Source organism: Bradyrhizobium sp. Mp27 (assembly GCF_029953005.1).
Lineage (GTDB): Bacteria > Pseudomonadota > Alphaproteobacteria > Rhizobiales > Xanthobacteraceae > Bradyrhizobium > Bradyrhizobium barranii.
In genome coordinates, this window is sequence record NZ_JASAUS010000055.1 from 1 (window position 1) to 54,345 (window position 54,345).

A 54,345-nucleotide genomic window follows, 5' to 3' on the forward strand; every position below is an offset into this window, starting at 1 on the left:
TCCGCGCGAGCGGCCGATTGCTTGATTGTGCTCCCCCCTTTTCCGCCGGAGGCACACCGGTGAGCTTTAATCGAGGTCGAGTCGAGCGACAGTACGACGCCGTCTTCGCCAGGCTTGGCCAGCGCTTCGAAGATTGCGCACCATCGTCCTCGCTTGGCCCAGCGATTGAAGCGATTGTAGATCGTCGTGTAAGGGCCGTATTCACGTGGACAATCACGCCATCGTGCACCCGATTGCAGCATGTGAATGATGCCGCTGACGATGCGTCGGTCGTCGTCCCGATCCGGCCCCGTCAGTCCCCTCGGCAGATGCGGTTCGATACGCGCCCATTGCCTGTCGTTCAGCCAAAACAAACCAGCGCGCATTCTCTCGCCCCCGAATCAACACGTAGGCAAGAGAATCACGTGGCGCTATTTAGGTACAGACCCTAGAATTGCGCCATTTAATGCCGAGAGGGTGGGAATGCCGCGGTTGACCCTGCTGGGTTCGTTTTCCATGGACCGGGGCGGGCCGGTCACCTTGCGCAACAAGAAGGCGCAGGCCCTCGTGGCATTTCTGGCCATGAACCCTGGGGTCGTCCATGTTCGTGAGCGGCTTGCGGCGTTACTCTGGCCCGACAGTCACGAGGACGCGGCGCGACAAAGCTTGCGCCAATGCATCAGCATGCTGCGACATGATTGCGCCGAGCTGCCGCTGTCCGCCGATCACGACCTGCTTGGCTTCGATATCGGCGCCGTCACGACCGACGTCGTCGAATTCAAGGATGCGGTATCCGATCCGTCCATCGCCAATTTGAAACGTGCAGCGGAGTTGTATCGCGGCCCCTTTCTCGAGGGACTGAACGCGCGGTCCGATCTTTTCGACGAGTGGTTATTGGGCGAGCGGACCCGGTTGCGCGCCGTCGCCACCTCTGCCTTCCATACGCTGCTGCAGGAATTACAGCTTATCGGCGCACGGGAGGAGGCGATCGCGTTGGCGCTCCGTTTGTTGGCGATCGATCCGTTGCAGGAAGAGGTGGATTGCGCCTTGATGCGGCTCTACTCCGAGCAGGGGCAGACCGCGTTGGCGTTGCGGCAATACAAGCGCTGCGAGGCGATCCTGCGCAAAGAGCTCAACGTCGAGCCGGATCAGGAGACGAGGGCGCTCTACCAGCAACTCCTGCGACATCGGTCGCAGCATCGGGGGCCGCCCGGGGATGTGGCCGCCGCTGAGCCGGCGGCTTCGCCGAGGCAGCTCAAGCAGAACGTTCGAACCTGCACCGCGCGCGACGGGGTGCGCATCGCCTATGCGTCGGTCGGCGCCGGGCCGCCGTTGGTGAAAGCCGCCAATTGGCTCAATCATCTGGAATTCGACTTTGCGAGCCCGGTCTGGCAGCACTGGATCGAGGCGTTGAGCCGCGACAACACGTTCCTGCGCTACGACGAACGCGGTACGGGCTTGTCGGACTGGGATGTCTTCGACATCTCCTTCGACGCTTTCGTGCGTGATCTCGAGACGGTCGTCGATGCGGCGGGGCTCGAGCGTTTTCCCCTGCTTGGCATTTCTCAGGGCTGCGCGATCTCGATAGCCTACGCGGTCAAGCACCCGGAGCGTGTCAGTCATCTCGTTCTTTATGGCGGATACGCAAAGGGTTGGCGCCATCAGGACCCGTCAAACGTGGCCCGCCGGGAGGCATTGCCAACTCTGGTCCTCGAGGGGTGGGGCAAGAAAGTCCGGTGTTTCGCCAGATATTCACGTCCCTCTTCATTCCTGAAGCAAATGCCGAGCAGGCGCAGTGGTTCAACGATCTGCAGCGGATTACGACGTCGCCGCAGAACGCCTTCAAGCTTACGAATATCTTCGGCGAAATCGATGTGCGGCATCTGCTGCAGGATGTACGAACTCCGACCCTGGTGTTGCACGCTCGTGCCGACGCGAGCGTAAAGTTCACGGAAGGGCAGGAACTCGCTGCTCGGATTAAAGGCGCAACATTCGTTCCGCTCGAGAGTCCCAATCATATCTTGCTGGGGACCGAGCCGGCCTGGTCCGTATTTCTGGACAGTGTAAGAAGGTTTCTCGCGCCCGATCGCTGTCGGTGATCGTGCTTGCCGAGTTTTGCCCGACGGACAAAACACCGAACTCAGGGTAGAACGCTGTCAATCGCCTTCAACGAAAATAATTCGCTTTATAAGAATTCGGAAACAGCGTATATGTTACCTCACTTCGGCCCAAGGAAGAGGGGCGTATCGCGATCGTCACGAACGCGGGCCGGGCGGCGGTGGACGTGGGCCAAACTGGTGCGAAGGTGATCGCAGGGCGGGCAGCCGTGAGCGAAGCACGTCGCACGCACGACCGGCGTGATCCACGTACGGCCAAATCGTGTCGTCCTGGCGCCCGGGGTCTGTGCGCCAAGTCTTGTGGTGGTGCGTGTTGCTCAGCCGGGCGCGCGCATCAGCCATCTGCAAGGCGACGGGGGCAATAGTGCATCGCTCCCCGGGGAGAACACGACATACGCCGTTCCAACCACTGCGCAGGGAAGGCCGGGATGTCCTGGCATACACCTGTATGCCGCTGTGCAGACTTCTCACTACAACTCCGCACAGTGGACCTCGGGTGCCAGCGGGCTCCCGGTCTTCCCTGCGCCCTCTTTCATTTGAGGGTGAGGGGATCAGGCAAAGCTCGGGCGAAATGCGCCGCGAGGATGCGAGCCCATGTCAGTCAACGACGCTCTCGTGCCCCGGACGCTGCGCAGCACGAAGTGATGCGCTGCAGAGCCGGAGCTCATGCGTCAGCGCGTTGTGTCATCTGCTGGGTCCCGGCTCTGCGCCGCACCGCTACGCGCTGCGTCGCGTCCGGGACACGTGAGAGGCGGGCGCAGCTCCTGCACACTCCGTCATTGCGAGCGCAGCGAAACAATCCGGAATCTTTCCGCGGCGGCAGTCTGGATTGCTTCGCTGCGCTCGCAATGACGAGGATGAAGCAGCTGTGCGCCATAACTTCACTCTCACGCGCACGCATCGCATTTTAGGCAACCGTCATAGTCTCTAACGCGCACTAACCAACACCTGACTTAAAACTGTCATAATCGCCGAATGGAACCCGCGGCTGCGTCCTTTTTACACGGCATTAAGCGCGGCTGCATTGGATGCCCTGGGAAAGTGCGTTGGGGACTGCGATGACTGCCGCGAAGAAGATGCCGGGAAAACCGGCCGCCGAAATGTTTGACGACATCCCGGTGCTTCAACGCAAATGGCGTGCCGCGTTGAAGCCGGGCGAACGGCTGCCGCGCTATGAGGACGTGATGCTCGGGAGCCTCGGACGGCTCGCCGACCACATCGCGCTGCTGAAGAACGATGGCGCGCTCGAATTGTCGCGCAGCGGGCGTTACGTGCAGAAATGGCTCGGCGAGGAGCGCTGGGATATCCCGGTCGCCGAGCTCTCGCCCGATTGCGCCACGGCGCTGTCGGAAGCTGTGGCGAGCGCGCTCGAGAACGGTCGTCCGCACCAGGCCAGCGCGCATTGCGTGCGCGACGGCATGGTCCGGACCTACGATGTGCTGGCGCTGCCGACCGCCTCGCGTTGGGGCGCCACGCTGGTTGGCGCCTACATCAACGAGCGCGGTGCGCAATACAATCTCTTGGACGCGATCTTCTCGTCGACCGATGACGCCGTGGTTTCGCTGGCGACGTTGCGCGATGCCGCAGGCAAGCCGTTCGATCTCCAGATCGTGCATCACAACAAGAGCGCGGGTGCGCTCCTGAAGGTCGCGAGCGCGGGCCTGTTGTGGCGGCGGATCGGCGAGGGGAACACGCTATTGGCCTCGCCCGAAATCATGGACTTCCTGCTCAAGGTCGTCTCCGGCGGCCGCGGCGAGCAGCTCGAGATCGAAGACGACGGACGTTACCTTCGGCTCAGTGCCACCGCCTTCGCCGATCTGGTCTCGTTGACGATCTCCGACGTCACCGCGTTGAAGCGGCGCGACGCCTCGTTTCGCCTGCTGTTCGACAACAACCCGATGCCGATGTGGGTGTTCGAGGCACAGACCAAGGAATTCCTCAGCGTCAACGATGCCGCGGTCCAGCACTACGGCTACAGCCGCGCCACCTTCCTGCGGATGAAGCTGCACGAGATCTGGCCCGAGGACGAGTGGGACAGCCACGCCGAGGCGCTCGAACGCATCGGCGACACCTATCACTCCTCGCGCAACTGGCGCCATTTGTGCGCCGACGGCAGCGAGATCGAGGTGCTCACTTTCGGCCGCCGCGTCGCCTTCGACGATCGCGACGGCTATCTGGTCGCGGTGGTCGACATCACGGAGCGGCGCAAGGCCGAGGCGCGGATCGCCCACATGGCGCACCATGACGGGCTCACCGATCTGCCGAACCGCGAACATTTCCAGCAGTGCTTGAAGCAGGCGCTCGACCAGGCCGGCGGAAAACGGGTCGGCGTGCTCTACATCGATCTCGACCTGTTCAAGAACATCAATGATTCCTTCGGGCATCCGGTGGGGGATCGCCTGCTGAAGCAAGTTGCCGAACGCCTCACCACCGCGGTCCGCGGCGGCAATCTCGCGGCCCGCCTTGGCGGCGACGAGTTCGCCGTGATCCTGGCAGCAGACGTCTCGCCGAACGAAGCCAGCGCCTGCGCGACCTTGCTGATCGACATGCTGAAGGCGCCCTACGATCTCGACGGCCAGGAGATGGTGATCGGCGCCAGCATCGGTATCGCGCTGTCGCCCGGCGACGGCACGACGTCGGAGGAGCTGATGCGCAATGCCGACATGGCGCTGTACCGGGCGAAGTCCGACGGCGGCGGCGTGCACCATTTCTTCGAGCGCGAGATGGACCTCCAGGCGCAGAAGCGCCGCGACATGGAGCTCGATCTGCGCCGAGCCTTCGCCAATGGCGAGTTCGAGCTGCACTACCAGCCGCTGGTGTCGATCGCGTCCGACCGCATCTCCGGCTTCGAATCGCTGTTGCGCTGGCGTCATCCCGACAAGGGCATGATCTCGCCGGCGGAATTCATTCCGGTCGCCGAGGACATCGGCCTCATCACCCAGCTCGGCGAGTGGGTGCTGCGCGAGGCCTGCGCGGAGGCGGTGAAATGGCCTGTCGACGTCAAGGTCGCGGTCAATCTGTCGCCGGCGCAATTCCGCAGCCGCAACCTGGTCCAGGTCGTGATTTCCGCGCTTGCGCAGTCCGGCCTGTCGCCGAAGCGGCTCGAGCTCGAGATCACCGAGTCGATCTTCCTGGCGGAGACCGATGCCAATCTTGCGATCCTGCATCAATTGCGGGAGCTCGGCGTCAGCATCTCCATGGATGATTTCGGCACCGGCTATTCGAGCCTCAGCTATCTGCGTAGCTTCCCGTTCGACAAGATCAAGATCGACCGTTCGTTTGTGAAGGATCTGGCGCAGCGGCCCGATTGCGTCGCGATCGTGCGCGCGATCTCCGGCCTCGGCCGCAGCCTCAACATCACCACGACGGCTGAAGGCGTCGAGACCGAGGATCAGCTCGACTGGCTGCGCGCCGAAGGCTGCAACGAGGTGCAGGGGTTTCTGTTCAGCGCGGCGCGGCCCGCCGCCGAGATCGCAAAGCTGCTGGCCGATTTCGGCCAGCGCGCCTCACGGGCGGCGTAGCCCTTCGGGATAGCAGCCGTAGACCAGTTCCTTGAAGGCGGGCGTGATGCGACTGCGCTCGTTCTGGGTCTGCTGCATCAAGAGGTAGACCATGTCGAGCTTGGGATCGACGCCGAAATAGGTGCCGCTTCCTGAGTCCCACTTCAATTCGCCGATCGATCCGGCCGGCGGCGGCTTCGCATTGCCGGGATCGGTGCGTACACCGACGCCGTAGCCATAACCAAAGCCGTCGCCCGGGAAATAGAAATAGTCGCGTCCCACGCCGGAGCCGGGCCCGACGTGATCGGTGGTCATCGCCTTGAACACGGCGGGGCTGAGGTAACGCTTGCCCTCGAACTCGCCGCCATTGAGCAGCATCTGGGAGAAGCGTTGATAGTCGGTGATGGTCGACAGTAGCCCGCCACCGCCGGATTCCCATTCGGGATGGTCGAGGCGGTCGCGCTCGCCGGCGAGCAGGACCGGGTCGCTCGGCAGCGGCCGCGCCATCCGGGCGCGCTCCTCCGGCGTTTTCAGCACGAATTTGGTGCTGCTCATTCCGAGCGGATCGAGAATGCGCTGCTTGAGGAATTCATACAGCGTCTGGCCCGAGATGATCTCGATGACGGCGCCGAGCACGTCGGTGGAATGGCCGTAGCGCCACAGCGTTCCGGGCTGGCGCGTGAGCGGCAGCTTGGCGATGCGGTCGGCGAATTGTCTGTTGTTGAAGGGTCCCTCGAAAATATTGGCGGCCTGGTAAACCTGCATCACCCATGGAGCGCCGATATAGTCGTAGCTGATGCCCGAGGTTTGCCGCAGCAGATCCTCGATGCTGACAGGGCGGATCGGCGGCTCGAGTTCGACCTTCGAGGTGCCCTCCGGCTCCACGCCCACCTTGGTGTCGGCGAAGAGCGGGACGTATTTCGACACGGGGTCGGTGAGCGCGAGCCTGCCCTCGTCGATCAGCATCATCGCGCCGAGACACGTGATCGGCTTGGTCATCGAGTGAATGGCGAAGATCGTATCCGGCGTCATCGCGAGGCCGGTCCTGGTGTCGCGCACGCCGAAGGTCTTGAGGTAGACCGGCTTGCCGTGCTGCTGCACCAGGACCACCGCGCCCGGCAGGCGGCCAAGCGTCACCTCGTTGTCAAAATAGGCGGTGATGCGGTCGAGCCCGTCAGCCGACGGAGTAGGGATGCTGGTGGCGGCGCTGCCTCGCGCCATCGAGCCGGCCAGCAGCGCGGCTCCGACCAGAAATTCACGACGCTTCATCCGGGCTTCCTCCCTCGCCGGGATCAAAGCCGCAAGACGTCGGAGGCGTCAACAAGACATCGATTAAAAACGCGTCACGATTTCCGAAAGGAACGGCCGCGGACGGTCTTCGCTGGACTTGGTCGGCGTGCCGATATGGACGAGGCCGGCGAGCTTTTCGTCCGGCTTGAGGCCGAGGCCGTCCAGCACGTCGCGATCGAAGGCGAACCAGCCGGTCAGCCAGCAGGCGCCGTAGCCGAGCGCGGTCGCGGCCGTGACAATGTTCATGACGCTGGCGCCGGCCGACAATTCCTGCTCGAACGCCGGCACCTTCGGATGCGGCTTGGTGAAGCTGACGATGCCGATCACCAGCGGCGCGTCGGTGAGGCGTTTGCGCTCGGTCTCGATGTTCGCCGCCGGTGCGTCCGGATTCTTGCGGGCAAAGACCGTCGCGATGACCTCGCCGGCCCGCTCGCGGGCGTCACCCTCGAAAATGATGAAGCGCCAGGGCGCGAGCTTGCCGTGGTCGGGCACGCGCGCCCCGATGGTGAGAATGGTTTCGAGCTCGGCGGGGGAGGGGCCGGGCCCGGTCATCTCGCGCGGCTTGACCGAGCGACGGGTTTTCAGGAGTTCGATGGCGTCGGGCACTGCGATGTCCTCTTCGGCTGGTCGTCGGGCGTGCCATGCCCAGATAAGCATGCACGCCCGCAACCGGAAGCGAGTTTAGATCGATTTCAGGACTCAGGCCGCCTCGCGCGCCCGCCGGACGTCCGGTGGGGTGGCCTCGTCGACGAGGGCGGTGAGCGCCTCCACCGTCGTCATCACCTTCTGGCCGTCGCTGCCGAGCCGGCGGACGGAGACCGACTGCGTCTCAGCTTCCTTCTTGCCGCACACGAGCAGCGCCGGAATCTTGGCCAGCGAGTGCTCGCGGACCTTGTAGTTGATCTTTTCGTTGCGCAGGTCGATCTCGGCCCGAAGCCCCGCGCGCCGGACCTGTTCCAGCACCTGCTTGGCATACTCGTCGGCTTCCGAGGTGATGGTTGTGACCACCACCTGCACCGGGGACAGCCAGAGCGGGAAATTGCCGGCATAGTGCTCGATCAGGATGCCGATGAAGCGCTCCATCGAGCCGCAGATCGCGCGATGCACCATCACCGGCGCCTTCTTGCCGCTGTCATGGTCGATGTAGAACGCACCGAACCGCTCCGGCAGGTTGAAGTCGACCTGCGTGGTGCCGCACTGCCAGTCGCGGCCGATGGCGTCGCGCAGTACATATTCGAACTTCGGCCCGTAGAAGGCGCCTTCGCCCGGATTGATCTCGGTCTTGATGTGATTGTTCTGCGACTGGATCTCGCGCAGCACCGTCGCCATCACGCGCTCGGCGTGATCCCACATCGCATCGGTGCCGACGCGCTTCTCGGGCCGGGTCGAGAGCTTCACCGTGAGATCGCCGGTGAAACCGAAATCGGCATAGGTCGACAGAATGAGATCGTTGATCTTGAGGCACTCGTCGGCGAGCTGATCTTCCATGCAGAAGACGTGCGCGTCGTCCTGGGTGAAGCCGCGCACGCGCATCAGGCCATGCATGGCGCCGGAGGGCTCATAGCGATGCACCACGCCGAATTCGGCGAGGCGCAGCGGCAGGTCGCGATAGCTCTTCAGGCCGTGCTTGAAGATCTGCACGTGGCCGGGGCAGTTCATCGGCTTCAGCGCAAACCAGCGCTTGTCCTCGGCCTCGTCACCGGCGGACTGCGCCGCGAACATGTTCTCGCGATACCAGCCCCAATGGCCCGAGGTCTCCCACAAGGACTTGTCGAGGATCTGCGGCGCATTGACCTCGCTGTAGTCGCCGGCCAGGCGCCGGCGCATATAGGCGATCAGCTGCTGGAAGATGGTCCAGCCCTTGGCGTGCCAGAACACGACGCCCGGACCTTCTTCCTGGAAGTGGAAGAGGTCGAGCTCGCGCCCGAGCTTGCGATGGTCGCGCTTTTCGGCTTCCTCGATCTGCTTGAGATAAGCGTCGAGGTCCTCCTGCTTCGCGAACGCCGTGCCGTAGATGCGGGTCAGCATCGGGTTGTTGCTGTCGCCGCGCCAATAGGCGCCGGCCACCTTCATCAGCTTGAAGGCGTTGCCGACCTTGCCGGTCGAGGTCATGTGCGGGCCGCGGCAGAGATCGAACCAGTCGCCCTGGTAGTAGATCTTGATCGGCTCATTGCCGGGAATGGCGTCGACCAGCTCGACCTTGAAGGCCTCGCCCTTGTCGCGGAACACCTGCTTGGTCTTCTCGCGATCCCAGACTTCCTTGGTGAAGGGTTTGTCGCGCGCGATGATCTCGCGCATCTTCTTCTCGATCGCGGCAAAGTCTTCCGGCGTGAATGGCTCGTTGCGGAAGAAGTCGTAGTAGAAGCCGTTCTCGATCACGGGACCGATGGTGACTTGCGTGCCGGGCCACAGCGTCTGCACGGCTTCGGCGAGCACGTGGGCGCAGTCGTGGCGGATCAGCTCGAGCGCGCGCGGATCGTCGCGGTTGATCAGCTCGATCTTGGCATCGGCTTCGATTGCGTCGTCGAGGTCGGCGACCACGCCGTCGAGCGCCATCGCGACGGTGCGCTTGGCCAGCGACGGCGAAATGCCCTTGGCAATCTCGAGGCCGGTGATGCTCTTGGCGTATTCGCGCCGGGCGCCGTCGGGGAAGGTGAGGGTGATCTTTTCCGGCGGGGTCACGGGTCTCAGATTGCTAAGGCTGTATTGAAAGCCGGATTCGGATTTGGGCTGGTCGGTCATGCTTTTCTCCTGAGGCTCACTCCTGCGAACGAGCGCAGGTAAGCGGGAACGAGCGATATATCAGGCGATTCGGCCTGTGCAATCCGGCATTTCCAAGAAAGTGGCGCGCAAAAGCTTGGGCGATGCTCCAACTATTTCGCACCGCGCCCTTTAACTGGTCGCGGGCCTGCTCTACATGCACTTGCATGGAAAATCCGCCCGTCGCCGGCCGTTTCACGCCAACCGCCCTGATGCTCGGCAATCTCGTCACCGGTTGCTCGGTGCTGGCGCCGGCGGGCATGCTGCCGGAATTGTCGACCGGGCTCGGCCTCACCATCCATGCCGCGGGGCTCCTGATCACCTTCGGCGCGATTACGCTTTGCATCGGCTCGCCGCTGACGGCGTGGCTGACCAGCCGCATCGAACGGCGGACGCTGCTTGCGACCACGCTTGCGGTGCTCGCCGTTGGCAATCTCGCCTCGGCATTTGCCCCTGACTACACAAGTCTCCTCATCATTCGCCTGCTGATGCTCGCGGTCGGCGCGCTCTACACGCCGCAGGCTGCGGGCACGGCGGCGCTGATCGTGCCGGTGGAGCGGCGGGGCAGCACCATCGCTTACATCTTTCTCGGCTGGTCGTTAGCTGCGGCCGTCGGTCTTCCGCTGATCACTTTCATCGCCAGCCGCTATGGCTGGCGCGCGGCCTATGGCGGGATCGGCGCGCTCGGCTGCATCAGCTTCCTGTTGTTGCTGCTGCGCCTGCCGGCGGGCCTGAAGGGCGCGCCGGTGGACTTGAAGACGTGGAGCGCGGTCGGCCGCAGCAGGACGATCCTGCTGCTGCTTGCGATCACGATGCTGCAAATGTCCGGGCAGTTCGTGGTGTTCACCTTCATGGGTCCGCTGCTCAAGAAGCTGACCGAGGCGAGCCCGGATGCGATCGGCATGGTGTTCGGCATCTACGGTGTTTGCGGCTTCCTCGGCGTCGTCATCGCGACCCGCATCGTCGACACCTGGGGGCCTTATCGGACGTCGCTGCTGTTCACCTGCCTGCTGCTTGCAGGCATCACCGGCTGGGCGCTTAGTGCGGGGAGCCTGGTGTTGATGGCGCTCGCGGTCGCGATCTGGGGCCTCGGCTTTGCCTCGACCAATTCGATGCAGCAGGTGCGGCTGGTCGCGGCTGCGCCGCCGCTCGCATCGGCGACCGTCGCGCTCAACACCTCCGTCCTCTATGTCGGCCAAGCTGTCGGCTCCGCCATCGGCGGGCTACTGTTCGCCCGCGAGCTGCTGCATCCGCTTGGTTTCGTCGCGGTCGGCTTCGTCGTCCTGGCGCTGATCCTCGTGGTTCTGACCCGGCCCCGGCCGGCTGCTGCCACCACGGCCTGAAGGGTGCGTTTTCCTATGCGCAAGGTGCTTGGCAAACCACGCGCGGGAGCGCTAGAAGGCGAGGCATGGGGACCAAAGAGAGTTGACTGACATGAGGATGATTCTGGCGGTTGCCGCGGTGCTCTATTCAGCCTCCGCGTTTGCACAAACCGACAAGCCACCCATGGTGGGGGACAAGCCGCTGGTGCAGGTCACGCCGAAGGGGACCAAAGAGGCCGCGGCCAAGCCGGCCGCGGCGCCGAAGGGCAAACCGCAGTCGATCGCGGCGCGGCTCCAGGCCTGCCTCGACCTCGATGACGGCACCAAGGACCGCCTCAACTGCTACGACGCCGTGATCGCGCCGCAGCCGAAGCCGAAACCGGCGAAGGCCAAGGGTTACGCCGATTGCCGCTTCTTCAAGGAAGAGGACGAGCGGCTGGCCTGCTTCAACGGCTTCGCCGAGAGCATTCCGAAGCTGCCCAAGACCTGAAGATCAAGACCCGAACATCAAGACCTGAAGATCAGAGCCGAGGTCTGGAAGCCGGACGGCTAGTCGCTGATCCGGCTGAGCACGGCCCTGAAGGCAACGCCCGGCACTTGCAGCGCGGTGCCTTCGAGTTCGGCTGTGTCGCCGTCCTCACGGCCGGCCAGCGTCAGCGTGATTCTGTCGTGCCCGAACAGCGGCTTGAAGGACGGATCGTCGTTGTAGCGCTGGGTCGAAATCTTGACCTTGATGCTGTCGCCTTCCCCGACGTAGGTCCCGATGAAAGCGAAGGCGGAATTGCCGCCGCGCATCTTGCCATCCGTCACATAGACGACGCCGCAGCCGGTTCCATGAACCGTGTGGAAGTTGACCTTGTACAGTCCCTGACGCACCGTCTGTCCCCGCAGAATTCAAGCTAAAACTTGGCCGGCAAATTATGAGCGTTGCCGGCGGAAGCAATCCGGTCGCTCCCGGGGATGTCGGCGATCAACATCACATTTTGATCAAAGCCTGCGACAATTGCGGGCAGCGCGGCCGAATGCCGACGCGCGCAATATCGGCTAGCGGCTCGATGCGGCCGGATTGGTGGACGCAACGCGCGTCAGCGCCAACGACGGCGTCGCCGACATCTTCACCAGCACGTCCTTGAGCGGGTCCCGGGTCCAGGCGCGCGTCACATAATCACGATGCGTGATGCCGTCGCCGGTTTCGACGAACACTACGCTGCCGGGACGGAGCGGCCCGTCCATGTCCTCGGAGACGCTGATGCCCTTTTGCCGCAGCGTGCTCATCAGCTCGCGGTCGCGCCGCGCGGTGTAGCGGGTGTAGGAGCTGACGAAGAAGCCGGAGCGGTGGCTCTCGATCCAGGAGGCGAACTTGTCCATTTCGCCGTAGACGGCATCGAGCAGGACGACGCCGCGGACGCGGTCGCTGATGCCGCCGACCTCGAGGCTCCAGGCCGTCGGCAGGAAGCCGCCGCTGTAGCCGACGATCACGATCGGCATGTTGGCGAAGGCGCGGGCGTTGTTGGGATCGCCGGTGAGCCGGGCCAGATGGGTCGCCGACTCCTCCATGAAGCGCTTGAGGCCGCCCGCCTGCCAGAACTTGCCGGCGCTGGAATCGGCGGCATCGACCGCCATCTGCGGCGCCAACAGGATGGCGTTGGCGCCGGAATCGGTGACCTGCTGCGGTACGAGTTGGCGGTCGCGCACGTCGCGCTCCAGCGTTGCGCCATTGCCATGGAAGAACACCACGATCACGCCCGGCTTGCGCACGTCGAAATGCTCGGGCACGTGCATCAGCACGCGGCTGTCGCTGTAAGTCTCGTCCTGCCAGTAGACGCGCCCGGAATAGCTGCGGTGGCCGCGGCGATCGCCCTTGGAGATGTTGAGGAACGGCGCGTCGGAGGCGGGGTTGTTGCCGAAATAGGGGAAGGCCGACGATTTCATGCTGACGAGCGTCGTCAGGTCTTCACGTGCCGGACGCTGGTAGGGGATCTGCGGTGCGAGTGAGGCGACCTTGTACGGCGCCTGCTCCGGCTGAGGCTGCTGCTGGACAGCGCGTTTGGGCGAGAAGTCCGACATCTGCCGTTGCAGAAGACTCTCGCTCGCCGACGGGAAGCGCTCCTTGAATTGCGGAGCGGGGAAGCGATCCTCGAACGTGTCGCTGCTTGCGACCTGAGGATTGGTCTTCGCGACGATTTGGACGTTGGCCTGCGAGTTCGCCGCGAGCGCCGCCGGGTTGGGGGCCCTGCCGCATTGAACCAGCGTGAGCGACAGCGGCACCAAGGCTGAGACCAGCGCGATCCGGAGCGCACGATTGCGCGCGCCGGACAGCGTCCGATCAGCACGAACGTCAGCTCTCAATTTCGGAGCGGCCCCGACCATCCACCCATGACCCCAAGTCATGTCCACAAGCCCAGCGGCAATATTCAAGCTAATTGAGCCGACTGGCGTTTAGGCGACGTTAAGTGTCCGGAGAAACTTCCCCAAATCCGGAATGCACAAAGGGACCATGCAATCGTGTCCTGATTGTGGGGCTGCGAAACGGGATTCTCCGGTGTTTGCGGGGCTTTATTGCCCAGGATCGCGTACAAAAGGTGCCGCGGTACCGATTCCACGCGCCACATTTAACCCTTGTTAACCCTGCTTGAATTGACTGGACCGGGCTGCACGATGCTCCCAACGACACGTGACGCCTGAGGTTGAGGACCCTGATGACGGCATCAGATGTGGGACCCGCACCTTGGACCGGCCGGCTGACGGGCGGGCCGGGGGTCTCCGTTCTGGTCGCAACCGCCATCGTCGTTGCCGACATGATCGGGGTCGGCGTCTTCACCAGCCTCGGCTTCCAGGTCAAGGACATCCCGTCCGGCTTCTCGATCCTGTTGCTCTGGACCGTCGGCGGCATCGTCGCGCTGTGCGGGGTGTTCTCCTACAGCGAGCTCGGCGCCATGTTTCCGCGCTCGAGCGGTGAGTACAATTTCCTCGGCCGCGCCTATCATCCCGCCTTCGGCTTTCTCGCCGGCTGGGTCTCGGCGACAGTTGGCTTCGCAGCGCCTGTCGCGCTTGCGGCGATGGCGTTCGGCGAATACGCGAAATCGGTCGTTCCCGATCTGCCGCCGATCCCGCTCGCCATCGGCGTGGTGTGGCTGGTCTCGATCGTGCAATTGACCGGCGTCAGGCACTCATCGACCTTCCAGCTGATCTCGACCATCCTCAAGGTCGTGCTGATCGTCGCCTTCCTGCTCGCCGGCTTCGTCATCGGCACGCCGCAGCCGATTGCCTTCACGCCGCAGCCGGGTGATCTCGCGCATATCGTCAGCGCGCCCTTCGCGATCGGGCTCGTCTTCGTGATGTACTCGTTCTCCGGGTGGAATGCTGCGACCTACATCATCGGCGAGATGAACATGCCGCAACGCGATCTGCCGCGCGCGCTGCTCGCGGGCACGATGATCGTGCTCGTCCTGTACGTCGCGCTGAATGCGGTGTTTCTTTACTCAACGCCGGTCAGTGCGCTGGCCGGCCAGCTCGACGTTGCCAGCGTCGCGGGCAGCGCGATCTTCGGCAGCCTCGGTGGCCGGATCGTCGGTGCGATGATCTGCGTCGGCCTGATCTCCTCGATCAGCGCGATGATGTGGATCGGCCCGCGCGTGATGATGACGATGGGCGAGGACATTCCGGCCCTGCGCGTGTTCTCGAAGCGATCGGTGAGCGGCGCGCCGGCCTATGCCATCCTGTTTCAGCTTGCCGTCGCCAATCTGCTGCTGTTCACGCGCAGCTTCGAGGCAGTGCTCGACTTCATCCAGTTCGCGCTGCTGTTCTGCTCGTTCTTCACGGTCGCCGGCGTCATCAAGCTGCGCATCACCGATCCCGACCTGCCGCGGCCCTATCGCGCCTGGGGATACCCGTTCACGCCGCTCGTTTTCCTGCTCGTGACCGCGTTCATGATGTACTACCTGTTGACCGAGCGGCCGGTGCAGTCGCTGGCGGGGATGCTCCTCATGCTCTCGGGCCTGTTGATCTATGCTGTTTTCCGCAGGCGGCCGGTCGCCGCTGGCACGTCATCACACCGCGAATAGACATGTTTCGACCCATGAGAATTGCGGCCGTCGCTCTTGCCCTGCTGGCTGCGGCCGTCTCGTCTGCACGTGCCACCGACGTCACTTTCGATGATACCGCGCGCTTTCTCGCGGGCATGCAGCCTTCGCCGGACTCGCCGCTGGTGCCGCTCACCAAGGACCCGGGCTGGCAGCGCCACGCAAAATTCTTCGACGGCGCCTTCGCCCAGCTCGAGCAGCGGCAGCTCTCGAAGATCCGCAATTGGGCCGACGTCAATCTGGCCGCGCCCCGGCCGACCATGTTCTACTTGTTCAGCGGCCCCGACTTCCTCTACGCCAATGCGTTCTACTCCAAGGCCAGCACCTACGTGCTCGGCGCGCTGGAGCCGGTCGGCGCGGTGCCTGACCTGACGCGGCTGCCGCGCGGATCGGTTGGTGCCGCGCTCTACAATGTCGAGCGTTCGCTCGGCTCGATCCTGAGCTTCTCCTTCTTCATCACCAAGCACATGAAGGTCGACCTGCACGCCAACCAGGTCAACGGCACGTTGCCGATCCTCTATGTCTTCCTCGCGCGCTCCGGCAAGACCATCCGCAATGTCGAGATGATCGCCCTCGACGACAAGGGCGGGGTGCATACGGGAGGCGACAATCCGGGACGGAACGCGACGCGCGGTGTCCGCATCACCTTTGCCGGAAGCGACGGCGAGGCGCGCACGCTGTACTATTTCTCGACCGATCTTTCCAATGCCGGTGCGCGCAACACGGGATTTCTGAAATTCTGCGAGACGCTCGGGCCCGGCAACAGCCTGCTCAAGAGCGCGTCCTATCTCCTGTACAAGGGCGACTTCTCCGTCGCTCGCAACTGGCTGCTGGCCAACAGCGCGACCATCATCCAGGACGATTCCGGCATTCCGCTTGCGAACTACAATGCGCAACAGTGGCGGTTCTTCCCGTTCGGCCGCTATCTCGGACCGATCGACGAATTCCCCGGCCGCTATCAGGGGCGTTACGCCGAACTGTTCACGCGCGCCCAGCCGATCGATTTCGGCGTCGGCTACCGCTGGCGGACGCATGAATCGAACTTGCTGTTGTCGGTAAGGGTGCCGGGAAGCGAGACGGCGCCGGCTGCGGAGACCACCTCGTCCGCCGAGCCGTCGCCAAAGCCGCCGCGTCCGAAACGGCTGCGTCCGCCCGAGTCGATCCCGCCGTCGCCCGGCCGCTTTTTCTGGTTTCGTTAGGTTGCCTGTTGAGGCGGGTGTCACGGGCTCCGGGCGATGACAACCAGCCGTACGAACGCGAACGCCATCTGATGGTATGTCGCCAAACCCGATGCGGATCGGCTGGTGCTCGATCTCTAAGGTCCCGCCTACCAGTGCACGCTCTGGCTCGGCACGATGAAGGCCGTGGTGCTCGGCGGCGTGGCAAGGCTCGTTACCAGATACCAGCCGGAGCCGACCACGAGCGCCAGCAGCGCGATGATGGCAATCATGTCGAGGGTTCTGGGGTCGTGATGCCCTCTGGAACCAGGATGTGGACCAAGCCTGAAGTGAAAATGAGGGCTGATTTTCCAGCGCATTCTTGTTTCCTCCCGCGGGAGCATCACAACAACGCGAGGGGGAAGTTCCGGTTCCATTCAAGGCAGCGATGCGCGAAGCGCCGCGGCGTTCCTGGTGATATTCAGGACGCGTTGACGCCGCGCCAGCGGCCGTAGCGCCAGGGCAGATACCAGCGCGCGCTTTGCGGTGCGGTGAGGGGCACGTTGTCGATTCCCGATGTGCCGAAAGGATTGCAGCGAAGCAGTCTCGCGAGCGTCATCCAGCCGCCGGCCCAGAGCCCGAATCGTTCGATCGCCTCGTCGCCATAGACCGAGCAGGTCGGCAGGTGCCGGCAATTGTAGCCGACCAGCGGCGAGAGCGTGTGACGGTAGAGCCAGATCAGTGCGCGGCCGAATCGACGCGGGAGCCGGAGCGCGCCCTCGATGGGAGTGGAACAGTGCTCGCAGGTTGAATGCTTCATGGGCGCTGTGCTGCGATCGTGAGCGAGGTATTGCGCGGTTCCGGCGCAGGGAACCGCAAGTTGTTGTTTCTGCGCCATATTTCCCGTGCTTTTTGGGAGCAGTGCAGCAAGTACCTGTGGACGATCTGTATTCCCCCGGATACCATTTTTATGACGCCCGTGTGTAGAAACATACGCCCGTATGATGGACTCAGAGGGCGCTACCGGGGACTGTTGGGGGACCTTTGGGGCTTGGGGAAGGAACCAGATTGAGACTTCTGAACTCCCTTGACCGTCGCGGCTGGTTGTTGCTTGGGGCAGCCGCACTTGGCGCCGCGCTCTTCGGAGCTGTGGCCACGACCGGCACAACGGCTCATGCCGGTGCCGCCCTCGAGGAGCGCAAGCTGCCGATGAAGTTCAACTGGGTCGCCTGCGACCCGAACTGCCGCGGCTGGGTCAGCGCGGTCGGCATCATCACCGCCGACACGCCGAGGGATTTCGAGGAGTTTTCGCGCGGACGCCAGCTTGGCGGCGCGACCGTGGTGCTCGACTCCAGCGGCGGTTCCGTTAACGACGCGATCACGCTCGGCCGGCGCTTCCGCAATCTCGGAGTTTCGACCACCGTCGGCATCAGCGTCCAGAACCGCAGCGGGCAGTCGGCCCGTCCGGCGGTTGCGCCCGAAGCCTATTGCGAATCCATGTGCGTGTTCCTGCTGCTGGCCGGCAAGAAGCGCTACGTGCCGGAAGCCGCTCATGTCCGGGTCCACCAGATCTGGATGGGCGATCGTGCCGACGATGCCAAGGCGGCGAGCTACAGCGCGCAGGACCTGATGATCGTGGAGCGCGACATCGGCCGGCTCGCCAAATACACGTTCGATATGGGCGGCGCCGGCGACCTGCTCTCGCTCGCGCTGAGCGTGCCGCCGTGGGAAGATCTGCACGAGCTGGATGCTGACGAGCTGAAGCTCACCAATCTCGTGACCACCAACCTGGTGGCCGACGTGCTGCCGCATGTGGACGTCGCGGCGCCCGCGGTGGCGGAACTAGCGCCGAAGACCCAGGCGAGGTTCGGCGCGGAAGCGGAGCCGCAGCCCGTCAAGTCGACCAAGACGGCGGAAGCGGTGGTGCCGACCGGTGCGGCGCAAAGCGCAGGCTCGCAGAAGTAGGATTTCCCTGATCGTCATGCCGGCGCGCGCGCCGGAATGACCTCGACCAAATCAGCCCTGCGCCGCGGCCGGCTGCTTGGCCTTCGCCTCGATCTGGCCGATGGCATCGACCACGGCATCGAAGGTCAGGAGGGTCGAGGCGTGGCGCGCCTTGTAGTCGCGGACCGGCTCGAGGAACTTGATCTCTTCCCATTTGCCTTCAGGAGGCGCGCCGTTCTCCTTGAGCATCTTGCGAACGGTTTCGCGTAACTCGCGGAGTTCGCTCGCGGTCGAGCCGACGACGCGACTTGCCATGATGGATGAAGAGGCTTGTCCGAGGGCACAGGCCTTCACGTCATGGGCGAAATCGGTGACCTTGTCGCCCTCCATCTTGAGGTCGATCTTCACGGTCGAGCCGCACAATCTGGAGTGGGCGGTGGCGGTGGCGTCGGGGTCCGGCAGCCGTCCGAGGCGTGGAATATTCCCGGCCAGTTCGATGATCCGCTTGTTATAGATGTCGTTCAGCATGTGATGGAGTCCAACACTTCCGCACCGGATCGGCCTTGGCGGGCGCCGTCCACGGTCCTATATAGGAGCGGAACTGGCGGAAAAACAGTCCAGCGGTGCGGCGGCAGCGATCCAGATCTGCGCTGCCTGCGTGATGACCCAAGGGCCTTTTTCGTCAAAACTGTTCTCTTCAGGCGTCCGGCGGCTTGCCGCCCCGTCTGCCGGTGACACTCCGGCCGTGAGGCCGTCGAACGGAGTAGACATGGACGCTGCTATCAAATCCATCCGCCCGGGCAAGCCCTCCGACCGCCAGCCCGAGAGCCGGCCGGCTGAGCTCGACCCTGCCGAATTCCTCGCGGCCGCCGTCCGCGCCGACCAGCCGCGCCCCGCGCGCGCAGAGGCGGAAGCAGCGGTGAAGACGCTGCTCGCCTATATCGGCGAGAACACTGCGCGCGAAGGTTTGCTCGACACGCCGCGCCGTGTGGTCGAGGCCTTCGACGAGCTCTATCAGGGCTACCACCAGTGCCCGGCCGAGGTGCTCGACCGCACCTTCGGCGAGACGGCCGGCTATGACGACTTCGTGCTGGTGCGCGACATCGAGTTCACCTCGCAGTGCGAGCATCACATGATGCCGTTCTACGGCAAGGCGCACATCGCCTATACGCCGGTGGAACGCGTCGTCGGCCTGTCGAAGCTTGCGCGCCTGACCGACATCTTCGCCCGCAGGCTCCAGACCCAGGAGCACATGACGGCGCAGATCGCGGCGGCCATCGACGAGATCCTCAAGCCCCGTGGCGTTGCCGTGCTGATCGAAGCCGAGCATACCTGCATGTCGGTGCGCGGCGTTGCCAAGCATGGTGCCTCGACCTTCACCAGCCGCTTCACCGGCATGTTCCGCGACAATCCGGCGGAGCAAGCCCGCTTCCTGTCCCTGGTGCGAGGCACGACGCGCTGACCTCGCGAAGGTCTATGTCCGCGTCGTGCTCCAAGCGAGGACGCCCGTGTCCGCTCACTCCCATGAGATCGAGGAAGGCCTCGCCTTCCTGCCCAGGTTCGACGCCGCTGGCCTCGTGACCTGCGTGGCGACCGACGTTGCCACCGGTGACGTGCTCATGGTCGCGCACATGAACGACGAGGCGCTACGCAAGACGATTGCGACCGGCGAGGCCTGGTACTTCAGCCGATCGCGCAATGCCTTGTGGCGAAAAGGTGAGACGTCGGGTCAGACCCAGCGCGTGGTCGAGATCCGCACCGATTGCGACCAGGACGCGGTCTGGATCCGTGTCGAGCAGATCGGCGCGGCCTGCCACACCGGCCGCCGGTCCTGCTTTTACCGCAAGGTCGAGGCCGAGGGCGGCGGCGCCAAGTTGGTCTTCGTCGATGCGGACAGGTTGTTCGATCCGGACGCCGTCTACAAGAAATAGCCCGTCGTCATACGCGGGGCGGGCCGGAATGACGGCGAGGGGCCAGATTAACCCCGCATTAACCATACCTGTCCCACGGTGGGACGACAGGCGCCGAATTGCCGGCGTCGCTCAACGCCGCACGGGGCGGGCACTCCATCATGTCGGTCGACAATTCCAGTGCCTCTCAGACGGCGGGTCTCGATCCGTCGCGGGCACGCGTCGCCGGCGCGATCAAGCAGGTCTCCAACCGGACGGGCGTCAGCTTCCAGTACATGCTGACCACCGCCAAGATGGAATCGGATTTCGATCCGACGGCGAGCGCCACCACGTCGTCCGCGCAAGGGCTCTACCAGTTCATCGACCAGACCTGGCTCGGTACGGTGAAGGAGGCGGGCACCCAGCTCGGCTATGGCAATTATTCCGACGCCATCACCAGGACGTCGCCGGGCACCTACACTGTCGATGATCCCGTGATGAAGCGGTCGATCATGAAGCTGCGCGACGATCCGGAAGCCGCCTCCAGCATGGCGGCGGCGCTGACGCAGTCGAACGGTTTCAAGCTCACCGGCCTGCTCGGCCGCAGGCCGTCTGACAGCGAACTCTACATGGCGCATTTCATGGGCGTCGGCGGCGCCGCGAAACTGATCGCCAATGCCGAGGACAATCCGCAAGCGGTCGGCGCGCGGCTGTTTCCGAACGCGGCCTCCGCCAACCGCTCGATCTTCTACGCCAGGGACGGCCGCGCACGCAGCGTCTCCGAGGTCTATTCGGTGCTCGACGCGCGCTACGCCAGCGCGGCGAATTCGAAGACGACTCGCAGCGCCATGGCGATGTATGGCGACACGCCATCCACGACGCAGGTCGCAAGTGCCAACGGCGTGCAGCCCACCGCGCCTGTCATCGACAACGCCGCTTATCTGCAGACCTTTCCGGAGGCGCGCGGCGTGACGCCGGTGAGTACGACGTCGTCATCAACGGTTGCAGACAACACACCGATCACACCCGCATTCCGCTCGATCTATCAGCCCGGCGATATCACGCAGCCGGTGTCGACCACGGTGCAGAAATTGTGGGGCAGCAACACCTCGCTAGCCTCGATCGCATCGGCGACGCCTGACGTGCGTCCGCCGCAACCGCTCGATCTCTTCAGCGATCGCAGCGGTACGTTCTCGAGCTGATGTCGTCGCGCGAATAATCCGCTCTCGTGTCCCGGACGCGTTGCGGCGCGCAAGCACTGGGTCTGGGGCACGTGCGGCAGGCGGCTTTGTTCCCTTAACAAAACGTCAATAAAACCAGCCAGTTATGGTGAACGCTTTGTTAAGCGTCGTGGTTTATTTTGTGTTGCAGGTGACAAGCCGTCACCGTTTTCGTTTGTTGTGTAAGCCGGAAGCAGCATGATTGTTCGGCAGTTCATCAATTGGATCAGGACCGCGCCCGCCGGCGAGCGGGCCGAGGCGACGCGGGCGTTGGCCCGGGCCTGGCTGATCTCAGACCTTTCCCATGACGACCGTATCGCAGCCGAAGGCGCGCTCCTGATGCTGCTCGACGATCCCTCGCCGCTGGTGCGGCAGGCGATGGCTGAGGCCTTTGCGCGCAGCACGGATGCGCCGGCGTCGATCGTGCGGGCGCTGTCGGCGGACCAGCCGACCGTCGCGCTGCCGGTGCTCGAACATTCGCCGCTGCTGATCGATGCCGATCTCGTCGACATCGTCGCAACCGGCAATGACGAGGTGCAATGCGCGGTCGCCCGCCGCATCGCGTTGCCGGTGTCCGTCTGCGCCGCCATTGCCGAAGTCGGCTGTGCAGCGGCAGCCCTCGAGCTGATCGAGAACCCCCACGCCGAGCTCGCGCCGTTCTCCTGGAATCGCATCGTCGAGCGCCACGGCCATCTCGCCGCGATCCGCGAGGCGATGCTGGTGCTGGAGGATCTGCCGGCCGCGACGCGCGCCGCGCTGGTGGCCAACCTCTCCGAGACCCTTGCGCAATTCGTCGTGGCGCGGAACTGGCTGAGCGCCGATCGTGCCGAGCGCATCGCAACCGAGGCGCGCGATCGCTCCACCATGAACATCGCGGCGCGCTCGCGCGGCGAGGACATGCAGGGCCTCGTGCGCCACCTGCGCATCACGGGCCAGCTCACCGCCGGGCTCATCCTGCGCGCGCTGCTGTCGAGAAATCTCGATCTGTTCGACGCGGCACTCGCCGAACTCGCCGACCTGCCGCTGGCACGGGTCTGCGCGCTGCTGCACGACCGTGGCGGCAACAGCCTGCACGCGCTGCTTCGCCGCGCCGGACTTCCGGAGGCGACCTTTGCGGCGTTCCAGGTCGCGCTCGATGCCTGCCACGAGCAAGGTTTTGTCGATACCGACGACGGCGCGGCGCGGCTGCGCCGGCGCATGGTCGAGCGCGTGCTCACCCATTGCGAGACCGACCGCGGCGCCGCCGAGCCGCTGATGGTCCTGCTCCGCCGCTTCGCCACGGAATCCGCGCGCGAAGAGGCAAGGCTGTTCTGCGACGAGCTCGTCGCGGATGACGCGCTTGATCCGATCTATGATGATTTGATTGCGGCATAACGAGATGCCGTAGGGTGGGCAAAGGCGCGCAGCGCCGTGCCCACCATTGATCCGCACAGCTTATATTGGTTGGTGGGCACGCTTCCCTTTGCCCACACTACGACACTTGCGCTCGCAATAACGAGAGGAGAGAGCGGGAGCCGCTATTCCGCCGGCGCGATGCTCGGTGCCAAAATCACCCTCGAGATGCTCGGGGCGGTCGCGGTTGGCGTGGGCGAGATAGTCGTCGGCGACCTTGCGCAGGCGGCGGCTGAGCTCGGCCGAGACGCTGATGCTGTCGAGCTTGGTGTTCTCATGCACGATGGCGAGGATGGCGTTGATGTGGTGCGTGAACAGCTCGGCCGGCACCTTGTCGAGATCGGGCGCGTGCTCGATGACGCGGCACAGGCTCTCCGCAACTCCCGCCGCCGCCGGATAGCCGAACGTCGCAGCGTCGCCCTTGATGTCGTGCGCGGCGCGGAACAGCTCGTCACGCCGCTCCTTGGTGAAGCCCTCATGGCGGATAGCGACGTAAGCGGCCGACAGACGATTGACCTCGGTCGCCATCCAGTCCTTGAACTCGCTGGAGAGGCCTGCCAGCGCCTGCTCGGCGCGGGCGACCGGATCGTCCAGGTCCTTTTCCTCGACGCGGCGCAGAACCTTGCGCAGCGGATTGGGCTGCGTGATCACTTGGTGCGTGGCGAAGGCCGTGACCTCGATATCCTTTGCGCCGTTCTTCGCCATGATGTCTGCCCCGATCGTGTGAGACGCTGCGCTAGATGGAGGAACGAGCCTTGTCGAGCAGCGAGGGTTGCTGGAGCACCTCGTGCTTTTCGCCGACGCGGCGCTCGGGGCCCATATAGGCGGAGTTGGTGTTGCGGCGCCGGTCCGGACCGAAATAGGTCTTGGTCTTGATGAAGGGCCGGGGATTGGCGACGACGTTGAGGATGCGCTGGTAGAGGCCCTTGGCGGAGATCGGCTTGGCCAGGAATTCGGTGACGCCGGCATCGCGCGCGACCGTGACGCGGCGTTTCTCGGAATGGCCGGTCAGCATGATGATCGGCGCGTAAGGATTGCCCTTGGATTCCGGCTGCCGGATCATCTGCGCGAGCTCGAGCCCGTCGAAGATCGGCATCGCCCAGTCGGTGATGACGATGTCGGGCACGTAATGGCTGTACATTTCCAGCGCGGTGGCGCCGTCCTCGGCCTCGTAAACCTCGCGCGCGCCGAAGGAGTGCAGCAGCGTCCGCAAGATGCGGCGCATGTGCGGATTGTCGTCGCAGACGAGGAAGCGCAGCTTGTTGAAATCGATGCGGAACATGACGCCTGGGCCGGAGCGGTCAACTTTCGTTAACCATATCGCGGCGGGGGTTAAGGAAGGGTTGCTGCCGGCATTTCGCGGAGTACGTGACGAGGGAAGGGAGTAATATCGGAATTCTGCCATTTTTTATTGTAAAACGATAAAAATATTCAATTTGAATGGGAGCTAGTCCGATGAGCGTCGTCGCGTTTCCTTTTCCTGCGCCGGTCGAGCCGCGGTTGCGGCGCATCGGACGGATCGTGGCCGTCGGTGCGCTCCTGTGCGTCGCCGGCGCTGTGCTTGCGGTGCCGCTGCTCTGGTCGAGCGACGAGATGCTCCGGCACTGGATCGCGACCCAGTCCGCGCTGGGGGCGCGGCCCTTCACGCTCAACCTCGGTACGCGTCTCGCCGGTGCCTTGATCAGCCTGATCGGACTTGCGCCTGTCCTCTACGCCTTGTTGCAGCTCTCGATGCTGTTCTCCCGTTTTGCGCGCGGCGAGGTCTTCGTGACCGACAACGCCTGGCGCATCCGCTGGATGGGCCTCGCGCTGACCGCCAACGCGTTGATGTCGCCGCTGGTGCAGATGCTCACCACGATCAACCTGACGCGGGCCAACCAGCCGGGCCAGCTCGTGGTCATGTTCGGCATCGAGCAGTCGCATGTGCTGTCGGTGCTGAGCGGCCTCGCGCTCGTCGCCTTCGCAACCGTGATGGCCGATGCCGTTCGCATGTGGCACGAGAACAGCGAGATCATCTGACCATGCCGATCATCGTCAACCTCGACGTCATGCTCGCCAGGCGCAAGATCAGGTCGCGTGAGCTTGCCGCGCGCATCGAGCTCACGGAGGCGAACGTCTCCCTGCTGAAGTCGGGCAAGGTGCGCGGCATCCGCTTCGACACGCTCGAGCGGATCTGCGCCGTGCTCGACTGCCAGCCCGGCGATATCCTGGAATATGTCCCCGACAGCGCGGACGACGCGCTGGAGCCGCGCGGGGCCGGCCGGAAATCGGCCTAGCCAATCCTTCAAGTCCAGACTGGAGATGCCTGCGATGAACTGCCTGGCGCGCGCTCTTGCGAGCGCGGCCGCGCTCATGCTTGCCGGTTGCAGCTCGGTGCCGCTGACATCGATCCCGCCGCTTGCCCGCATCGATGCCAGGACGACGGATCTGTCGATGCTGCGCGTCGCCGTGCAATTGCCTGACGCGCTGCGGCCACGTTCGGGCGGCGTCAAGCTCGACGTTGTCACCAAAGTGGCCGGCGAGGCCGAGACCAGGAAGAGCTTCGCCATGATGGAGATGAGCGACCCGCGAGATCGCGCCAGCCTGCCTGCGCCGCCGCAGGGCTCCTCAACCTACGCCTATCGCTTGTCGCCGGGCGATGCTGCGCGCTTCGAGGCGCTGCGTGCGTCGATGGTCGAGCAGGGGAAGGAAGGCAAACGCGGGTCGATGGGGCTCGGCGTGGCAGCCAGGGAATTCTGTCGCGCCAACGCGGCGTCGCAGGCATCGCTGCCTGTCACGATCTATCTGATGACGTCGGAGACGAAGAGCTTCGTTCCCGTCGTCAGGGATTTCGATCTGCTCGGTGATCCCGCCATGGCGGGCGGCCTGGAATCGATTCAGCCTTGCGGCCAGTGATCCGCGCCGGCGCTCAGTAACCGAACTGCTCGCGCAGGATGCGCTCTTCCAGGCTATGGCCAGGGTCGAACAGCATGCGCATCGAGATGGTCTTGTCGGACAGCACCTCGACGCGGCGGACGTCGCGCACCTCGTCATGGTCGGCCACCGCCGCCACCGGCCGCTTGTCGCCCTCCAGCACCTCGATCACGACGTAAGCCGTATTGGGCAGGAGCGCGCCGCGCCAGCGGCGCGGGCGGAAGGCGCTGATCGGCGTCAGCGCCAGCAGCGCGGCGTTGATCGGCAGGATCGGTCCCTGCGCGGACAGATTGTAGGCGGTGGAGCCGGCGGGCGTCGCGACCATGATGCCGTCGGCAATCAGCTCAGCCATGCGCTCGCGCTCGTCGATCAGGATCCGCAGGCGCGCGGCCTGGTAGGTCTGCCGGAACAGGGCGACCTCGTTGATGGCGTGATGCAGGTGGACGCGGTCGTTGACGTCGGTGGCGCGCATCAGGAGCGGGTTGATCTCGGATTCCTGCGCCGCCTCGAGACGGGCGCGAAGGTCGACCGTCGAGTACTCGTTCATCAGGAAGCCGACGGTGCCGCGGTGCATGCCATAGATCGGCTTGCCCGAGTGCATGTTCTGGTGCAGCGTCTGGAGCATCAGTCCGTCGCCGCCGAGCGCGACCACGACATCGGCGTCCTTCGGGTCGCAATTGCCATAGTCCCGTGTGAGCTGGCCGAAGGCGGTTTGCGCCTCGCTGCTTGGGCTCGCGACAAAGGCGATCCGGTTGTATCGCGCTGGCTTGGTCATGGCTTCCGGGCAGGGCCGCTGGCTGGAGAAAGTTCCGCCGGGCTCGTCTATACGACCTGGGCCTGCATTGTCGAGAAGGACCGCTGTTCAAGGCAAACAGCGTCCATCCCGATTCAGGGCAAATCCGGGTCGATTTGTGCCCGCCCGGCTTCTTCAGGCGCCACCGGGCCGGCTATCCCCCAAACCGTCGCAATTTCTCGCTAGCTTTGCGATGCTCGCCGGCTCTCGCAGCCGGGCAAGGAGAACGATCATGGTCATGCGTTTGCCGGCGCTCCGCCGCGCGGCCCTGGTACTGGCGGTGTCGACTTTCGCGCTCGCCGAATTTGCCCGCGCGGACGATCCGCCGCAGCCGCGCGCCGAGACGACGGCCCCCGCGGGACAGAAGGGTGGGCGCGGCGGCAACGCGCCAGGCGCGTCACAGGGTTCATCGTCCGCCGCCGAGCCGCATCGTCTTCCGTCGGATTCGACCACGAAGCAGACGCTCGATCTGCCGGGCCGTGCTCTCGACTTCACCGCGACTGCCGGCTCGATCCGCGTGTTCGACGGCAAGGGTGAGCCGCTCGCCGACATCGCCTATACGTCCTATGAGCTCGATGGTGCCGACCGCGCGACGCGCCCCGTGACGTTCCTGTTCAACGGCGGTCCCGGCGCGTCCTCGGCATGGCTCCAGTTCGGCGCTGCGGGGCCGTGGCGGCTGCCGCTTGATGGCGAAGCCCTGTCGCCGTCCGCCTCACCCGATGTGAAGCCGAATGCGGAGACCTGGCTCGACTTCACCGATCTCGTCTTCATCGATCCCGTCAGCACCGGCTACAGTCGCTTCGTTGCCAGCGGCGAGGACGCGCGCAAGTCCTTCTACTCCGTCGACGGCGACGCCAATTCGATCGCGCTCGTGATCCGCCGCTGGCTGGAGAAGCACGACCGGCTGACCTCGCCGAAATATGTCGGCGGCGAAAGCTATGGCGGCATTCGCGGGCCGAAGGTCGTGCGCCAGTTGCAGCTCCAGCATGGCGTCGGCGTCAGGGGATTGATCCTGGTGTCGCCGCTCCTGGACTTCCGCGAGTTCACCGGCACGAGCCTCCTGCAATATGTCGCGACGCTGCCGAGCTATGTCGCGGTGGCGCGCGAAGCCAAGGGGCCGGTCAAGCGCGCCGATCTCGCCGACGTCGAGGCTTACGCGCGGGGCGAGTTCCTGGCCGACCTCGTCAAGGGCGAGGCGGACAAGGAGGCCACCAATCGCCTTGCCGACAAGGTCGCCGAGCTCACCGGGATCGATCAGGCCGTGAGCCGCCGGCTCGCCGGCCGTTTCGACGTCGGTGAATTCCGCCGCGAGTTCGACCGCAAGAACGGCAAGGTGACGGGGCGCTACGACGCCTCGGTGCGGGGCTATGATCCCTATCCGGATTCGAGCAGCTCCCGGTTCGGCGATCCCTCGGGCGATGCGCTCCAGGCGCCGCTGACGAGCGCGGCGGTCGATGTTCTCACGCGCAAGCTCAACTGGCGGCCGGATGGCTCCTATGAAGTCCTCAACGGCGCCGTCGAGGGCAATTGGGATTTCGGCCGCGGCATCAACCCGCCGCAGTCGGTGTCGGAGCTGCGCCAGATCCTGGCCACCGACGGAAAGCTGAACGTGCTGGTCGCGCACGGCCTGTTCGATCTCGCCACGCCCTATTTCGGATCGAAGCGGGTGCTCGACCAGCTCCCGGCGTTCGCCACGCAGCGGGTCAAGTTCGTCGTCTATCCCGGCGGCCACATGTTCTATTCGCGCGACGGCTCGCGGCAGGCGTTTCGGAGCGAGGTCGAGGCTCTTATCCGAGAGTAGGCCGCCGCTTGCGCGGTGGATATCTCCGCGCGATCTCGCGCGCCACGACACGCTCCGGCTTGATATTGGCGCCGGCGATCCAGATGTCGCTGACCTTGCCGCGCGCGTCACGGGCGCGGCGCACCGGCTCGCCGTGGCTGGAATAGCCGGCAGCCCAGGCGAGCTTGCCGGTGTCGCGGCCGGTGACCTCGATCTCGGCGGCATCCATGAACGGATTGATGAACTGCGGATTGGCGACCAGCACGCGGTTGCCCGCAGGGACGAGATCGGTTGCGCCCCAGATCGTCCACCAGCGGCCAGTCCAGTCGCGCACGCGGCGGTCGGGTGCGCCGCGAGTCCTGAACACGCGCAGGATCTGCATCGCGCCGTCCATCCAGAAGGGCGCCGCGCCGTCGATCGAGTTGCTGAGGATGCTGATCGCGAGCTCGCAAGCGGGGATGGAGCAGGTCCGGGAGATGTAACCCTGAAAATGGCCGCCATGGCCGAACCAGTCCCAGCCGTCGGTTTTGCCGGCGTTGATGCCAAGGCCGTAATAGGCCTCGAAACTCTGCGGGATGCGCCAATGATGCCGGGTCATTTCGCGGCGGCTTGCGACTGAGAGCACGCTCTTCCTGGCGTTGGGCGCAAGCTGCGCGAAGAAGCGGGCCGTATCGCCGGCGGTGGCGGCGAAACCCGTGGCAGACGCCATCGCGTGCGTCGGATTGTCGCCGGGGATCACGCAACGCTCGCCCAAGGGCACTTTTCGCGTGTGGCCGCGCGCGAACGATGCGCCCTTCGGAAGCGGCGCATCCGGCTCAGTCTCGCGCAGGCCTGCGGGCTCGATGATCTCGCGCTTGATCCAGGCGGAGTAGGGCTCCTTCGACACGGCTTCGATGACGAGGCCGAGCAGGCCAAAGCCGTGGTTGGAGTATTTGAAGCGCGTCCCCGGCTCGATCGCGGTCGGCAGCTTCAATTCCGCGAACAACTCCCTGGCGTTGAGATAGGGGCGGTTGTCGATGAACTGCCCGGAATCGGCGCCATCGCGCGTCAGCCCCGCGCTGTGCGAGAGCACCTGCGCAATCGTCGTCTCGGCGACGCGCGGATGCAGGCCGCCGACATGTTGGCCGACCGTGTCGTCGAGCCGCAGCTTGCGCTGGTCGCGCAGCTTCATGATGCCGGCGGAGGTGAAGCTCTTCGAATGCGAGGCGATGCGGCAGCGGTGGCGCGGGGTGAGTTTCTCGCCAGTGTCGAGATTGGCAACACCAAAGGCGTGCTCGGCGACGATCTCGCCGCGATAGGCGAATGCGACGATGACGCCGGGCTGCTGGATTGTCGTCAGTTGGTATTCGATCCAGGAGCCGATGTAGTCGATCGCGGATCGCAGCCACGTATCCATTGCGCACCAATTTGCGAGGGGAGCACTTGATGCGAGAGGCTAACCGAGAAAGCGGAACGGGCACAACCCCGAGGTTGTGCCCGTTCGTTTCGTTCGAGGATGCGGTGTCTCAGTAGACGAGCGTCGCGCCGGTCGGCTTGTCGAGCGCCGCGGCGAGCGAGCGATACTCGGAGCTGTCGGTGCCGGCGAGCGAGGCGATCTTGTTCAGGTGGTACTGCGCCTGTTCGCGGTTGCCCTGCTCGAGCTGCCAGAGGCCGTAATACTGCCAGGTGCGGACGTGGTTCGGATCGTCCTTCAGCGCGATCTCGTAATAGACCTTGGACGACTGATAGTCGCCGAGCTTGCGATAGGAGTAGCCGATCAGATTGGCGACGTCGGCGACGTCGTCGCGCTCGAGCGACTTCAGCTGGCCGATCGCGCTCGTGTAGTCGTGACCGTCGTAGATCGTGGTGTAGGCGGTGCGATAGGCCGCGAGGAATTTGGGATCGCTGATGGAGGAGCTCTTCTTCTTCCCCTTCTTGGCCGAGCTGTCCGACTTCGGCGGCGGCGAGGGCTCGTCGCTGCCCGCGGCGTAGGCGCTGGTCAGCATCGGTCCGGCGGCCAACGCCATCGAGACAAGCCCCGGTACCAGAAGCATGGAAAGTTTGCGCATCTATCTTCTCCCGTATGGAACGTGGCGATCCTACACGATTGCCCAAAGACCGGAACACCCATCGGGCAAAAACATTCCCGCTTCGCACGATCTATTCGCCCCTCCGCAGATGACAAACTTGTCATCGAGATGAACAGAAGCCTGCAAGGGACTTCAGACTGGGTTCAGCGCGCGCCGCCTAGGCTCCCACCCACGATCGAAGAGTAGGCGAGAGGGCGCCGCCTCAAGATCCTTCCAAGAGGAGACCACCCATGTTGAAGACCATTTCCGCAGCCTTGCTCGCCGCTTCCGTAATCGCAGCCCCGGCCTTCGCCGCTGAAGCCGGCAAGACCACCACGACCGCGCCGGTGATCAAGGCGGACCAGAGCCAGACCAAGGCGTCGACGACCGCCGCGAAACCCGAGGCCGGCGTCAAGGCCGACACGAAGGCCGCCGACGTCAGGGCGGACGCCAAGGTGGATACCAAGTCGAAGGCGATGAACGCCAATGCCGCGGTCACGCCCGACGAGCACAAGGCCGTGCGCACGCATCGCCACCACAACAAGCATCTGTCGGCCAAGAAGTCGCTGAAGGCGCAGCCTGACGTGACCAAGCCGGCGGCCATCGACAAGCGCAGCTAACGACTGATCCGGCGCGGCGGCATCCCTGGCATTGCCCGCCGCCGCGTGCGGAATTCAGGCCCGGCCCGTCGTCTCGGCGTCAGCGCGAAAGCGCGGGCGCCGGCGGCGGGCCGGTGCGTTATTTGCGCAGCCTGCGAGCAGGAGCGAATTCCCTTCGTGCAACCTTGGAGCTAGAACATCCTCCGAGTCTGATCGAGCGGAGAGCGTGGCCTGTGGGGCGATTGGCGAAGCGTGCGGTGATCTTGGCGTTGGTTCTGGTCTTGCCGCTGGCGCTCGCGGCATGTTTCGGCAGCGACGGTGATCGTCCATCCCTGATGGGGGGGACCCAGGCGGGAGGGCCGCAACCGTTCCCCGACAATTTTCGCAGTGACACGCTGGCCTTGATGCGCGCTTACCTCAACAATCCCGTCGGCGTGCGCGAGGCCACCATGGCCGATCCGGTGCTGCGCGAGATCGGCGGACGGCAGTTCTACGTCGCCTGCCTGCACTTCACGCCACGCGAGACCGACGGCAGCTACAAGGGCATGCGCGAACGGGCCGCCGTCTTCGTCAACGGGCGGGGCGACCGCATCGTCGATCGCGCCGGCGAGCTCTGCGCCGGTGCGGTTTACGCACCCTTTCCGGAACTGGAAAAGATGGCGCGGTAGCGCAAAGCCGGCCTTCATCGGCAGGTGCTAGGACAGGGGCCGCCGGAGCCGCTGGATCACAATTTGGCGAGCTTTGAACGGGGCTGGTTTGCCTTGCGACAGATCGTTACAGCCCGCCTTGCGCAGACGGCGAAAACAGTCGGTGCAAGCAGGTGTGACGGAACTAAATCGCGTTGTTGCCACCCCGTCACAGTTACAAACGATCAACGTTCCGGCATCGCCGCGAAGCAACCTAATTCACGCCACGTTGTTTCCTGAGTGTCGAATTTGAAAGAACGGGGATGATCATGAAGACGATCTTGCTGGGCGCCGTTGCTCTGCTGGCGCTGGCTGCACCGGCCGCCGCGGCCGACATGCAGCCGCGCACCTATACCAAGGCGCCCGCCTATACGCCGCCGCAGGTGATCTACAACTGGACCGGTTTCTACATCGGCGGCCATGTCGGCGGCGCGTTCGCGGGTGACAGCAGCTTCCAGTCGAGCGACGCCCGTTTCCTGGGCGGCGTGCAGGGCGGCTTCGACTACCAGTTCGCGCCCAATTGGGTGGTGGGTATCGAGGCCCAATATTCTTGGCTGCCGACCAACAACAACGGTGTCGCGTTCCCGCTGGGGACGCAGGTGACGTCCAACACCGACCAGCTCGGGTCGGTGACCGGCCGCATCGGCTACACCTGGGGACCGGCGCTGGTCTATGCCAAGGGCGGTTACGCTTGGCGTAATGGCGGCCTCGGCGTCAACGTCGCCGGCGTGGCGCAGCCCTTCACCGCCACTGGCAACAACAAGGACGGCTATACTGTCGGTGCCGGCCTCGAATACATGTTCGCACCGAGCTGGTCGGCCAAGGCCGAGTACCAGTATTACAACTTTGGCAGCACGACCTTCACCTCCGGTCCGGCCGACGTCGTCGGCGTCCGGGGTCGGGAGGACGAGCATACCGTCAAGGTCGGTGTGAACTACCGCTTCGGCTGGGGCGGACCGGCGGCCTCGCGCTACTGACGCCCAACAGCGACCACGACCTGACAAGGGCCGGCTCACGCCGGCCTTTCGTTTGCCAGGCCCTTGTTTGCCTGCCTGTTGTTTGCTTTGCGTGAACCATCTGGCGCGTCATTTGCAAGCAAACGGTCTGGCGCGCGCGTTCTCACGCGCGTCATGGGACTGGCGTAAAGCAAAAATAATTTTTGCCGCCTACGGAACTCGCGCTCCGGAAGGCGTTATATGAGAATTACCGGGCTGGTGGGACGACGGACATGCGTATCTTTGTGTCGGCAGTAGTGCTCTCGTGCTTCTCCCTGCCGTGCGCCGCACAGACAATCCTCAAATCCGAGCCTCTGATGCTGGCACCCTATGAGGTGGCCTTCGTCAGGGACGCTTCCTGCCCATCCGGCAAGGTGCTGAAGGTAACGGGCGCGATCCGCGGGCTGCACCGCCGCAAGGCCTGCGTGGTGCTGGCGGGCGAGCAGGCCTCGCTGGCGACCGCGACCCCCTGAGAGATCCCTTCCTGAGATACGTTGGGCTTGCGGCCGAACCTCAGGAATTCAGCTCAAGCTCCATCCTCGACTGCTGTTCGGCCTCGGCCTTGTTTCTGGCTGGGTCCTCGCCCTGGGCGGCCCGGCAGGGCTTGATCTCGTAATCATTGTCCAGGACCCGGCGCGGCCCGTGGCGCTGATCGTCGGTGCTGACATCCACGACGAGGCCGCTTTGCTGCGCGAGCTGCCAGACGTCGGCTTCGCTGGGATAGGCCTTGCTGATTTGGGCGTCGTTGCAGAACAGGGCGTAGGGCATTCTTCCCGCTCCCGGAAAGCGCGTTAACGGCTTCACCGGGCAAGCGGTTCCGGGGCGATCACGGGGGCGTGATCGGGGCCGCGGGCCCTGAGTCTTTAACGAGTCCTGAATCCCAAAAAAAAGAATCCCTGGGACTCATTTGCCGGAATCAGCGGATGTTTTCGGCCATGACGACCGACCTCAAGACCTGCTGCGGGCACATGCTGCTGCCACTGACGCTGGGATTGCTCAGCGCCTGTGCGGCCAATCTCTGGTTGGTTTGGTCCTGGCTGTAGGTGTCTGATCGACCGCCGGCCTTAGTTTTCGCCTGGCGGACGGAGGGAGGGGTCACGAATGGCCGCGCGGAGCCTGGTCAGGGTCGCCGCGCAATACTCCTCCCGCTCACGCTCGAATCGCTCCTGATGCTTGCGGAAATTGGCGATGCGGGCCTGCATCTCGGAGCGGAAATCGCCGCTTGTCCGTGCTGGCGGGATCATGACGGGCGGGGCGTGCGGGACTGGCGGCGGCTTGATCTCGACCGCCAATGTCTCGACCGCCACGGTCTCGACGGTGACGGTCCCCACCGGCACGTCCGGTGCAGCCGTCGGTCTCTCCGGCGGATGGAAGTCGGCCTTCTTGCCGGTTACCGATTGGACGAAGGCCATTGTCTGCGCGATCAGTGCGTCGCGCTCGCTGATCCACTTCATGGTCCACCTCTGTTGGAGCTATTCCAGCAAAGCTGGCCGGCCGAATCAAGGAGGTGTCCGGCTGGGGATTGCATATTTTTCCCGCTCGCTCGACAGTGGGGAATGGACGTCAAATCAGATCAGTCGGACGAAGCGCAGGGCCTGAGGCTCGTCCGTGCGTTCTTGGCGCTGCCGCCCGACAAGCGGGCGGAGGTGATCGCGTTCGTGGAGGAGTTGGCGCGAGCCCAGGGCCGGCCCGAGGCGGGCACGGAGGCATCGCCGACGTGAGCGCTATCGCTCGCGCGGGTTGATGTTGGGTTCGAACGGCGCCCCGACCACCCGGACCGGTGTCGGAGCCGTAACGTCGATCGCCGCGCGTTCGGCGACCTGCGTTGCCGGAGCCGGCCCTGGTGCCAGCTCGAACAGCGCAACGGTGCCGGCCAGGGCGACACAGCACAGCGTCACCGTCGCCAGCAGAAACATGTTTCGGTTTTCTTCCTTGATCCGCATGGGCCGACAACGGCTGACGCCGGCGACCGGTTCCGGTCGATCCTGTCCGGATCGCGCCCCCAAAATGGGCGGAAGCTTACGTGAAGCTTACGTCGCCACCCCGAATAGTTATTTTTCCGTAAGACTACTCGGGGATTTGGCATCAAATTTTAACGTCCGCCGGTTCCAATGCCCGTTGCTGGGATTATGCGTCGGCAGAAGCATCGGGGCGGCTGTAATGAGCTTTTTGAACAATCTGAAAATCGTGTGGAAGGTCGCACTGATCGTGGCGGTGATGGGATGCGCGATGCTCGCCGTCGCCGGCTTCGCCGCGCGTGAACTTTCGGCGACCGTCGACGGATTTGCCGAACTCTCCGCCTCGCAATCCTCCGCGCTCAACCTGACGCGCGCCCAGCGCCGCGCCGAGACCTATCATGCCGCGCTCTATGCGGTCTTCACCGAGGCGACGGAGGCGGGCAACGCTGGCCGTCTCAAGATTGCGAACCAGAACCGCAACGAAATCGGCCAGTACCTCGATGCAGCCGTGCAGGACGACCCGTCGCGCGCCAGCCAGGTCAAGAGCATCGGGGACCAGCTGAAGGCCGCGTTCGCCAGCTGCGATCCGGTACTTCAGGCCGGCGCGCAGGCAAGCAGCGTGGAGGAGAATGCCAAGGCCGCCGAACGTGCGCACAAGGAGTGCGATCCGGTGCTGGACGCGGCCCTCGCACGCATCGTCCAGTTCGTGACCGAGTCCGCACAGGCGGTCAGCAACCGCAAGGAAGCCATCAACCGCGACGCCAGATCCGCGACCTGGACCGTGATCGGCGTCAGCGCCGGCGGCCTGATCGTCGGCATCGCGATCGCGCTGTTCATCGGCCTCAATGCGATGTCCCGGCCGATCGCCCGGCTCAAGCTCGCCATGGAGGGTCTCGCCCGCAACGATCTCAAGACCGAGGTGCCCGAGAAAGACCGGAGCGACGAGATCGGCGACATGGCCAGGACCGTCGAAGTCTTCAAGACCAACGCGCTCGAGGTCGAACGTCTCAAGGCTGGGCAGCTCGAGATCGAGAAGCAGGCTGCGGAGCAGCGCCGTCGTGACATGGTCAACCTGGCCGACGGCTTCGAACGTGCAGTCGGCGAGATCATCGAAACCGTCGGGTCCGCTTCCACCGAGCTCGAAGCGTCGTCCTCGACGCTGGCCACCACCGCGCACCGCGCGCAGGAGCTGACCTCGGTGGTCGCGGTCGCTTCGGGTGAAGCCACCGGCAACGTGCAGTCGGTCGCGACCGCCACGGAGGAGCTGTCGTCCTCGGTCAACGAGATCAGCCGGCAGGTGCAGGAATCCGCGCGGATGGCGGGCGAGGCCGTCACCCAGGCGCGCACCACGACCGAGCGGGTCAGCGAGCTCTCGATCGCGGCGACGCGGATCGGCGATGTCGTCGAGCTGATCAACACCATTGCCGGCCAGACCAACCTGCTGGCGCTGAACGCCACGATCGAGGCGGCACGTGCCGGCGAGGCCGGCCGCGGCTTCGCGGTCGTCGCCTCCGAGGTGAAGACGCTCGCCGAGCAGACCGCGAAGGCGACCGGCGAGATCAGCCAGCAGATTTCCGGCATCCAGACCGCGACCCAGGAATCCGTCAACGCGATCCGCGACATCTCCGCGACGATCGAGCGGCTATCGGAGGTGTCGTCCACCATTGCCGCGGCCGTCGAGGAGCAGGGCGCCGCCACCCAGGAGATCTCGCGCAACGTGCAGCAGGCCGCTCACGGCACCCAGCAGGTCTCCACCAACATCACCGACGTGCAGCGTGGCGCCGCCGAGACCGGCTCGGCGTCCTCGCAGGTGCTTTCGACCGCCAAGATGCTGGCGACCGACAGCAACCGGCTGAAGGACGAAGTCGGAAAATTCTTGCGGACCGTGCGCGCGGCGTAAGTGTGCGCGGCGGCACTCGTCCGCCGCGCTCACCGCGCCTAATGCGGAAGCAAGAGGCCGAGCGCGAACACCAAGAGCATGGCCGTCATGACGACGGCCGTCACGGCGCCGGCAACGATTTTGGCCTTCTCTTTGCTGGTGGTCGGGCGCATCGGATGCGCAGGCTACCTGATGTTGAACTCTGATCCAATCCGTGGTCAGTAGCCGCGCAGCGCGATGCGCGCGGCCGACTCCATTCCCGAAGGTCGCCCCATGAACGAGGACGTCAGCGACGGCTGGACCGCGTCCGCGGCCGCCTGGATCGTCGAGCAGGGAGAAGACGGCGACTATGGCCGCCGCTTCGTCCTGGACGCGCCGATGCGGGCGCGGATCGAAGGGCGCGGCTTTCGCGATGCGCTCGACGTCGGCTGCGGGGAGGGGCGCTTCTGCCGCATCATGCAGCGCGTCGGCATCCGCACCACCGGCCTCGATCCGACCGAAGCGTTGCTTGCGCGCGCCAGGGAGCTGGACCCGACCGGCAACTATCGGCTCGGCCGCGCCGAGACGATGGAGCTGAGTGCGGAATTCGACCTGGTTGTCAGCTATCTCAGCCTGATCGACATGCCCGACCTCGGCGCGGCCATCGCGAAGATGGTGGCGGCGCTGCGGCCGCGCGGCACGCTGCTGATCGCCAACCTGACCAGCTTCAACACCGCGGGCCAGCCCGACGGCTGGACGCGGGACAGCGAGGGTATCCCGCGCTTTTCGATCGACCACTACATGGAGGAGCGGCCGATCTGGGTGAGCTGGCGTGGCATCCGGATCCAGAACTGGCATCGTCCGCTCAGCACCTACATGACGCTGCTGCTCGATCACGGCCTTCAGCTGCGTCTGTTCGTCGAGCCGGAGCCCGCAGGCGGCGATCCCGAGAGGAATGCCGTTCATCGCCGCGTGCCCTATTTCCACATCATGGAGTGGCGGAAGCCGGCGTGAGGGAAGCGGCTGGCGATTTCGGAGGCGACGCGTTGGCTGTATAGTGTGCTTGCGACGGAATCTTGACGCGAGTCCCGCCCGATGATCACCAATCGTCCACCCGTGCTCGCCCATGAGCGCTTCGTTGCGGACTGCGAGAACTTTGCCGGCCTCGATCTCGCCGCGCGGTTCGAGCGGATTGAGCGGACCAATCTGTGGGGCGCGGCCACATCCGTCTCGGGCCTCGGCTCGGAGGACCCGGCGACCGCCGCGATCCGGGAGGAGCTTCCTCCGCTGCTGCAACGGCTCGGCGCGCGCTCGCTGCTCGATGCGCCCTGCGGCGATGCCGGCTGGATCGGCCGCATCAAGCTCGACGTCGACTACACCGGCATCGACATCGTGCCGTCGCTGATCGAGACCAATCGCCGGCGCGTGGCCGGCGGCGAGTTGTCCGGCCGGTTTCTCGTTGCCGACGTCACGCGCGATGCGCTGCCGCGCGCAGATGTCATCCTGTGCCGGGACTGCCTGGTTCATTTGAGCTTCGACAACATCGCCCGCGCCGTTGCCCGCTTTGCCGAGAGCGGCGCGGGCTTCCTGGTGGTCACGACGTTTCCCGAATGGGATGCAAATCGCGATTGCGCGGATGGCGATTGGCGCGCGCTGAACATGGAGAAGGCACCATTCAACTGGCCGTCGCCGCGCGCGCTGATCAACGAGCGTTGCGAGGAGGGCGGTGGCGGCTGGCGCGACAAGAGCCTCGGGCTTTGGCGGCTGGATGAACTGCCCGATCGTATCCGCGTGGCCACGGCGATGTGACGGACGCGGGCGGAACGTCCATTGCGTCCGCGATCGCACTGGCGGTACACTTCAGGTTGTGTGACGCGATCTTTGGGTCGCGTGTCGACGATGCCGGAGAACGCCATGAGGCCGAGTTTTGTCGTAGCGGCTCTGTTGATCTGGTGCTCCGCGCCGGCACTGGCGCAGCAGGACGGCGCCGCACTCTACGCAGCGCACTGCGCGCAATGTCACGATGCCGGCGATGCCCAGAACCGCGCGCCCGCGCGCGGCGCCATGCAGGCGATGTCGTTCGATCACGTGCTGGGGACGCTGACCTCCGGCAGCATGGCCGCGATGGCAAAGGAGCGCAGCGACGACGAGCGTCGCGCGATTGCTGCTTTCGTCACCGGCAAGGCCGCAATCAACAGCGCATCCGACGGGCAGGGCCGCTGCACGCAGCAGATCAGCGGCTTTCCGCAACCGCTCGACGGTCCACGCTGGAACGGATGGGGCGTCGACCTCAACAACAGCCGCTTCCAGCCGGCCGACATGGCGGGGCTGACCGCGGCGCAGGTACCGCGCCTGCGGCTGAAATGGGCCTACGCGTTTCCCGGCGCCTCGGTGTCCTTTGCGCCGCCGACGATCATGGGCGGCCTGCTGTTCATCGGCGGCACCGACCGCAAGGTACATGCGCTCGACGCGCGAACCGGCTGCACGCTGTGGACGTTCGCGATCGATGCGGCGGTGCGCGCCGCGATCACGGTCGCGCCGCTTCCCGGCTCCGATCAGTTCGCGATCTTCTTCGGCGATTTGCGCGCCAACGCCTATGCCGTGAACGCGCTGACGGGGGCGTTGATCTGGAAGACGAAGGTCGAGGAGCATCCGGCCGCGCGCATCACCGGCGCGCCGGTGCTGCATTCCGGCGTGCTCTACGTGCCGGTGTCCTCGCTCGAGGAAGCCGCCGGCTCGCAAGCCTCTTACGAATGCTGCACCTTCCGCGGCAGCGTAGTGGCGCTGGACGCCGCGACCGGCAAGCCGGTCTGGCAAGCCTATACGATCCCGGAAGTGCCGCATCCGACCGACAAGAACGCGAGGGGCGTGCAGCTCTTCGGCCCCTCCGGTGCCGCGATCTGGTCGGCGCCGACGATCGATGTGAAGCGCGGCGCGATCTATGTCGCGACCAGCAATTCCTATTCGAATCCGCCATCGGCGACGAGTGACGCGATTCTCGCCTTCGAACTTGCGACGGGAAAGCTGCTCTGGAGCCGGCAGGCCACGCCGAAGGACGCTTATGTCGTGGCATGCTACGGCGTGGACAAGACCAATTGTCCCGAGGATCACGGACCCGACCACGATTTCGGCCAGTCGCCGATCCTGGTAACCCTGCGCGACGGCAGGCGCGTTCTTGCCATCGCACAGAAATCCGGCGTCGTGCACGCGCTCGATCCCGACGATGGTGGCAAGATCCTGTGGCAGACGCGGATCGGGAAGGGCGGTGCGCTTGGCGGCAGCGAATGGGGCTCGGCGGCCGATCAGGACCGCATCTATGTCGCGAACTCCGACGTGCGTTTCCTGGGTGACGGCACCAGACGTCTCGACTCCACGCAAGGCGGCGGCCTGTTCGGGCTCGATCTCGCCAGCGGGACAGTCGTGATGGAGGTGCCTCCGGTCGCCTGTGGCGATCGTCTCCAATGCAGCCCCGCGCTTTCGGCGGCGGTGAGCCTGATCCCCGGCGTCGTGTTCTCCGGCGGCGTCAGCGGCTTCCTGCGGGCCTATGCCAGCGACAGCAAGCTGCTCTGGGAGTTCGACACCGCGCAGGACTACAAGGCCGTCAACGGCGTCCCGGCCCATGGCGGCGCGATCGACGGTCCCGGACCGGTCATCGCCGGCGGTATGCTCTACACCAATTCCGGCTACGGCCAATGGAGCGGCGTCGCCGGCAACGTGCTGCTGGCGTTCGAAGTGGGGACGGAGTGACCGCGAGGCAGGGAGGCGCGATGATCGATGCCCGATGCAGTTGTGGCGCCGTTGCATTGTCGCTCGCGGGGCCATCCCGCGCGGTCGTTGCTTGTCACTGCATGGACTGCCAGCGCCGAACCGGTGCGCCCTTCGGCGTCGGCGCGTTCTACGCGGCTGAGGCCGTCACGATCTCGGGGACCCCAGGCGAATACGTTCGCAAGGCCGCGAGCGGCGGCAACGTCCGCAGCTATTTTTGCACCCATTGCGGTTCGACGGTCTACTGGAAGGCGGACAATCTGCCAGGGATGATCGGCGTCGCCGTCGGCGCGATGGCGGACCCGAATTTCCCGGCTCCGCTAAGATCGGTTTTCGAGCAGTCGAAACATGGCTGGGTCGAAATCAACGGTGCGGAGCACTTTCAGCAAAGCAGTGCGCCGAAGAATGCAAGCTGAGGTTTCCGCCTCAAGCGCGGGCGCCGGCTGAGGGGATTGAACCCCCGACCTTCAAGGCGATCTACGAAGCTCGACCGCTGACCTCGGCAAGCTGAGGTCGGAAGAGCATCAACCAGCTCGTCGACGGCCGCTGGAATAGCCGGCAATAGGAGACTCTCCAAAATGCTAGGCTTGCCACATAAGTCACCTTGCCGCGCGGTGAAAAACCGCGCGACGATGAGTAGCATTGCTTTTTTGATCGCCCAGTTCGTTCTTCTTGGAGAGCAGATCCTGTCGATCGTGGGTGCGCTCTCGCGAGAGGCCAGCACATGATTGAGCTTTGGAACAAGTGGTACGGGACCTTGGCCTCTGTCGAGGCGCTGGCAGCCGTCGTCGTTATTGCCGTGGTGACCGCTGGCATTCTTACGCTAATTGAGAGTCAGCGGCATAGGACAAAACATTGATGGGGAGACGTCGGAAAACGGTCAGCTAGACCAGAGCGTTCAGCAGGTGAGGGGCGTTCAAAAATGCTCCTATTCAGGAGGATCAAATGATCCTTTCTCGTGCAAGTTGGACAAACAGGAATGCTCCTTCGCGGGAAGCATTTTGCATATGCGCGGTGTTGAGCATACTGGTCGCAGCTCCTGCATTCTTGATGATACTCCTGCTGGATTCCCAGCTCGTCTTACCAGCGCTCAGCATTCTATTTTTCTCAGACGCGATGATCACTGCGCTCTTGGCTTGGGCAAAGTCGGGAAATGCGACATTAGAAAATGTAACGCTATGGGATGTCGCCGGGGCGCTGACCATGATGGGTTGTGCCGCGGCGATTCTTGGCGAACCAGATCAAGTCGCACTGCTTTTCGAGCAACCGGTCAGACTACATTCGGACGCGGCTCTAGGCGATAGCGCTAGCCCCTGATAACCGGTGGCGTTGGACCCCCGTTTCTTGGTGGCAGGTATCGGTCAACCGATCCGATAGACGTATGCGATCTCGCTTGCAGCTGCCCATTCCCCTGCGGCGGGGACATGACCCGTGCCTGATTATTTCGATACAGATGTCCTTAGCGTATTCTTGCAGATCGTTCTGATCGACCTGGTGCTCGCTGGCGATAACGCCATCGTCATCGGTCTTGCTTCAGCCGGACTTCCTGAGGCGCAACGAGGCAAGGCGATTTTCATCGGTATTATTGCCGCGACGATACTGCGCGTCTTACTCGCCGGGTTGGCGACGCAAATCCTCCAGATCGTCGGCCTCTTGCTCGCTGGCGGGATCCTGTTGTTGTGGGTATGCTGGAAAATGTGGCGAGAGTTGCGCACATCCTCCACAGGGCCAACGGGTGCGATGGACGCCGCCGGAGCAATTGCAGGCAGCAAAGCTCGCAAAACACTCGCTCAAGCGAGTTGGCAGATTGTCGTGGCCGACGTTTCCATGTCTCTCGACAACGTTCTGGCCGTGGCAGGGGCAGCACGCGAGCATCCGATGATCTTGATTTTCGGCCTGGGGCTTTCCATCGCGATGATGGGCGTGGCCGCTTCTTTCATTGCGCGCCTTCTGCAAACTTATCGATGGATTGCTTACGTCGGTCTAGCCGTCATCCTTTATGTGGCGGGTGACATGGTCTTTCGCGGGACGTTGGATGTCATCAACGTTGCGTCGATATGAGATGCTGTTTCACCCTAGGTATCCTAAGTCGTCAGGCAGAATTCGAACGCGGTACGCATAGGCTGCAAATGAGGTGTGAAAGCCCGCAGAAGAAAGGGCCGCCTTTGTGGGGCCGCCCTGTCCAAAGTCTATCGACGCCGGTCAAAAAAATTAGGTTAGAGCAAAGCCAGCCCCGGGAAATGAAAACAACTAAGGATACAAGCGCCGCGCCCGGTTGAGGGACATCGAAATAAAACAAGCTAAGCGCTGGTGCCGGCTGAGGGGATTGAACCCCCGACCTTCGGTTTACAAAACTGGTCCGACAGTTTTCGCGGGCTTGCCTGTTGTTTCTAGAGATAAACAAAATCCCTTGTAAATAGGCCGTATCCCCTTATCTTGCTTTCACCGTGTTGCCGCGGGATGGCCCTGGTTTTCCGTTCTGGTGGCTTCTCAGAGGCTACTTTTGAGGGAAAGACCGAATGCCGATGGTTCGATTGGGCGCGTCATCACTAAGGATCAAGCCGGAGTTTCCACCGACCAATCGAGGCGCCAACCGGTACGTCATTTACTGGGACACAGAGCTTAAGGGCTTTGGCCTGAAGATCACCGAGAATGGGCACAGGGCGTGGATTGTTGAGTATCGGCCTGGCGCGGGAGGTAGGGGCGTTTCTAAGAAAAGAATAGTACTGGGCTCGGCCTCCACATTAACCGCCGAGAAGGCGCGCAGGGCCGCTAAGGATGCGCTGGCAAACGCCAGAGTCGGCGATGACCCTGCGACAGCGCGAGCCGACGGGCGTGCAGCGATAAGCGTATCAGACTTGGCCGATGCATTCATTACTGACCACGTGGAACCAAAGCGGAAGGATCGAACGGCGTCGACATATCGCCGGTTGATCGATGATTTTATCAAACCGAAGCTGGGAACCGCGCGTGCTGTTGACCTTACCCGCGCTGAGGTCGCCAAGCTCCACCTATCACTGCGTAAGACAGCGGTCACGGCTAATCGTGCCATTGCCGTGCTGAGCGCTATTTATTCGTTTGGCGACGCGCGCGGACTTGTGCCGGAAGGGACGAACCCGACCAGGAAAATTGAAAAGTACAAAGAACAGAGCCGCGAACGCTTCCTGTCGGTCGAAGAATTCCAGCGGCTCGGGGCCGCATTGCGGGACGCCGAGACCCGCGGCATTCGATGGGAGCCGGACCCTGTCAAGAAAGCTAAGCATGCTCCTAAACCTGAAAACCGCGCCGTCGTGGTCGACCAGCACGCCGTTGCTGCCATTCGTCTATTGTTACTGACCGGTGCGCGCCTGCGGGAAATCTTGCACCTCCGGTGGCTGGATTGGGACAAGCAGCGCGGTTTACTCAATCTGCCCGACTCCAAGACTGGCAAAAAGTCCCTCGTTTTAAATGATGCTGCCACGGCTGTGTTGAAGAACCTGCCGAAGCTGGGGCGCTATGTCATTGCGGGCGAAAGCGCCGGCCAAAAGGACGAGCGGCCGCGCGCAGATCTGAATAGGCCTTGGCGCGCAATTCGCCGTCGCGCTGGACTTGAGGATGTCCGCCTGCACGACCTGCGGCACTCCTACGCTGCAGTCGGTGCGGGTCAGGGATTGGGTTTGGTGCAGATCGGCGGCCTGCTGGGGCATTCCCAGCCGAAGACCACAGCCCGATATGCCCACCTTGCCAACGCACCACTGCGCGCGGCAACCAATATAATCGGCGACACGATCGCCAGTGCGCTTGGGGGTAAGTAATGGCGGCCCTTCCGAAGTCGTTTGATCTGGAAGCGATGAGACTCCGTGTGCGCCTTCATCAGGGAGAACGGGATTCGGTGAAGCAGCGCTGCGCAGAAATCCTAGCTGGGAGCAAAACCCGCCCCGAGATTCAGAAGCTCGCCGACGAACTTGCCAAGGCTTGCCGCGGCAGACCGAGAACTGGCGCGAAATACTTGTGGTTTGAAATCGGCGAACGGGACGGGATTCTTCGCGTCGAGGGCCATAAGTATGAGGTTCGGCTCAGGCTACTGGGTGAGGAGTTCGACCTGCGCGACGAATCGAAGATCAAGACCGCCTTGGCTCTCTATAAGAAGGCCATGGACGAATACGACGCGATCGCGCGCAAGGGCTAGTTTCTTATTTTAAGCAACCATCTTTCCTATTATAGGCAACTAAGATCATAGGCCGATACGGCGCATACTCCTTCCAACGTCGCGACTCTCGCGGCAAATGTGGAGGAAATGATGCACAATCTTCGGGTCGCGGAGGCGGCCGAACTCCTTAGACTTTCGAAGTCGACACTCGATAAGCTCCGCTGTCATGGCGGGGGGCCGACCTATTTCAAACTAGGGCGAGCGATTGTCTATGCGCGGGCCGACCTAGACAAATGGATGCTGTCTCGGCGACGGAATTCTACCGCTGTTGCAGCCAATAACAACGCGTGCAAGACGGTGGCTGCGTGAGGAGCCCTCAGGAGAACCACGCCATCATCGCCGCGGTCACGCCGGAGCTTTTTCAAACAGGTATGAAAAAGGGTCGGGGCATGGCTCGGACCTCGCTCGACCTCATCGATGCGATGCGCGACATCGCAGAGGAGGTTCGGCCCGTCACAGGTCGCGGTATCGGCTACAAGCGGTTTACCCGCCGCCTTATTACGTCAATGTCCACCAACAATATGCAGAAGGTATATCGCCTTCTGCGTGTCGCTCGGGAACAAGGCACGATTCCTTGGGACTGGATTGTCGACGAGACCCGCGAGCTTGAGCGTGTATCAGCATGGAGCGACCCTGCCGAGTACGCTCGCTCTGTCGCTTGCTCCTACCGGCGTGACGTCTGGGACCAGCAGCCCTGCAGGGTCGAGGTGTGGTCCGAGAAGGGTACTGTTCGCGGTGTCTTAAAGCCCGTCCTGGACCAGTACGTGGTCGGCTTTCGTGTTCAACACGGTTTCAGCAGCGCGACTGCCGTGCATGATGTTGCAGCCGATACCGATGGCCGCGACCTGGTCGTTCTATACGTCGGCGACTACGACCCCAGTGGCATGTACATGTCGGAGCACGACCTGCCGCAGCGGCTGCGAGAGTACGGCGGCGACCACGTCAGGTTCAGGCGCATTGCCCTCACCGATGAACATGTGCAGGGGCTGCCGTCATTCGCGGCGGACGATAAGAAGAAGGACCCGCGTCATAGCTGGTTCAAACATCACCACGGCACCGAGTGTTGGGAGCTGGATGCCATGGACCCACGCGACCTGCGCGATTGCGTCGAGAGCGCCATCGTTGAGTTGATTGAACCCGCAGCTTGGGAGCGTTGCGAAGTCGTCAACGCCGCAGAACGAGAATCTCTGCGCGACATCCTCGTCATGTGGAAGAGTCCGAACTGAGGGCGGCTGGCTTTTTCAAACCTGTTTGAGAATAAGCGTCGCTTGAGGGGCGCCGCTTAGCTCGATCGGCCTCTAGCCGAGAGCACCGTTCCGAAGGAGCAATCCCACACATATTTTGTTCGTCGCGCTTTTAGTGTCCCGTCCCAAAACTCGCACTAGTACTCCCAGACATGGAGGTCAGGATGACGCCGCAACTAAACTTCCACCGCGACACCAAGCCGATCAAGATCCCTGGTTCTTACAACCTTTACTACGACCCCGTCCAGACCGACCGCGAACTGACGAAAATGTTTCAGATGGGAGATGACTATTTTGATGAGGATAGTCGCTACACACGCGCGACTAGGCGCTGATCTTGCCCGAGCCGACGTTGAGGTTCTGCCCGGCCTCGCACTCTTCGGTGTTCGCATCCTTCGCGCAAACGATGGCGACTATCGGGCCTTCGCCCAGGGTGCATCGTTCAACCGCGACATGGTGAAGTCAATTGCAACTCTGATCATGGGCGAATGCCAACGTGTCAACGCAAGCTAACTCAGTCTATAGGGACGACTGCACGATGCACAGCACTGCCATATCTAACGACAATGTTATTAACGCCGGGTTCGGTGCAAACGACAATCGGCGTGAGCCAGATGCAGGTGTACAGCCGACCGAGGACGCGGTCGCTAAGGTGTTCGCCAACAGTTACCGGAACCAACTACGCTATTGCCACACGGCTGGCGCATGGTTTGAATGGACCGGATCGCATTGGTGCAAGGACGAAACGGGGATCGCCTCCCATTACGCGCGGGTGATGGCGCGCGAGATGTCTAAGACGTGCACGAGCGCGAAGGTGCTTGCAAGTATCAGGAAGAGGTCGTTCGCAAGTGGCGTAGAGAACTTTGCGAAGAACGAACCTATGCTAGCCAGATCCTACCGTGCTTGGGACATCGACCCGTTCCTTCTGGGAACGCCGGACGGTACAGTTGACCTGCGCACTGGCAAGCTGCGCGCAGCGGATCCTGCCGACTGCATCACCAAGGTGACTTCCATTGCTCCGTCCGATAGGGCCGACTGTCCGCGGTGGCTCGCGTTCCTTGACCAGGCGACGGGCGGCGACCGGGAGATGATCCGCTTTCTGCAACAATGGTGCGGCTATTCGCTGACCGGCGACACGCGCGAGCACGCGCTTGTTTTTGCTTACGGTCCCGGCGGAAACGGCAAGTCGGTTTTCCTCAACACCGTGTCGCACATCATGCTGGATTACGCGACTACATCATCAATGGATACGTTCGTTGAGTCCCGCGGCGATCGTCATCCGACCGATCTTGCCATGCTTCGCGGCGCGCGCCTGGTGACCGCCAGCGAAACTGAGGCTGGCAAGAACTGGGCGGAAAGCCGCATCAAGTCGCTGACCGGCGGCGATCCGATCACGGCGCGCTTCATGCGCCAAAACTTTTTCACCTTCATGCCGCTGTTCAAGCTGTGTATCGTCGGCAATCACCAGCCGCGGCTCCAGAATGTCGACGACGCAGCCCGTCGACGGTTCAACATCATTCCGTTCATTCAGAAGCCCGAAAAACCTGATCGCCAGCTCGAGTCCAAGCTTCGCGATGAGGCGTCCGGAATTTTGCGATGGATGATTGATGGTTGTCTTGATTGGCAGCAAAACGGACTGGTGCGGCCGACATCAATCGTGGAAGCGACCGAAGCATATTTCGCGGAGCAAGATGTCTTTGGGCAGTGGCTGCGCGATATGTGTCGCGTCGACCATGGCAGTCGGAGTCTGTCGGAGTTTCAGGCAGATTTGTTCGAGTCGTGGACGAAATACGCGGAGGCAGCAGGCGAGAAGCCCGGCAGCCGCATTGCCCTGGGAAAGGCGCTGGAAAATCGTGGCTTCGCTAAAAAATCAACGAAGCGTGGAGTAATGCATTTCGGCGTTCAGCTTACGAAAGCCGAGCGCGAAAATCACCACGACAGCCGGGGTGATGAGTGATGAAAAGTGATCACTTTTTCCATAATCGGCCCTACGCGCGCGCGTAGCAAAGTAAAATGGGAAAAGTCGTCACCAGTCGTCACCTCATCACCACTTGTTTTTCGATTGGACAACTATGCTCAATCTAGCCCTATCCCTAGCCGCGGCAGGCCTCCCGGTATTCCCCTGTCGGCCTGAGAACAAGCGGCCCTATACGTCGAACGGCTTTAAATCCGCGACCGTCTTCCCACACATCATCAATCGCTGGTTTACCGATTGGCCCGATGCCCTTGTCGGCATGCCAACCGGCGAGCGCACGGGTTTGTGGGTGCTGGACATGGACGCGCACAAGGGCGCCACCGAAGCCGACCTGCCGCACGACGTGCCGCCGACCACGACCGTGCGCACGCGCTCCGGCGGCAGGCACTTCTATTTCCGTCATGTCGGGCTGGGTAATTCACAGGGCAGGTTGCCGCACGGCTGGGATGTACGTGGAACTGGTGGCTATTGTTTGGTTGCTGGCAATCCGGGCTATACGCTGGAAGTCGACATGCCGCCTGCCAACGCGCCTGAATGGCTGGTGACGCTTATCCGACCCCCGCCCGAGCCAGCCTTATCAGCCGCAAAGCCATGACCGCTACGTTGACGCCGCTGTGCGCGCAGAGCTTGCCGCGCTAGCCGGCGCCGCACCCGGTACGCGCGGCACGCTGCTGAATCGCACGGCCTTCACGCTAGGCACATTCGTCGGCGCCGGTGCTCTAGACCGTGGCGAGGCCGAACATGGACTATTTGATGCCGCGCACGGCTGCGGGTTGATTGCGCTGGACGGCGAGCGAGCGGTGCGGGCAACCATCCGGCGTGGTCTGGACGCAGGCACCAGACAGCCGCGCGCACTGCCGGAGCGGGACGACACGCCGCTGGTGGACGTGAGCAAGTTGCTGCGGAAGCGGAGGGCATAGCTGCCGAGGGAGGGGAGGGGCGCCAGCACACTCTAGAGTATTCGGCCCTAGCGGCCGGTCGCACAATCCAACGCGTCATCCCGCAGATTTCCAGGAAAATTTTGGCTGTGTTTCGAAAACCTGCGGGATGAGGCGTGCAGCTTGGCGAGCGGTAGGCGGGGTGACGGCGCCAGAGCCTGACCTGTCCCTCCGGGGGCATCATTCGATCGGCGCGCCAATGCCGACGCAGAAGACCAAAACTGACCCGCCAGCAAGCGGGGGCGCAGACAGACGGCCAGCGGAGCGACTTGCAACCGGTGGCCGATCCACTGGTCGTGCGAAGGGCGATACCGCCCGTATAGGACCGCTCGTCTTCCGCAATAGCCGCCTAGTGCGCTGGGGATCGAAGTCGCGCGGCGCACCGCTGGAGCCAGTGGAGCGCCTGTGGGCCGAGAAGGGCAGCCGCGAGAAGCCGCCCGAGTGCGATCTGCGCTGGTTGGTGCATACCGACGCGCCTCGCAAAGAACGCTGGCTTCCTCGCGGTGCGAGCCATTCGACGGGCTGGTGCGCCTCTTGAATGCCTGGCGGAGGCGGAGCAGGCGGTGGAAGGCCGAGGAGGGCCAGCTGAGGCAAGGCTTGGGCGCCCACGCCGAAGTTCTTGGCCTTGCCATCGACGCGTCAACGGCGGGGAAGATAGGCGAGCGACGCGATTTTGAGGGCAAGCACGCCGAGCGCCGTGGCGTCTTCTTGATCAGTGAGGCACTCGCCTCGCTGCATGGGCTTGATTGCCGAAGGCCGCGTGAGCGGCCCCTAAACCGGCTGCCGATCCGTACCATGGCCCGAAGTCGTGATTGAGCGCCATGACGTGGGGAGGGGTGCCCGCAAACTCTAGAAAAAAATGCGTTTTAGCTACCGGCCGCCCCAGAAAATTCGCGCATCCACAATTCAGAATATGGGGTATCTTAGGTTGTATTGCATATTAACGCGCGAGCTGCGCGTAAATGTGACGAGATCAGCGCTCCGTATTCGAATAAGTCATGAGGCCGCTTCTATCGATCCGATCGGCTCGGAGCGGGATCGATCTGTGTGGATCGGCGCGTTGCTGGCGGTGTCGCGAGGAGACGTTAGCGGCCGGTGGCGGCCCGATCCGCAGCCGCCTGAATCCATATTTTCGTAGAGACGGAGGACGCTCTCGTGCCCCATCAGAGCCCAGAGGAATGGGCCTCTGCGGATCGCGCCAACGGTCGTCCTCGAACTAATCTCGGAGCAGAACGTCGGGTTGCGGGTATCGAGCGGACTCGGAGGCTGGCTGCATGAGACACGTGGCCGCGGAAGAGACGGCTGGCGAGAGCGACGCAGATCCGCAAATTCTCCGAGGGACAAGGCGTAAGGCCGCCTCAGTTGGCGACCTCTATCATCATTGCCACCACGTCAGTGAATAGGTTTGCTCGGTGTGTTTGCGTCGCTGTTGTCGCTGGTCGAGAAGGTGATGCCTGAGCCCCGCCAATGTCGCGCACCGATATGCTCAAATTCGCGGTCAACTATCCGGCGTTCGTTTAGCTCGCACCAATCCGCCTTTGGTTGCGAGCTAACGAGCCCGCGCCTTAAGCGCCGTGTGGCCCCTGAACAAAGGCCAGAGGTCAGCCGAACGCTAGATGGAACTCAACCGTCTTAGTATTGTTTTACCTCAACCCTCCAGCTATCGGCGGGGCTGGATAGGACCCGAATGGAAAACTCAGACCGCTTCGAAGCTGCGCAATCCGGCGAGGGGCGTTATCGGCTTCTTGTTGAGGCTATCACCGACTACGCGATCTATATGCTGGATCGCGACGGGCATGTCACTAGCTGGAACCCCGGAGCGAAGCGCTTTAAGGGCTATGAGGCTGAGGAGATCATAGGGCGCCACTTCTCGACATTCTATACGGAGACCGAGCGGGAGCAGAAAGTGCCTGCGTTGGCGCTGGAGGAGGCGGAGCGAACTGGACGCTTCGAGCGAGAGGGTTGGCGTGTGCGCAAGGACGGCACGCAGTTCTGGGCCCATGTCGTCATTGACGCGATCCGTTCGCCTAAGGGCGAGCTTGTCGGTTTCGCCAAGATCACCCGGGATCTGACCGAGCGAAGGGCGGCCGAGGCCAAATTACGCGAAAGCGAGCAGCAATTCCGGCTAATGGTCCAAAGTGTGACGGACTACGCCATCTACATGCTGGACGTGGAAGGCAATGTGGCGAGTTGGAACGCTGGGGCCCAGCGCATCAAGGGGTACGGACCCGAAGAGATCATCGGTCGCCACTTCTCCAATTTCTATACGGAAGAGGATCGCGCCGCGGGCCTCCCGCGAACAGGCCTGCAGACCGCAGCCCGCGAAGGACGCTGGGAGCACGAAGGTCAAAGGGTCCGAAAGGACGGCACTCGCTTTTGGGCGCATGTCGTGATCGACGCGATTCGAGACGACGACGGGAAGCTCGTAGGATTCGCCAAAGTGACCCGGGACATTACAGAACGGCGTGAGGCGGAAGCCGCGCTCCAGGCGGCGCAAGCAACGTTGATCCGGTCCCAGAAGCTGGAAGCGATCGGCCAACTTACTGGCGGCGTTGCCCACGACTTCAACAATCTATTGCAGGTGATTAGCGGAAACCTGCAACTGCTCAGCAAGGACATCGCGGGTAATGCCCGAGCGGAGATGAGAGTCCAGAGCGCTCTTGCCGGCGTCGCGCGGGGATCGAAACTTGCTACCCAGTTGCTCGCCTTCGCGAGGCGCCAGCCGCTGGAGCCGAGGGTGGTGAACGTCGGTCGCCTGATCAAAGGCATGGATGAACTGCTGCGTCGCGCCATCGGCGAGGAGATCGAGGTCGAGACGGTCGTCGGCGGTGGGCTGTGGAACAGCCTCATCGACCCCGATCAACTCGAGAATGCCATTCTCAACCTCGCGATCAACGCCCGCGACGCGATGAACGGCGAGGGTCGGCTGACCATCGAGGCCAGCAATGCCTTCTTGGACGACGAGTATGTCCGCCACTACGATGATCTGATTGCGGGGCAATATGTGATGATCGCGGTAACTGACACGGGCGTCGGCATTCCGTTAGATATCTTGGAGCGGGTCTATGAGCCCTTCTTCACGACCAAGGCGGAGGGCAAGGGCACTGGCCTTGGCCTTGCCATGGTCTACGGTTTTCTTAAGCAATCCGGCGGACACGTCAAAATTTACAGCGAGATCGGCGCCGGAACGACGGTGAAGCTATACTTCCCGCGAGAAATGGCCATCGAGGATACGCTAGTTAGTGCCACCTCCGGTGACATCAAAGGCGGCGAGGAAACCGTACTGGTGGTCGAGGATGACGATGAAGTGCGCGAGGTCGCGGTGTCGATACTCTCCGAGCTTGGCTACCGCGTGGTGAAGGCGAGAGATGCGGTGGCCGCGCTAGCCATCGTCGACAGCGGCATACCAATTGACCTGATCTTCACCGACGTCATGATGCCCGGCACCCTGCGCAGCCCGGAGTTGGCGCGGAAAGCCAAGGAACGGCTACCCAACGTCGCAGTCCTTTTCACATCAGGCTACACGCAGAACGCCATCGTGCACGGAGGACGGCTCGACCCGGGATTGGAGCTTTTGGCCAAGCCCTATACGCGGGAAGCGCTTGCGCGGAAGATCAGGCATGTGCTTGCCAACCATGCTCAACGGCGTCTCGCGGCTACGGAAACGCGTCAGACCACAAGCGAAGACGCCGTCAAGGGTGCGACCGTGTTGCTCGTCGAAGACGACGAACTGATCCGCCTGACAGCAACGGAGATGTTGAACGATCTGGGCTGCAAGGTGATGGAGGCCAGCTCCGCCGAAGAGGGGTTGAAAGCCCTGGATCAGGCTGCCGTGGATATCCTCGTGACCGATGTCGGCCTCCCCGGAGTGTCCGGCCTGCAACTCGCAAAGGACGCCCGCTCGCTGCGACCCGACTTGTGCATTGTTGTGGCGACAGGCGACAGCGGGATCCAATCCGAAGCCGAGCTCTTGGACGCGGTGCTCGTCGTGAAGCCCTACGCGCCGGAAACTCTGCGCCGCAGCCTCGAAAATGCGCTGCAGACAAAATCGCGACCCTAAGCAGGGGTCGACAGCGCTTACAGCGGAGGCGTCCGAGCTGCCAAAATTGCGAAGCTCAATGGAGATTCCGAAGACTTTCATAGTCGCAGCAACGACGTCCGGATCGTCGGTCTCCTTGGCGAAGCCTTGATGGAAGAGATCGCCGCCGGCGCCTCGCGCCTCCAGCGCCATCTTCCTGGACAGCGTGGCAATCGCGAGATTGTAGAATCCCAGCGATGTTTGATAGGTCAAGACCGGACATGGCCAGTTTGCCCTAGCTAGTCGGCTCAGGGCCGATATTGTTGCAAAAGTCGATTTTCGCCGATGACCAAAATTCTGCGGGCGGTGGGCGCGACTTTCGCGTACAAGATGCGGGGGACCTCACGGCCTCACGCAAAATTCACAGGCGACTTCGGTAGCGCGATTGAGGTCATACGAATCAGCGATCGCTCGCTGCTTAGTGTTTTCGCGAAAAATCTTGAGCCCTGCAACTTTCGACTTTTGCAACACAATCGGCCATTACCGGAAGTGGCTCAGCGCTATTCATTGCCTCGCGGACGAGGATGGTTAGGCGAGCTATTGGCCGCTACCATTGGGTCAACGGACCCTGTGACGTGCTTGATCGATTAGCGCCTCGACCTTCGGCAATATGCGCGCAACAACAGCTTCGATCCCTGCCGCGTTTGGCTTGAAGTCTCCGATCTCCTTCAGCGACGGATCGCTTACAAACGCGTCATCAAATGCAGGGTAGAATAGCACATTGTACTCGCCGGCAAGACCGGAGAACATGGTCGCAAAGGCACTCTTGTGTTCGTCGTCCAACCTGGTGTGAGGCGCTGCTCCGCAAAGAAGCACGGCGATCCGCCGCGCTTTTAGGTTTTCAATAATTGCTGCCAGGGACTTGCGCGTGATGTTTGGCTCGACGGCAAAGACCATATCAACCGCACCGAGTACCAAGATCACCGCATCGGTATCCTCGGGAACCGAGCGATTCAATCTGGCAAGGCCCCTTGCTGCTGTGTCATTACCATTGCCTGCATCAACAACCGTGACCGATTGACCTTTGGCCTTCAATGCAAATTCAAGTCTGTCGGCAAACCTGCACCCAACGGGAAGATAGTAGTTGAAAGCCAGAGCATCGCCGAGTACGACGATTTTGATTACCCGTTCTTCGGCAGAAACGACTATTGATGGCAACCAAGTAGTCGAAGCCGCCCCGGCCAACGTGATGAACTCGCGCCGTCTCATTGCCAACCCCTCTGGGTCAGACGGTGAATATTATTCGCATCGGCAGAATGGTGCAAGAAGCTGATGTCTCATTTGGGTCATTCGCGTCATTCTTGGCCTGTTTGCCGGATGTCTGCTTCTCCCCTGACAGCAGCGGAATAGCACACATCCACCAACCGCTGCTTGGGGCCACAAGCGGAAGTCAGGTTGTATTACGCCCTGAGGTGCAGTGGACGTGCACGTGGACTAGAAATAACCTGCGGGCGGAGGTGCCCATGAAAGCCGGTTGTCTAGCCCTATTTCTTTTTTCGATTGCTTGGTCGTCCATTGCCGCAGCCCAAAATACCCCCTGCAGCAGATACACACCGCGTGGCACGAGATGTTTTTGTAACCATGGCATAATCAGGGGGCACGAAGTCCCAGGCTGGATTCCGGCAGGTGGTGATTACAAACGTAAATGGGTCAGACCAGGATTTCACATGACGAACCTCAAAGGCATGCATTCCAGCGGCAGCATGTGCTTTCGAGATTAGTCTTCCGATCGTGTGAACTCCTCCGTACTTGTAGGTGCGGTGGTCCGCTAATGGGATGGTCCGGCCGTGCTCCTGCCCCGCCAGCGATAAGCTGGCCAGGGGCGCCAAGACAAGGAGCACGCCATGTCCCAGACACTCAATACCGCGATCGCC

General features: G+C 63.3%; 52 protein-coding genes and 2 pseudogenes. 35 read left to right on the plus strand and 19 right to left on the minus strand.

Annotated elements, in window-relative coordinates; all coding sequences use genetic code 11:
• Positions 1-387, minus strand: a pseudogene (locus QJT78_RS25390) (IS5-like element ISBj2 family transposase); the annotation flags it as partial.
• Between the two features lie 75 nt (positions 388-462).
• On the opposite strand from QJT78_RS25390, the gene QJT78_RS25395 reads away from it, so the two are divergent.
• Positions 463-1,923 (plus strand): alpha/beta hydrolase, encoded by a 1,461-nt coding sequence (locus QJT78_RS25395; protein WP_049807679.1) that lies wholly within the window; start codon positions 463-465, stop codon positions 1,921-1,923.
• A 1,231-nt stretch (positions 1,924-3,154) separates the two neighbouring features.
• Positions 3,155-5,617 carry an EAL domain-containing protein gene (locus QJT78_RS25400; RefSeq protein ID WP_028150247.1) on the plus strand — a complete coding sequence of 821 codons (2,463 nt, stop codon included), beginning with the start codon at positions 3,155-3,157 and terminating at the stop codon, positions 5,615-5,617.
• On the opposite strand, the gene QJT78_RS25405 is transcribed toward QJT78_RS25400, so the two are convergent.
• From QJT78_RS25405 to thrS, 3 genes are all read right to left on the minus strand, one after another.
• Positions 5,603-6,865, minus strand: a complete 1,263-nt coding sequence (locus tag QJT78_RS25405) for a serine hydrolase domain-containing protein (protein WP_028150246.1) — start codon at positions 6,863-6,865, stop codon at positions 5,603-5,605. The two genes, QJT78_RS25400 and QJT78_RS25405, sit on opposite strands and share 15 nt — an antisense overlap.
• A gap of 63 nt (positions 6,866-6,928) precedes the next feature.
• On the minus strand, positions 6,929-7,492 hold the full coding sequence (locus QJT78_RS25410; RefSeq protein ID WP_028150245.1) for a nitroreductase: 564 nt from the start codon (positions 7,490-7,492) through the stop codon (positions 6,929-6,931).
• 93 nt (positions 7,493-7,585) lie between these two features.
• Positions 7,586-9,628, minus strand: coding sequence for a threonine--tRNA ligase (gene thrS, locus QJT78_RS25415; protein WP_212480963.1), 2,043 nt, complete (start codon positions 9,626-9,628; stop codon positions 7,586-7,588).
• 185 nt (positions 9,629-9,813) lie between these two features.
• Here thrS and QJT78_RS25420 point away from each other — a divergent pair, with 185 nt between their 5' ends.
• Together QJT78_RS25420 and QJT78_RS25425 are read left to right on the plus strand one after the other, a co-directional pair.
• Positions 9,814-10,989, plus strand: a complete 1,176-nt coding sequence (locus QJT78_RS25420) for an MFS transporter (RefSeq protein ID WP_028150243.1) — start codon at positions 9,814-9,816, stop codon at positions 10,987-10,989.
• A gap of 91 nt (positions 10,990-11,080) precedes the next feature.
• Complete coding sequence (locus QJT78_RS25425) at positions 11,081-11,458, plus strand: hypothetical protein (RefSeq protein ID WP_028150242.1); 378 nt, start codon at positions 11,081-11,083, stop codon at positions 11,456-11,458.
• Between the two features lie 59 nt (positions 11,459-11,517).
• Here QJT78_RS25425 and QJT78_RS25430 read toward each other — a convergent pair whose 3' ends face one another.
• Positions 11,518-11,844 (minus strand): GrlR family regulatory protein, encoded by a 327-nt coding sequence (locus tag QJT78_RS25430; RefSeq protein ID WP_028150241.1) that lies wholly within the window; start codon positions 11,842-11,844, stop codon positions 11,518-11,520.
• A gap of 168 nt (positions 11,845-12,012) precedes the next feature.
• A complete protein-coding gene (locus tag QJT78_RS25435; RefSeq protein WP_028150240.1) occupies positions 12,013-13,338 on the minus strand; it encodes a hypothetical protein in 1,326 nt (441 codons plus the stop codon).
• 329 nt (positions 13,339-13,667) lie between these two features.
• Between QJT78_RS25435 and QJT78_RS25440 the strand changes: the two genes are divergently transcribed.
• Together QJT78_RS25440 and QJT78_RS25445 are read left to right on the plus strand one after the other, a co-directional pair.
• Positions 13,668-15,032 (plus strand): APC family permease, encoded by a 1,365-nt coding sequence (locus tag QJT78_RS25440; RefSeq protein WP_028150239.1) that lies wholly within the window; start codon positions 13,668-13,670, stop codon positions 15,030-15,032.
• Positions 15,033-15,046: 14 nt separating this feature from the next.
• Positions 15,047-16,249 carry a hypothetical protein gene (locus QJT78_RS25445; RefSeq protein ID WP_049807678.1) on the plus strand — a complete coding sequence of 401 codons (1,203 nt, stop codon included), beginning with the start codon at positions 15,047-15,049 and terminating at the stop codon, positions 16,247-16,249.
• Between the two features lie 128 nt (positions 16,250-16,377).
• Here the strand turns inward: QJT78_RS25445 and QJT78_RS25450 are convergent, their stop codons facing one another.
• The gene (locus tag QJT78_RS25450) at positions 16,378-16,587 is read right to left on the minus strand and encodes a hypothetical protein (protein WP_028150237.1); all 210 of its coding nucleotides are present in this window, start codon (positions 16,585-16,587) and stop codon (positions 16,378-16,380) included.
• 101 nt (positions 16,588-16,688) lie between these two features.
• A complete protein-coding gene (gene yidD, locus QJT78_RS25455) occupies positions 16,689-17,027 on the minus strand; it encodes a membrane protein insertion efficiency factor YidD (protein ID WP_015685255.1) in 339 nt (112 codons plus the stop codon).
• A 248-nt stretch (positions 17,028-17,275) separates the two neighbouring features.
• Between yidD and QJT78_RS25460 the strand changes: the two genes are divergently transcribed.
• Positions 17,276-18,172 carry a hypothetical protein gene (locus QJT78_RS25460; RefSeq protein ID WP_038943604.1) on the plus strand — a complete coding sequence of 299 codons (897 nt, stop codon included), beginning with the start codon at positions 17,276-17,278 and terminating at the stop codon, positions 18,170-18,172.
• 51 nt (positions 18,173-18,223) lie between these two features.
• Here QJT78_RS25460 and QJT78_RS25465 read toward each other — a convergent pair whose 3' ends face one another.
• Positions 18,224-18,679: an iron-sulfur cluster assembly scaffold protein gene (locus tag QJT78_RS25465; RefSeq protein WP_028150234.1), complete on the minus strand. Its 456-nt coding sequence runs from the start codon at positions 18,677-18,679 to the stop codon at positions 18,224-18,226.
• Between the two features lie 241 nt (positions 18,680-18,920).
• Here QJT78_RS25465 and folE point away from each other — a divergent pair, with 241 nt between their 5' ends.
• The 4 genes from folE (at position 18,921) to QJT78_RS25485 (ending at position 22,634) form a co-directional block, all read left to right on the plus strand.
• Positions 18,921-19,613 carry a GTP cyclohydrolase I FolE gene (gene folE / locus QJT78_RS25470; protein ID WP_028150233.1) on the plus strand — a complete coding sequence of 231 codons (693 nt, stop codon included), beginning with the start codon at positions 18,921-18,923 and terminating at the stop codon, positions 19,611-19,613.
• 46 nt (positions 19,614-19,659) lie between these two features.
• Positions 19,660-20,082, plus strand: coding sequence for a phosphoribosyl-AMP cyclohydrolase (gene hisI / locus QJT78_RS25475; protein WP_028150232.1), 423 nt, complete (start codon positions 19,660-19,662; stop codon positions 20,080-20,082).
• Positions 20,083-20,222: 140 nt separating this feature from the next.
• On the plus strand, positions 20,223-21,242 hold the full coding sequence (locus QJT78_RS25480; protein WP_240537615.1) for a lytic transglycosylase domain-containing protein: 1,020 nt from the start codon (positions 20,223-20,225) through the stop codon (positions 21,240-21,242).
• 216 nt (positions 21,243-21,458) lie between these two features.
• Positions 21,459-22,634 (plus strand): DUF2336 domain-containing protein, encoded by a 1,176-nt coding sequence (locus tag QJT78_RS25485; RefSeq protein ID WP_038952866.1) that lies wholly within the window; start codon positions 21,459-21,461, stop codon positions 22,632-22,634.
• Positions 22,635-22,777: 143 nt separating this feature from the next.
• Here the strand turns inward: QJT78_RS25485 and QJT78_RS25490 are convergent.
• Positions 22,778-23,357, minus strand: a pseudogene (locus QJT78_RS25490) (Hpt domain-containing protein).
• Positions 23,358-23,388: 31 nt separating this feature from the next.
• On the minus strand, positions 23,389-23,934 hold the full coding sequence (locus QJT78_RS25495; RefSeq protein ID WP_008549760.1) for a response regulator: 546 nt from the start codon (positions 23,932-23,934) through the stop codon (positions 23,389-23,391).
• Between the two features lie 173 nt (positions 23,935-24,107).
• Between QJT78_RS25495 and QJT78_RS25500 the strand changes: the two genes are divergently transcribed.
• From QJT78_RS25500 to QJT78_RS25510, 3 genes are read left to right on the plus strand one after another with little or no spacing between them, the layout of a single operon-like run.
• Positions 24,108-24,671 carry a DUF2975 domain-containing protein gene (locus QJT78_RS25500; RefSeq protein WP_028150228.1) on the plus strand — a complete coding sequence of 188 codons (564 nt, stop codon included), beginning with the start codon at positions 24,108-24,110 and terminating at the stop codon, positions 24,669-24,671.
• 2 nt (positions 24,672-24,673) lie between these two features.
• Positions 24,674-24,928, plus strand: coding sequence for a helix-turn-helix transcriptional regulator (locus QJT78_RS25505; protein ID WP_049807677.1), 255 nt, complete (start codon positions 24,674-24,676; stop codon positions 24,926-24,928).
• Between the two features lie 34 nt (positions 24,929-24,962).
• Complete coding sequence (locus tag QJT78_RS25510; RefSeq protein ID WP_038943600.1) at positions 24,963-25,547, plus strand: hypothetical protein; 585 nt, start codon at positions 24,963-24,965, stop codon at positions 25,545-25,547.
• Between the two features lie 13 nt (positions 25,548-25,560).
• Here QJT78_RS25510 and QJT78_RS25515 read toward each other — a convergent pair whose 3' ends face one another.
• The gene (locus tag QJT78_RS25515) at positions 25,561-26,340 is read right to left on the minus strand and encodes an NAD kinase (RefSeq protein WP_028150226.1); all 780 of its coding nucleotides are present in this window, start codon (positions 26,338-26,340) and stop codon (positions 25,561-25,563) included.
• A gap of 250 nt (positions 26,341-26,590) precedes the next feature.
• Between QJT78_RS25515 and QJT78_RS25520 the strand changes: the two genes are divergently transcribed.
• Complete coding sequence (locus QJT78_RS25520; RefSeq protein WP_038952867.1) at positions 26,591-28,159, plus strand: peptidase S10; 1,569 nt, start codon at positions 26,591-26,593, stop codon at positions 28,157-28,159.
• On the opposite strand, the gene QJT78_RS25525 is transcribed toward QJT78_RS25520, so the two are convergent.
• Both QJT78_RS25525 and QJT78_RS25530 read right to left on the minus strand, forming a co-directional pair.
• Complete coding sequence (locus QJT78_RS25525) at positions 28,146-29,534, minus strand: serine hydrolase domain-containing protein (protein ID WP_028150224.1); 1,389 nt, start codon at positions 29,532-29,534, stop codon at positions 28,146-28,148. The genes QJT78_RS25520 and QJT78_RS25525 overlap by 14 nt on opposite strands.
• Before the next feature lie 109 nt (positions 29,535-29,643).
• Positions 29,644-30,186, minus strand: a complete 543-nt coding sequence (locus QJT78_RS25530) for a tetratricopeptide repeat protein (RefSeq protein WP_028150223.1) — start codon at positions 30,184-30,186, stop codon at positions 29,644-29,646.
• A 251-nt stretch (positions 30,187-30,437) separates the two neighbouring features.
• Between QJT78_RS25530 and QJT78_RS25535 the strand changes: the two genes are divergently transcribed.
• The 4 genes from QJT78_RS25535 (at position 30,438) to QJT78_RS25550 (ending at position 32,939) form a co-directional block, all read left to right on the plus strand.
• Positions 30,438-30,806 (plus strand): hypothetical protein, encoded by a 369-nt coding sequence (locus tag QJT78_RS25535; RefSeq protein WP_028150222.1) that lies wholly within the window; start codon positions 30,438-30,440, stop codon positions 30,804-30,806.
• A gap of 212 nt (positions 30,807-31,018) precedes the next feature.
• Positions 31,019-31,453 carry a hypothetical protein gene (locus tag QJT78_RS25540; protein ID WP_028150221.1) on the plus strand — a complete coding sequence of 145 codons (435 nt, stop codon included), beginning with the start codon at positions 31,019-31,021 and terminating at the stop codon, positions 31,451-31,453.
• Positions 31,454-31,740: 287 nt separating this feature from the next.
• A complete protein-coding gene (locus QJT78_RS25545) occupies positions 31,741-32,448 on the plus strand; it encodes an outer membrane protein (protein ID WP_028150220.1) in 708 nt (235 codons plus the stop codon).
• Between the two features lie 251 nt (positions 32,449-32,699).
• Positions 32,700-32,939 (plus strand): DUF6719 family protein, encoded by a 240-nt coding sequence (locus tag QJT78_RS25550; RefSeq protein ID WP_038943596.1) that lies wholly within the window; start codon positions 32,700-32,702, stop codon positions 32,937-32,939.
• Positions 32,940-32,979: 40 nt separating this feature from the next.
• On the opposite strand, the gene QJT78_RS25555 is transcribed toward QJT78_RS25550, so the two are convergent.
• Complete coding sequence (locus QJT78_RS25555; RefSeq protein ID WP_028150218.1) at positions 32,980-33,234, minus strand: hypothetical protein; 255 nt, start codon at positions 33,232-33,234, stop codon at positions 32,980-32,982.
• 296 nt (positions 33,235-33,530) lie between these two features.
• The gene (locus QJT78_RS25560) at positions 33,531-33,920 is read right to left on the minus strand and encodes a hypothetical protein (protein ID WP_028150217.1); all 390 of its coding nucleotides are present in this window, start codon (positions 33,918-33,920) and stop codon (positions 33,531-33,533) included.
• Positions 33,921-34,022: 102 nt separating this feature from the next.
• Between QJT78_RS25560 and QJT78_RS25565 the strand changes: the two genes are divergently transcribed.
• A complete protein-coding gene (locus QJT78_RS25565) occupies positions 34,023-34,187 on the plus strand; it encodes a hypothetical protein (RefSeq protein ID WP_193375949.1) in 165 nt (54 codons plus the stop codon).
• 3 nt (positions 34,188-34,190) lie between these two features.
• Here QJT78_RS25565 and QJT78_RS25570 read toward each other — a convergent pair whose 3' ends face one another.
• A complete protein-coding gene (locus QJT78_RS25570) occupies positions 34,191-34,409 on the minus strand; it encodes a hypothetical protein (protein ID WP_049807676.1) in 219 nt (72 codons plus the stop codon).
• A 217-nt stretch (positions 34,410-34,626) separates the two neighbouring features.
• Here QJT78_RS25570 and QJT78_RS25575 point away from each other — a divergent pair, with 217 nt between their 5' ends.
• The 15 genes from QJT78_RS25575 (at position 34,627) to QJT78_RS25645 (ending at position 52,453) form a co-directional block, all read left to right on the plus strand.
• The gene (locus QJT78_RS25575) at positions 34,627-36,324 is read left to right on the plus strand and encodes a HAMP domain-containing methyl-accepting chemotaxis protein (RefSeq protein ID WP_028150215.1); all 1,698 of its coding nucleotides are present in this window, start codon (positions 34,627-34,629) and stop codon (positions 36,322-36,324) included.
• A 252-nt stretch (positions 36,325-36,576) separates the two neighbouring features.
• On the plus strand, positions 36,577-37,296 hold the full coding sequence (locus tag QJT78_RS25580; RefSeq protein ID WP_028150214.1) for a class I SAM-dependent methyltransferase: 720 nt from the start codon (positions 36,577-36,579) through the stop codon (positions 37,294-37,296).
• Positions 37,297-37,377: 81 nt separating this feature from the next.
• Positions 37,378-38,091: a class I SAM-dependent methyltransferase gene (locus QJT78_RS25585; protein ID WP_028150213.1), complete on the plus strand. Its 714-nt coding sequence runs from the start codon at positions 37,378-37,380 to the stop codon at positions 38,089-38,091.
• A gap of 105 nt (positions 38,092-38,196) precedes the next feature.
• On the plus strand, positions 38,197-40,029 hold the full coding sequence (locus QJT78_RS25590; RefSeq protein WP_038943595.1) for a PQQ-binding-like beta-propeller repeat protein: 1,833 nt from the start codon (positions 38,197-38,199) through the stop codon (positions 40,027-40,029).
• A 20-nt stretch (positions 40,030-40,049) separates the two neighbouring features.
• Positions 40,050-40,463, plus strand: coding sequence for a GFA family protein (locus tag QJT78_RS25595; protein ID WP_028150212.1), 414 nt, complete (start codon positions 40,050-40,052; stop codon positions 40,461-40,463).
• Between the two features lie 529 nt (positions 40,464-40,992).
• Positions 40,993-41,364, plus strand: a complete 372-nt coding sequence (locus QJT78_RS25600) for a hypothetical protein (protein WP_028150211.1) — start codon at positions 40,993-40,995, stop codon at positions 41,362-41,364.
• A gap of 114 nt (positions 41,365-41,478) precedes the next feature.
• Positions 41,479-42,108 carry a TerC family protein gene (locus QJT78_RS25605; protein ID WP_028150210.1) on the plus strand — a complete coding sequence of 210 codons (630 nt, stop codon included), beginning with the start codon at positions 41,479-41,481 and terminating at the stop codon, positions 42,106-42,108.
• 458 nt (positions 42,109-42,566) lie between these two features.
• Entirely contained in the window at positions 42,567-43,841 is a 1,275-nt protein-coding gene (locus QJT78_RS25610; protein ID WP_028150209.1) for a site-specific integrase, read from the plus strand.
• Entirely contained in the window at positions 43,841-44,215 is a 375-nt protein-coding gene (locus QJT78_RS25615; RefSeq protein WP_028150208.1) for a hypothetical protein, read from the plus strand. The genes QJT78_RS25610 and QJT78_RS25615 overlap by 1 nt, the downstream gene beginning before the upstream one ends.
• Positions 44,216-44,326: 111 nt before the next feature.
• On the plus strand, positions 44,327-44,545 hold the full coding sequence (locus QJT78_RS25620) for a helix-turn-helix domain-containing protein (RefSeq protein ID WP_080586614.1): 219 nt from the start codon (positions 44,327-44,329) through the stop codon (positions 44,543-44,545).
• An 80-nt stretch (positions 44,546-44,625) separates the two neighbouring features.
• Positions 44,626-45,462 (plus strand): hypothetical protein, encoded by an 837-nt coding sequence (locus QJT78_RS25625; protein ID WP_085965523.1) that lies wholly within the window; start codon positions 44,626-44,628, stop codon positions 45,460-45,462.
• 182 nt (positions 45,463-45,644) lie between these two features.
• Positions 45,645-45,815, plus strand: a complete 171-nt coding sequence (locus QJT78_RS25630) for a hypothetical protein (protein WP_014494381.1) — start codon at positions 45,645-45,647, stop codon at positions 45,813-45,815.
• A gap of 203 nt (positions 45,816-46,018) precedes the next feature.
• On the plus strand, positions 46,019-47,437 hold the full coding sequence (locus QJT78_RS25635) for a phage/plasmid primase, P4 family (protein WP_028150205.1): 1,419 nt from the start codon (positions 46,019-46,021) through the stop codon (positions 47,435-47,437).
• A 115-nt stretch (positions 47,438-47,552) separates the two neighbouring features.
• Positions 47,553-48,050 carry a bifunctional DNA primase/polymerase gene (locus QJT78_RS25640; protein WP_240537613.1) on the plus strand — a complete coding sequence of 166 codons (498 nt, stop codon included), beginning with the start codon at positions 47,553-47,555 and terminating at the stop codon, positions 48,048-48,050.
• 2,030 nt (positions 48,051-50,080) lie between these two features.
• Entirely contained in the window at positions 50,081-52,453 is a 2,373-nt protein-coding gene (locus QJT78_RS25645; protein ID WP_049807673.1) for a PAS domain S-box protein, read from the plus strand.
• Positions 52,454-53,029: 576 nt separating this feature from the next.
• Here QJT78_RS25645 and QJT78_RS25655 read toward each other — a convergent pair.
• Both QJT78_RS25655 and QJT78_RS25660 read right to left on the minus strand, forming a co-directional pair.
• Positions 53,030-53,680: a GDSL-type esterase/lipase family protein gene (locus QJT78_RS25655; protein ID WP_038943590.1), complete on the minus strand. Its 651-nt coding sequence runs from the start codon at positions 53,678-53,680 to the stop codon at positions 53,030-53,032.
• A 275-nt stretch (positions 53,681-53,955) separates the two neighbouring features.
• A partial coding sequence (locus QJT78_RS25660; protein ID WP_281460348.1) for a hypothetical protein occupies positions 53,956-54,345 on the minus strand: 390 nt, incomplete at its 5' end.

What these genes read in the sequence shown, in the direction of transcription:
- QJT78_RS25395 (WP_049807679.1), top strand. Translation starts at nt 463, where the DNA reads ATGCCGCGGTTGACCCTGCTGGGTTCGTTTTCCATGGACCGGGGCGGG.
- QJT78_RS25400 (WP_028150247.1), top strand. Translation starts at nt 3,155, where the DNA reads ATGACTGCCGCGAAGAAGATGCCGGGAAAACCGGCCGCCGAAATGTTT.
- QJT78_RS25405 (WP_028150246.1), bottom strand. Translation starts at nt 6,865, where the DNA reads ATGAAGCGTCGTGAATTTCTGGTCGGAGCCGCGCTGCTGGCCGGCTCG.
- thrS (WP_212480963.1), bottom strand. Translation starts at nt 9,628, where the DNA reads ATGACCGACCAGCCCAAATCCGAATCCGGCTTTCAATACAGCCTTAGC.
- QJT78_RS25420 (WP_028150243.1), top strand. Translation starts at nt 9,814, where the DNA reads ATGGAAAATCCGCCCGTCGCCGGCCGTTTCACGCCAACCGCCCTGATG.
- QJT78_RS25425 (WP_028150242.1), top strand. Translation starts at nt 11,081, where the DNA reads ATGAGGATGATTCTGGCGGTTGCCGCGGTGCTCTATTCAGCCTCCGCG.
- QJT78_RS25435 (WP_028150240.1), bottom strand. Translation starts at nt 13,338, where the DNA reads ATGGTCGGGGCCGCTCCGAAATTGAGAGCTGACGTTCGTGCTGATCGG.
- QJT78_RS25440 (WP_028150239.1), top strand. Translation starts at nt 13,668, where the DNA reads ATGACGGCATCAGATGTGGGACCCGCACCTTGGACCGGCCGGCTGACG.
- QJT78_RS25445 (WP_049807678.1), top strand. Translation starts at nt 15,047, where the DNA reads ATGAGAATTGCGGCCGTCGCTCTTGCCCTGCTGGCTGCGGCCGTCTCG.
- QJT78_RS25450 (WP_028150237.1), bottom strand. Translation starts at nt 16,587, where the DNA reads ATGCGCTGGAAAATCAGCCCTCATTTTCACTTCAGGCTTGGTCCACAT.
- yidD (WP_015685255.1), bottom strand. Translation starts at nt 17,027, where the DNA reads ATGAAGCATTCAACCTGCGAGCACTGTTCCACTCCCATCGAGGGCGCG.
- QJT78_RS25465 (WP_028150234.1), bottom strand. Translation starts at nt 18,679, where the DNA reads ATGCTGAACGACATCTATAACAAGCGGATCATCGAACTGGCCGGGAAT.
- folE (WP_028150233.1), top strand. Translation starts at nt 18,921, where the DNA reads ATGGACGCTGCTATCAAATCCATCCGCCCGGGCAAGCCCTCCGACCGC.
- QJT78_RS25480 (WP_240537615.1), top strand. Translation starts at nt 20,223, where the DNA reads ATGTCGGTCGACAATTCCAGTGCCTCTCAGACGGCGGGTCTCGATCCG.
- QJT78_RS25485 (WP_038952866.1), top strand. Translation starts at nt 21,459, where the DNA reads ATGATTGTTCGGCAGTTCATCAATTGGATCAGGACCGCGCCCGCCGGC.
- QJT78_RS25495 (WP_008549760.1), bottom strand. Translation starts at nt 23,934, where the DNA reads ATGTTCCGCATCGATTTCAACAAGCTGCGCTTCCTCGTCTGCGACGAC.
- QJT78_RS25500 (WP_028150228.1), top strand. Translation starts at nt 24,108, where the DNA reads ATGAGCGTCGTCGCGTTTCCTTTTCCTGCGCCGGTCGAGCCGCGGTTG.
- QJT78_RS25505 (WP_049807677.1), top strand. Translation starts at nt 24,674, where the DNA reads ATGCCGATCATCGTCAACCTCGACGTCATGCTCGCCAGGCGCAAGATC.
- QJT78_RS25510 (WP_038943600.1), top strand. Translation starts at nt 24,963, where the DNA reads ATGAACTGCCTGGCGCGCGCTCTTGCGAGCGCGGCCGCGCTCATGCTT.
- QJT78_RS25515 (WP_028150226.1), bottom strand. Translation starts at nt 26,340, where the DNA reads ATGACCAAGCCAGCGCGATACAACCGGATCGCCTTTGTCGCGAGCCCA.
- QJT78_RS25520 (WP_038952867.1), top strand. Translation starts at nt 26,591, where the DNA reads ATGGTCATGCGTTTGCCGGCGCTCCGCCGCGCGGCCCTGGTACTGGCG.
- QJT78_RS25525 (WP_028150224.1), bottom strand. Translation starts at nt 29,534, where the DNA reads ATGGATACGTGGCTGCGATCCGCGATCGACTACATCGGCTCCTGGATC.
- QJT78_RS25530 (WP_028150223.1), bottom strand. Translation starts at nt 30,186, where the DNA reads ATGCGCAAACTTTCCATGCTTCTGGTACCGGGGCTTGTCTCGATGGCG.
- QJT78_RS25535 (WP_028150222.1), top strand. Translation starts at nt 30,438, where the DNA reads ATGTTGAAGACCATTTCCGCAGCCTTGCTCGCCGCTTCCGTAATCGCA.
- QJT78_RS25545 (WP_028150220.1), top strand. Translation starts at nt 31,741, where the DNA reads ATGAAGACGATCTTGCTGGGCGCCGTTGCTCTGCTGGCGCTGGCTGCA.
- QJT78_RS25550 (WP_038943596.1), top strand. Translation starts at nt 32,700, where the DNA reads ATGCGTATCTTTGTGTCGGCAGTAGTGCTCTCGTGCTTCTCCCTGCCG.
- QJT78_RS25555 (WP_028150218.1), bottom strand. Translation starts at nt 33,234, where the DNA reads ATGCCCTACGCCCTGTTCTGCAACGACGCCCAAATCAGCAAGGCCTAT.
- QJT78_RS25560 (WP_028150217.1), bottom strand. Translation starts at nt 33,920, where the DNA reads ATGAAGTGGATCAGCGAGCGCGACGCACTGATCGCGCAGACAATGGCC.
- QJT78_RS25565 (WP_193375949.1), top strand. Translation starts at nt 34,023, where the DNA reads ATGGACGTCAAATCAGATCAGTCGGACGAAGCGCAGGGCCTGAGGCTC.
- QJT78_RS25570 (WP_049807676.1), bottom strand. Translation starts at nt 34,409, where the DNA reads ATGCGGATCAAGGAAGAAAACCGAAACATGTTTCTGCTGGCGACGGTG.
- QJT78_RS25575 (WP_028150215.1), top strand. Translation starts at nt 34,627, where the DNA reads ATGAGCTTTTTGAACAATCTGAAAATCGTGTGGAAGGTCGCACTGATC.
- QJT78_RS25580 (WP_028150214.1), top strand. Translation starts at nt 36,577, where the DNA reads ATGAACGAGGACGTCAGCGACGGCTGGACCGCGTCCGCGGCCGCCTGG.
- QJT78_RS25585 (WP_028150213.1), top strand. Translation starts at nt 37,378, where the DNA reads ATGATCACCAATCGTCCACCCGTGCTCGCCCATGAGCGCTTCGTTGCG.
- QJT78_RS25590 (WP_038943595.1), top strand. Translation starts at nt 38,197, where the DNA reads ATGAGGCCGAGTTTTGTCGTAGCGGCTCTGTTGATCTGGTGCTCCGCG.
- QJT78_RS25595 (WP_028150212.1), top strand. Translation starts at nt 40,050, where the DNA reads ATGATCGATGCCCGATGCAGTTGTGGCGCCGTTGCATTGTCGCTCGCG.
- QJT78_RS25600 (WP_028150211.1), top strand. Translation starts at nt 40,993, where the DNA reads ATGATCCTTTCTCGTGCAAGTTGGACAAACAGGAATGCTCCTTCGCGG.
- QJT78_RS25610 (WP_028150209.1), top strand. Translation starts at nt 42,567, where the DNA reads ATGCCGATGGTTCGATTGGGCGCGTCATCACTAAGGATCAAGCCGGAG.
- QJT78_RS25615 (WP_028150208.1), top strand. Translation starts at nt 43,841, where the DNA reads ATGGCGGCCCTTCCGAAGTCGTTTGATCTGGAAGCGATGAGACTCCGT.
- QJT78_RS25620 (WP_080586614.1), top strand. Translation starts at nt 44,327, where the DNA reads ATGCACAATCTTCGGGTCGCGGAGGCGGCCGAACTCCTTAGACTTTCG.
- QJT78_RS25625 (WP_085965523.1), top strand. Translation starts at nt 44,626, where the DNA reads ATGGCTCGGACCTCGCTCGACCTCATCGATGCGATGCGCGACATCGCA.
- QJT78_RS25630 (WP_014494381.1), top strand. Translation starts at nt 45,645, where the DNA reads ATGACGCCGCAACTAAACTTCCACCGCGACACCAAGCCGATCAAGATC.
- QJT78_RS25635 (WP_028150205.1), top strand. Translation starts at nt 46,019, where the DNA reads ATGCACAGCACTGCCATATCTAACGACAATGTTATTAACGCCGGGTTC.
- QJT78_RS25640 (WP_240537613.1), top strand. Translation starts at nt 47,553, where the DNA reads ATGCTCAATCTAGCCCTATCCCTAGCCGCGGCAGGCCTCCCGGTATTC.
- QJT78_RS25645 (WP_049807673.1), top strand. Translation starts at nt 50,081, where the DNA reads ATGGAAAACTCAGACCGCTTCGAAGCTGCGCAATCCGGCGAGGGGCGT.
- QJT78_RS25655 (WP_038943590.1), bottom strand. Translation starts at nt 53,680, where the DNA reads ATGAGACGGCGCGAGTTCATCACGTTGGCCGGGGCGGCTTCGACTACT.